The sequence below is a fragment of the Micromonospora sp. ATCC 39149 genome, from assembly GCF_000158815.1.
In the GTDB taxonomy this organism is placed as follows: domain Bacteria; phylum Actinomycetota; class Actinomycetes; order Mycobacteriales; family Micromonosporaceae; genus Micromonospora.
On the sequence record NZ_GG657738.1, the window covers coordinates 6,699,157 to 6,753,309 of the forward strand.

Annotated in this window: 45 protein-coding genes; 24 read left to right on the forward strand and 21 right to left on the reverse strand. The window is 72.3% G+C overall.

Annotated features, from left to right (window positions below; all coding sequences use genetic code 11):
• The 4 genes from MCAG_RS28880 to MCAG_RS28895 form a co-directional block, all read right to left on the reverse strand.
• Positions 1–247 (reverse strand): toll/interleukin-1 receptor domain-containing protein (locus MCAG_RS28880; protein WP_007076474.1); only part of this gene is annotated, 247 nt, incomplete at its 3' end.
• Between the two features lie 133 nt (positions 248–380).
• Positions 381–1,133, reverse strand: a complete 753-nt coding sequence (locus MCAG_RS28885) for a methyltransferase domain-containing protein (protein ID WP_007076475.1) — start codon at positions 1,131–1,133, stop codon at positions 381–383.
• Entirely contained in the window at positions 1,130–1,804 is a 675-nt protein-coding gene (locus MCAG_RS28890) for a hypothetical protein (RefSeq protein WP_007076476.1), read from the reverse strand. Before MCAG_RS28890 ends, MCAG_RS28885 begins: the two co-directional genes overlap by 4 nt.
• A gap of 100 nt (positions 1,805–1,904) precedes the next feature.
• A complete protein-coding gene (locus MCAG_RS28895; protein ID WP_050778119.1) occupies positions 1,905–7,472 on the reverse strand; it encodes a pentapeptide repeat-containing protein in 5,568 nt (1,855 codons plus the stop codon).
• Between the two features lie 240 nt (positions 7,473–7,712).
• Between MCAG_RS28895 and MCAG_RS28900 the strand changes: the two genes are divergently transcribed.
• Positions 7,713–8,105 carry a hypothetical protein gene (locus MCAG_RS28900; RefSeq protein WP_007076478.1) on the forward strand — a complete coding sequence of 131 codons (393 nt, stop codon included), beginning with the start codon at positions 7,713–7,715 and terminating at the stop codon, positions 8,103–8,105.
• Between the two features lie 61 nt (positions 8,106–8,166).
• Here the strand turns inward: MCAG_RS28900 and MCAG_RS28905 are convergent, their stop codons facing one another.
• Complete coding sequence (locus tag MCAG_RS28905) at positions 8,167–8,397, reverse strand: hypothetical protein (RefSeq protein WP_036375712.1); 231 nt, start codon at positions 8,395–8,397, stop codon at positions 8,167–8,169.
• Between the two features lie 541 nt (positions 8,398–8,938).
• Here MCAG_RS28905 and MCAG_RS28910 point away from each other — a divergent pair.
• Both MCAG_RS28910 and MCAG_RS28915 read left to right on the forward strand, forming a co-directional pair.
• Positions 8,939–10,084 carry a transporter substrate-binding domain-containing protein gene (locus MCAG_RS28910; protein ID WP_007076480.1) on the forward strand — a complete coding sequence of 382 codons (1,146 nt, stop codon included), beginning with the start codon at positions 8,939–8,941 and terminating at the stop codon, positions 10,082–10,084.
• The gene (locus MCAG_RS28915; protein WP_007076481.1) at positions 10,048–11,091 is read left to right on the forward strand and encodes a hypothetical protein; all 1,044 of its coding nucleotides are present in this window, start codon (positions 10,048–10,050) and stop codon (positions 11,089–11,091) included. The genes MCAG_RS28910 and MCAG_RS28915 overlap by 37 nt, the downstream gene beginning before the upstream one ends.
• Before the next feature lie 193 nt (positions 11,092–11,284).
• Here the strand turns inward: MCAG_RS28915 and MCAG_RS28920 are convergent, their stop codons facing one another.
• Complete coding sequence (locus tag MCAG_RS28920) at positions 11,285–12,616, reverse strand: endo-1,4-beta-xylanase (protein WP_007076482.1); 1,332 nt, start codon at positions 12,614–12,616, stop codon at positions 11,285–11,287.
• Positions 12,617–13,011: 395 nt separating this feature from the next.
• Here MCAG_RS28920 and MCAG_RS28925 point away from each other — a divergent pair, with 395 nt between their 5' ends.
• Positions 13,012–14,550, forward strand: a complete 1,539-nt coding sequence (locus MCAG_RS28925) for a PQQ-dependent sugar dehydrogenase (protein WP_232290320.1) — start codon at positions 13,012–13,014, stop codon at positions 14,548–14,550.
• A 324-nt stretch (positions 14,551–14,874) separates the two neighbouring features.
• Positions 14,875–15,060, forward strand: coding sequence for a hypothetical protein (locus tag MCAG_RS28930; protein ID WP_036375715.1), 186 nt, complete (start codon positions 14,875–14,877; stop codon positions 15,058–15,060).
• A 613-nt stretch (positions 15,061–15,673) separates the two neighbouring features.
• Here the strand turns inward: MCAG_RS28930 and MCAG_RS28935 are convergent.
• On the reverse strand, positions 15,674–16,387 hold the full coding sequence (locus tag MCAG_RS28935; RefSeq protein WP_198141682.1) for a response regulator transcription factor: 714 nt from the start codon (positions 16,385–16,387) through the stop codon (positions 15,674–15,676).
• A gap of 412 nt (positions 16,388–16,799) precedes the next feature.
• Here MCAG_RS28935 and MCAG_RS28940 point away from each other — a divergent pair, with 412 nt between their 5' ends.
• On the forward strand, positions 16,800–17,393 hold the full coding sequence (locus MCAG_RS28940) for a transposase (protein WP_157548308.1): 594 nt from the start codon (positions 16,800–16,802) through the stop codon (positions 17,391–17,393).
• 53 nt (positions 17,394–17,446) lie between these two features.
• Here MCAG_RS28940 and MCAG_RS28945 read toward each other — a convergent pair whose 3' ends face one another.
• On the reverse strand, positions 17,447–18,604 hold the full coding sequence (locus MCAG_RS28945; RefSeq protein WP_198141683.1) for a hypothetical protein: 1,158 nt from the start codon (positions 18,602–18,604) through the stop codon (positions 17,447–17,449).
• Between the two features lie 344 nt (positions 18,605–18,948).
• Between MCAG_RS28945 and MCAG_RS28950 the strand changes: the two genes are divergently transcribed.
• The 10 genes from MCAG_RS28950 to MCAG_RS28995 are packed head-to-tail and all read left to right on the forward strand — an operon-like array spanning position 18,949 to position 28,361.
• Positions 18,949–20,346, forward strand: coding sequence for an ATP-grasp domain-containing protein (locus tag MCAG_RS28950; RefSeq protein WP_036375722.1), 1,398 nt, complete (start codon positions 18,949–18,951; stop codon positions 20,344–20,346).
• Entirely contained in the window at positions 20,343–21,632 is a 1,290-nt protein-coding gene (locus tag MCAG_RS28955; RefSeq protein WP_036375724.1) for a type III PLP-dependent enzyme, read from the forward strand. The genes MCAG_RS28950 and MCAG_RS28955 overlap by 4 nt, the downstream gene beginning before the upstream one ends.
• A 24-nt stretch (positions 21,633–21,656) precedes the next feature.
• Positions 21,657–21,929, forward strand: a complete 273-nt coding sequence (locus tag MCAG_RS28960) for an acyl carrier protein (RefSeq protein ID WP_007076490.1) — start codon at positions 21,657–21,659, stop codon at positions 21,927–21,929.
• A 1-nt stretch (position 21,930) separates the two neighbouring features.
• Positions 21,931–23,298, forward strand: coding sequence for an MATE family efflux transporter (locus MCAG_RS28965; protein WP_007076491.1), 1,368 nt, complete (start codon positions 21,931–21,933; stop codon positions 23,296–23,298).
• Entirely contained in the window at positions 23,295–24,230 is a 936-nt protein-coding gene (locus MCAG_RS28970) for a 3-oxoacyl-[acyl-carrier-protein] synthase III C-terminal domain-containing protein (protein ID WP_007076492.1), read from the forward strand. The genes MCAG_RS28965 and MCAG_RS28970 overlap by 4 nt, the downstream gene beginning before the upstream one ends.
• A gap of 52 nt (positions 24,231–24,282) precedes the next feature.
• Entirely contained in the window at positions 24,283–25,203 is a 921-nt protein-coding gene (locus MCAG_RS30050; RefSeq protein WP_007076493.1) for a hypothetical protein, read from the forward strand.
• Positions 25,200–25,889, forward strand: a complete 690-nt coding sequence (locus tag MCAG_RS28980; RefSeq protein WP_007076494.1) for a hypothetical protein — start codon at positions 25,200–25,202, stop codon at positions 25,887–25,889. Before MCAG_RS30050 ends, MCAG_RS28980 begins: the two co-directional genes overlap by 4 nt.
• Positions 25,886–27,076 carry an acyl-CoA dehydrogenase family protein gene (locus MCAG_RS28985; RefSeq protein WP_007076495.1) on the forward strand — a complete coding sequence of 397 codons (1,191 nt, stop codon included), beginning with the start codon at positions 25,886–25,888 and terminating at the stop codon, positions 27,074–27,076. The genes MCAG_RS28980 and MCAG_RS28985 overlap by 4 nt, the downstream gene beginning before the upstream one ends.
• A 38-nt stretch (positions 27,077–27,114) precedes the next feature.
• Positions 27,115–27,399 (forward strand): phosphopantetheine-binding protein, encoded by a 285-nt coding sequence (locus MCAG_RS28990; RefSeq protein WP_050778120.1) that lies wholly within the window; start codon positions 27,115–27,117, stop codon positions 27,397–27,399.
• A complete protein-coding gene (locus MCAG_RS28995; protein WP_007076497.1) occupies positions 27,396–28,361 on the forward strand; it encodes a transglutaminase domain-containing protein in 966 nt (321 codons plus the stop codon). Before MCAG_RS28990 ends, MCAG_RS28995 begins: the two co-directional genes overlap by 4 nt.
• Positions 28,362–28,698: 337 nt before the next feature.
• Here the strand turns inward: MCAG_RS28995 and MCAG_RS29000 are convergent, their stop codons facing one another.
• From MCAG_RS29000 to MCAG_RS34130, 3 genes are all read right to left on the reverse strand, one after another.
• Positions 28,699–31,395, reverse strand: a complete 2,697-nt coding sequence (locus MCAG_RS29000; protein ID WP_036375733.1) for an excinuclease ABC subunit UvrA — start codon at positions 31,393–31,395, stop codon at positions 28,699–28,701.
• Positions 31,392–31,568: a hypothetical protein gene (locus MCAG_RS35480; protein WP_232290322.1), complete on the reverse strand. Its 177-nt coding sequence runs from the start codon at positions 31,566–31,568 to the stop codon at positions 31,392–31,394. Before MCAG_RS35480 ends, MCAG_RS29000 begins: the two co-directional genes overlap by 4 nt.
• Positions 31,569–33,063: 1,495 nt before the next feature.
• Positions 33,064–33,315, reverse strand: a complete 252-nt coding sequence (locus tag MCAG_RS34130) for a hypothetical protein (protein WP_198141684.1) — start codon at positions 33,313–33,315, stop codon at positions 33,064–33,066.
• 95 nt (positions 33,316–33,410) lie between these two features.
• Between MCAG_RS34130 and MCAG_RS29005 the strand changes: the two genes are divergently transcribed.
• The 4 genes from MCAG_RS29005 to MCAG_RS30055 all read left to right on the forward strand — a co-directional run bounded on the left by MCAG_RS29005 (position 33,411) and on the right by MCAG_RS30055 (position 37,058).
• Positions 33,411–33,638, forward strand: coding sequence for an MbtH family NRPS accessory protein (locus MCAG_RS29005; protein ID WP_036378186.1), 228 nt, complete (start codon positions 33,411–33,413; stop codon positions 33,636–33,638).
• Positions 33,635–35,002, forward strand: coding sequence for an aldehyde dehydrogenase family protein (locus MCAG_RS29010; protein WP_198141685.1), 1,368 nt, complete (start codon positions 33,635–33,637; stop codon positions 35,000–35,002). Before MCAG_RS29005 ends, MCAG_RS29010 begins: the two co-directional genes overlap by 4 nt.
• A 375-nt stretch (positions 35,003–35,377) precedes the next feature.
• Complete coding sequence (locus tag MCAG_RS29015) at positions 35,378–36,238, forward strand: transglutaminase domain-containing protein (protein WP_036375739.1); 861 nt, start codon at positions 35,378–35,380, stop codon at positions 36,236–36,238.
• Positions 36,239–36,380: 142 nt separating this feature from the next.
• Positions 36,381–37,058 (forward strand): response regulator transcription factor, encoded by a 678-nt coding sequence (locus MCAG_RS30055; protein ID WP_007076501.1) that lies wholly within the window; start codon positions 36,381–36,383, stop codon positions 37,056–37,058.
• Here the strand turns inward: MCAG_RS30055 and MCAG_RS29025 are convergent, their stop codons facing one another.
• The 10 genes from MCAG_RS29025 to MCAG_RS29070 all read right to left on the reverse strand — a co-directional run bounded on the left by MCAG_RS29025 (position 37,059) and on the right by MCAG_RS29070 (position 48,475).
• Positions 37,059–38,108, reverse strand: a complete 1,050-nt coding sequence (locus tag MCAG_RS29025) for an alcohol dehydrogenase catalytic domain-containing protein (RefSeq protein WP_007076502.1) — start codon at positions 38,106–38,108, stop codon at positions 37,059–37,061.
• Positions 38,105–39,121 carry a hypothetical protein gene (locus tag MCAG_RS29030; protein WP_036375742.1) on the reverse strand — a complete coding sequence of 339 codons (1,017 nt, stop codon included), beginning with the start codon at positions 39,119–39,121 and terminating at the stop codon, positions 38,105–38,107. Before MCAG_RS29030 ends, MCAG_RS29025 begins: the two co-directional genes overlap by 4 nt.
• Positions 39,094–39,960 carry a cellulase family glycosylhydrolase gene (locus MCAG_RS29035; RefSeq protein WP_036375745.1) on the reverse strand — a complete coding sequence of 289 codons (867 nt, stop codon included), beginning with the start codon at positions 39,958–39,960 and terminating at the stop codon, positions 39,094–39,096. The genes MCAG_RS29030 and MCAG_RS29035 overlap by 28 nt, the downstream gene beginning before the upstream one ends.
• A 3-nt stretch (positions 39,961–39,963) precedes the next feature.
• Positions 39,964–41,130 (reverse strand): DegT/DnrJ/EryC1/StrS aminotransferase family protein, encoded by a 1,167-nt coding sequence (locus tag MCAG_RS29040; RefSeq protein WP_007076504.1) that lies wholly within the window; start codon positions 41,128–41,130, stop codon positions 39,964–39,966.
• A complete protein-coding gene (locus tag MCAG_RS30060) occupies positions 41,127–42,170 on the reverse strand; it encodes a glycosyltransferase family 4 protein (RefSeq protein ID WP_007076505.1) in 1,044 nt (347 codons plus the stop codon). Before MCAG_RS30060 ends, MCAG_RS29040 begins: the two co-directional genes overlap by 4 nt.
• The gene (locus tag MCAG_RS29050) at positions 42,167–43,126 is read right to left on the reverse strand and encodes an NAD(P)-dependent oxidoreductase (protein WP_007076506.1); all 960 of its coding nucleotides are present in this window, start codon (positions 43,124–43,126) and stop codon (positions 42,167–42,169) included. Before MCAG_RS29050 ends, MCAG_RS30060 begins: the two co-directional genes overlap by 4 nt.
• Positions 43,119–44,429, reverse strand: a complete 1,311-nt coding sequence (locus MCAG_RS29055; protein WP_007076507.1) for a nucleotide sugar dehydrogenase — start codon at positions 44,427–44,429, stop codon at positions 43,119–43,121. Before MCAG_RS29055 ends, MCAG_RS29050 begins: the two co-directional genes overlap by 8 nt.
• Entirely contained in the window at positions 44,426–45,976 is a 1,551-nt protein-coding gene (locus MCAG_RS29060) for a class I adenylate-forming enzyme family protein (RefSeq protein ID WP_007076508.1), read from the reverse strand. Before MCAG_RS29060 ends, MCAG_RS29055 begins: the two co-directional genes overlap by 4 nt.
• Positions 45,966–46,706, reverse strand: a complete 741-nt coding sequence (locus MCAG_RS29065) for a nucleotidyltransferase family protein (RefSeq protein WP_050778121.1) — start codon at positions 46,704–46,706, stop codon at positions 45,966–45,968. Before MCAG_RS29065 ends, MCAG_RS29060 begins: the two co-directional genes overlap by 11 nt.
• Positions 46,707–47,002: 296 nt before the next feature.
• Complete coding sequence (locus MCAG_RS29070) at positions 47,003–48,475, reverse strand: amidase family protein (RefSeq protein WP_050778122.1); 1,473 nt, start codon at positions 48,473–48,475, stop codon at positions 47,003–47,005.
• A gap of 252 nt (positions 48,476–48,727) precedes the next feature.
• Between MCAG_RS29070 and MCAG_RS29075 the strand changes: the two genes are divergently transcribed.
• The 4 genes from MCAG_RS29075 (at position 48,728) to MCAG_RS29095 (ending at position 54,020) form a co-directional block, all read left to right on the forward strand.
• Complete coding sequence (locus tag MCAG_RS29075; protein ID WP_036375748.1) at positions 48,728–49,552, forward strand: 4'-phosphopantetheinyl transferase superfamily protein; 825 nt, start codon at positions 48,728–48,730, stop codon at positions 49,550–49,552.
• 30 nt (positions 49,553–49,582) lie between these two features.
• The gene (locus tag MCAG_RS29080) at positions 49,583–50,932 is read left to right on the forward strand and encodes a hypothetical protein (RefSeq protein WP_007076512.1); all 1,350 of its coding nucleotides are present in this window, start codon (positions 49,583–49,585) and stop codon (positions 50,930–50,932) included.
• A 295-nt stretch (positions 50,933–51,227) separates the two neighbouring features.
• Positions 51,228–52,418 (forward strand): hypothetical protein, encoded by a 1,191-nt coding sequence (locus MCAG_RS34135; RefSeq protein WP_198141686.1) that lies wholly within the window; start codon positions 51,228–51,230, stop codon positions 52,416–52,418.
• 480 nt (positions 52,419–52,898) lie between these two features.
• On the forward strand, positions 52,899–54,020 hold the full coding sequence (locus tag MCAG_RS29095) for a cellulose binding domain-containing protein (protein ID WP_157548314.1): 1,122 nt from the start codon (positions 52,899–52,901) through the stop codon (positions 54,018–54,020).
• The last annotated feature ends 133 nt before the right edge of the window (positions 54,021–54,153 follow it).

A 54,153-nucleotide genomic window follows, 5' to 3' on the forward strand; every position in this document is an offset into this window, starting at 1 on the left:
GCCGGCCGTACCGGGAGCGGAGATAGTTGTTCGACAGCACCGCGATGACGGCCGCAGACTGTCGGATCGCCCGGTCCATGAAGTCGATGAAATTCGTTCCCGGCACGAAATCCCAGGCCTGCAGAACCGTCCGGTAGCCTGCGAGTTCCAGCTCCCACGCGATCCAGGTCGCCCATCGCTCGTCCGCCGGAGAATAGCTGATCAGGAAGTGAGCCGCGTCGGCGGGGCGTCCGAACTGGGCGGTCATGTGGCAAGTCTGCCTGGCACCCGGCCGTCACGTGAACGCCAATCCGTATTGACATCGGTAAGCGGTGCTAAATGGTGGAGCGGCCCGGACCGCGGCCGTCGCGCCGGGCGGGCCCCGCCGCTCGGCCGTCGTCTCACCACGGGCGGCGGGCGCTGGCGACGAGCGATCCGCCCAGCCCTGGGAACAGCCGGGCCAGCAGCCGGGACTGAAGCCACCGGCCCCGCCCGACGTGGACGCCGACGTAGTTCGACCGGATCGACACGTCGACGAAGCCGGCGGCCCGCAGTATCCGGCGCAGCATCTGCGCGGTGAACGGGCGGATGTGCAGGTGCAGGTACCGGTGCATCGGGTCGACCTGGCGCGGCGATCGGCCGAGGAGGAACCGGATCCGGTCCTGGAGCGTGGCCAGGTTCGGCGTGCTCAGGACCAGCGCGCCACCGGGCCGCAGCACCCGGGCGATCTCGGCCAGCAGGGCCCCCGGGTGGTACAGGTGCTCGATCAGTTCGGCCGCGACGACCCCGGCCACCGACCGGTCCGCCAGCGGCAGCGGCCGGGTGACGTCCAACCGCACCGGGCGGTGCCGCCCGGCCGTCAGCTCCGTCAGGGCCGGCCAGGACAGGTCGGCCACCACGGTCGGTCGGCGCAGCCCGGGCAGGCTGTCGAAGATGCTGCGCGCCCCGGCCCCCAGCTCCAGCAGCGCCCCGGCCGGGCCACCGGGCCCGTCGCCGGCGTCGAGGTCGTCGACGGCGTCCAGCAGTGCCGCGCCGATGAGGCGTCGGCGCACCGCGTGGTACGGGTCGTCGACGTACGCGAGGGTCGCCCGGCCGTCGCCGTAGCACCGGCTGTTCGCCTCCCACGCTGCCGCCGCCGCGCCGCCGCCGGTCACGGCCGGCCGGCCGGCACCAACCGGTCGGCGGTGGCCTTCGCCAGCCGGTCGCGCGCGGCCCGAGCCAGCGACGTCGTCTCGGCGCGACTGTGCAGCCGCCGGGTCAGCCGGTGCGCGGGCGTGTCCAGGGCACCGAGGGTGAGGTCCGGCTTCTCCGGATGGTGCAGGCCGAGCACGACGGTGGCGGCCGGCGCCCCACCCACGACGGTCGACGCGTGGAACGCCCCGGCCGCCAACTCGTACGCGGTGCCGGCCGCCCAGTGCTCCGGCGCGCCGGCCGTGGCGTCCACGGTGAGCGCGGTCGGCACCAGCCGGTCACCGGCGGCCGTGGTGCGGGTGTCGAACACCCGGTACGTGCTGCCGGGCACCACCGTCAGGTGCTGGTTGCCCACGTAGCCGTAGAGGACGTGGCTGAGCAGGTCCCAGCTGTGGCAGTGGAACGGCGACACGGACAGCCGCACGGGCGTGCGTCGCTCGCCGAACAGGTGCACGCAGACGCCCCGCCGGCCGTCGCGCAGCACCGGAAGGCAGGTGAAGCCCAGGGGGTGACGCACCGCGGACAGCGTCGACTCGCCGTTGGCGAGGGGATCCAGCCAGGTTGTCCGGACCAACTCGGCGACCCCGTCGGATGACCCGGCACGGATCGCCCGCTCCAGCATCGCGTAGATCATGACAGTTGTCTCCTGAGGATGAAGGGAACGTGCTGCTGAGAATGGGAGAAACGTGATTCACGTCCGGGCGCGCCGAGGCTGCGGTGGCCGGCCGGGTGGCTCAGTCCCGTAGGGGCGCGCCGGCCGGTACCCGTCCCACGTCGTCCAGGTACGGGTCGAGCTCGCCGATGTCGAACCGGCACATGCCGGCAACGTGCCAGAAGTCGGCTGCGACCTCGCCGGCCGACTTGTGCCGCCCGTTCGGGGTGAACGCCGCCCAGGACCGCTCGGACAGGCCCAGCAGCGTGCAGCGGTGGGTGGCCGTGCCATCCGGCGCCAGTTGCCACAGTCGGACGGTGCCGTCGGTGCTGCCGCTGGCCAGCAGGTCACCGCCCGGGCTGAACGCCACCGACCAGATCCGGCGGGTGTGCCCCGTCAGCTCCTGCACCCGCTGGCCGGTCTGCGCATCCCAGATGTCGATGACCTCCTCGTCGCCCGCGGTGGCGAGGAACCGGCCGCCGGGATGGAAGGCCACCGTCCACAGCTTGCGCCGCTCGGGCCTGAGCACCCGCAGCACGGCCTGCTCCTGCGGATCCCACAGCACCGCCGTGCCGTCGACGCTCGCCGAGGCGAGCAGCCGACCGTCCGGCCGGTACGCCAGGCACAGGATGCGTCCGCTGTGCGCCTTCGGCAGCACCCGCACCTCGTCGGCGGCCAGGTCGTGCAGGCGGACCAGCTCGTCGTCCGAGCCGGTGGCCAGCGTCGCGCCGTCGGGGGAGTAGGCCAGGGCCCGGACCCGGCCCCGGAAGCCGCGCAGCCACCCGACGGTACGCCCGGTCGTGCGGATCAGCAGCTGCACCGTGTGGTCGTCGTTGGCGACCGCGATGCGGTCCCCGGCCGGGTCGAACACCATGGCCCAGACCGCGTCGCTGGACACCTCCAACTGCCGGCCCTCCACCCCGGCCGCGGCGTCCCACAGGTACACCCGCCCGTCGTTGCTGGCCGTGGCCAGCAGGTGGGGCTCCGCGCCGAAGGCCACGGAGACCAGGCGGTCCATCCGGTTGGACTCCAGCACCTGCCGGCACTCCCCGGCGATCGGGTCCCACAACCTGACCAGGCCGTCGTTGCTGCTGGTGGCCAGCATCGAGCCATCCCGGTTGAAGGCGACCGCCCGCATCTGCCGGCCGTGACCGCGCAGCACCGCGGCCGACTCCCCGCTGCGGGTGCTCCACACCTTCGTGGTGAAGTCGTTGCTGCTGCTGACCAGCCGATCACCGTCCGGGCGGAAGGTGATCGGCCACACCGACGCGTAGTGGCGGTCCAGCTCGTGGCGTACCTCGCAGGTGGCGTCGTCCCAGATCCTGACCCATCCGTCGCTGTCGCCGGTGGCGAACATCGTGCCGCGCGGGCTGAAGGCGACCCGGTAGACGGCCCCGCTGTGCCGGCCCAGCTCCCGGCCGACCGGCGGGCCGCCCCCCTCCGGCAGGTCCCAGCGCCGCACTGAGCCGGTGACGTCGGCGCTGACGATGTGCCGGCCGGACGGGTGGAAGTCAAAGGTGTAGATCGGGCCGGCGTGGCCCGTCAGGCGGTGCAGCAGCCGACCCGTCCTCGGGTCCCACAGCCGCAGGGCCCCGTCCTCCGCGCCCCCGGCCAGGTAGGTGCCGGTCGGGTCGTGCCGCAGCCAGTACGTCAGCTTGTCCTCCGCCTCGGCGCGCTGGCGCAGCCGGCCGGTACGCAGGTCCCACAGCCGCACGACGCCGCCGTCGTCGCCGGTGGCCAGTGTCGAGCCGTCCGGGTTGAACGTGGCCGTCCACACCGGTGCCCGGTGCCCCGGCAGCTCCCAGCGCAGCTGCCCGGTCCCGACCTCCCAGACCCGGACCACGCCGTCCTTGTCGCCGGTCGCCAGCAGCGTGCCGCTGCTGTCGAACAGCAGCGGCCACACCCACTCGCGGTGTCGGGACAGCACGTGCCGGCACTCGCCGGTCGTCGCGTCCCAGAGGCGTACGAGGCCGTCCTGGGCGCCGGTGGCCAGCAGCGGCTCGGTGGGGCTGAAGTTCACCGAGTACGTCCGCCACTCGTGTCCGGTCAGCGTGCGCAACGGTCGATTGTCCCGGGCGTCGCAGATCAGCACCGAGCCGTCCTCGCAGCCGATCGCCAGCAACGCGCCCTCGGCGTCGTACCCGACCGGGCGCGGCAGCCGGCCCTCCTCGAAGCCGAACAGGACGCCCAGCGCGACGGGCCGGACCGCCGTGGTCAGTGGGCTGCCGGGCAGCACCACCGCGCCGCAGCGCCGCAGCCCGTCGAGCGCCGCCGGTTCGGCGGTCGCCGACACCACCGCCGCACGTCGCCACCGTACGTCGGTCAGCACCGCGTCGGTCAGGTTGGTGGTGAGGATCCGCGCGTCGGTCAGGTCGGCCCCGGTCAGGTCGGCCCCGGACAGGTCGCTGCCCACGATCCGGGCACCGGTCAGGTTCGCCTCGCGCAGGTCGGCCCCGGACAGGTCGCTGTCCTCGATGGCGACGCCGGCCAGCCGCGCCCCGCGCAGGGTGGCGCCGGCGAGGGCCATGTCCGCCAGCCGGGCCCCGGTCAGGTCCGCGTCGGTGAGGTCCGCCGCCGGCCACGACCGTGCGGTCAGGTGCAGCCCACTGAGCAGGGCCGAGCGCAGGTTGAGCCCGGGGGAGGTGCTGAACCGGGCGATGATCCGTCCCGCGTTCATCCGGGCGGCCGGGGTGGCGTCGGGGTCGTTGAGCACCCGGTCCGCCCAGCGCCGGCAGACCGACGGCTCGGCCAGGTCGCACAGGAAGTCGATGGTGAGCTGGGACAGCGGGTGGGCGTGCAACCGGCCGGTGTGCTCGCGGTCGGTGGCAGCGAGGTCGTCGGCCAGGTGCCGGGCCACCAGCCACTCGGTGACGGATTCGTGGATGAAGCTGAAGACGCCGTCGTCGGTGCGGATGAGCAGGCTGCCGGCGCCGATGGCGTGGGTGATCTGCTCGGCGGACAGGTGCCGGCCGGCCAGGTCGGTCAGGGTGCCGGCCAGGTCCTCGATCTCCTCGACCCGCATCAGCGCCTCACCGCGCTCCCACAGCCGTAGCGCCAGCGCGGTGACCGCCGCGAACAGGTCGCCGGCGGCCAGGCCGACCGGCACGCCGCGAATGTCCTGCGTCCGGTCGCCCTCGTAGCCGAGCCAGGCGTCGATGATCTCCGCGTACAGGCGGGCGGGGCTGATCGTGCAGCTCGCCGCCGACACCGCGCGCAGCCGGTCCGTGGGCAGGTCGGCGATGAAGCTGAGCATCCGGGGATTGGTCGCCAGCGGCATCAGCCCGGGGATGCTCGCCAGCAGCTCCAGTCGCCGGTCGACCTCCTCGACCTGCCCGCCGAACCGCTGGATCAGCAGGGCGCGGATCTGCTCGGCGGACAGGTGCGACAGGCTGAGCACGCGCCGCTGCGGCAGGCTGCCGAGCTGCGCCTCCATCGCGGTGGCGACCTGCGAGTGCGCGGCGAAGTGCTGGGTCCGGCTGGCCACAATGATCTTGGCGTGGCCGCGGGCGGCGGCCAGCAGCGTGCCGAGATGGTCCGCCGCCCGGGCGTAGGTCGCCCGGGCCACCAACTCGTCGAAGCCGTCGAAGATCAGCACGATCCGGCCGTGGTCCAGCATGTACCGGAAGGCGGGCAGGTCGATCTTGTCGTGACCGTGGTTCGCCAGGTGCGCCGCCACGTGCCCTTCCAGCGTGTTGGCCTTGTCCGAGGCGCGCAGGTCGATCAGGATCGGCAGCACGTGCGGCAGTTCCGCGGTGATGCGCCGGGTCAGTTCCCGCAGCGCGAAGGTCTTGCCGCGCCCGAAGTCGCCCAGCAGCAGGACGAACCGGCCCTCGTCGCCGTCGACCAGCTCCAGCAGCTCCGCGACGAGGTCATCGCGGGTCTCCTCGCCGTCGGCGTGCGGGCGGGCGGCGGCGTGGGTCTTGTCGACGAACCGCTGCGGAACGTAACCCTGCGCGGGATAGCGGGGGTCGGCCAGCAGCGCCTCGGACTGGGCCCGCAGGTAGCCGGTGAGGTCGAGCAGCCCCTGGAACTGCAGGAAGCTGCGCAGCCGCACCTTGCGTCGGCGGGCGTAGTCGCGCAGTGCTCTCGCCGGCTCGTCGCCCTGGTAGACAAGTTCCGACTCGACGTCGGGGTCGGCGCCGTGCACCTGCTCCAGGAAGGCGTCCACGTCGTGTTCGCCGACCGTACGCACGCAGGCGCCGACGCGTAGCTGCCGTGCCCGCCCGCCGTCGGCATAGGTCACCCGCAGGTACGGGACGGCGCCCTTGATCCGGTGCACCACCGCACCCGGATGCCGGGCCAGGCACACGTCGGCGATCTGGTCCAGCAGCAGGCGCCGGGAGTCGAGCTGCTCCCAGTCCGAACCGGCCGGCCTCCAGCCGTCCCCGGAACGCGCCACGACCCGGTGGGCCGACGACACCGGGAACGTGTTGTCCGCCCCCCGCCAGGTCAGCGTCACCGGCGACGACCACCGGGGCGGGTCGACCATGTCGCCGGCCTCGCCCACCCAGCGGGCCTGTTCCCGATCGAATCGGCGGCTGAGCCGGACCAGGCCGTCCTCGGTCAGTCGCAAGAGCTGGTAGCGGCTGGCCGCGTCCGGGCCCGGGGTGGGGCCGAGCCCGAAGGCCGGCAACCCGCCGGCCAGCCGGCTGCCGGCCGGGGACTTCTCATCGCCGTTGCCGTGCAGCAGCAGGTTCAGCCGGTGGCCCAGGGGCCCGTCGAACAGGTCGGCGTCGGCGAGCCGCTCTTGTTCCGGCCCGGTGCCTCCGTGTGGATCATGGTGCACGACGCCGATGCGCAGCCAGCCCCGCTCCTCGTACGTGGCCAGCGACTCGGCCAGGTGCCGCGCCTGCTCCGCGCCGATCCGACCCGGCCGGGGACCGCTGCCGGGGGCGGCGGGCTCGGCGTCGATCGTGGAGTTGAGCCCGGCCACCACCACCCGGAGGTCGGGCAGCTCGAACAGGCTCCACGGGTGTTCCCTCTGCATCCTGGCCTGTTGGCGGTCCTCCGGCCAGGCGTCGAACAGGGTGGCGAAGTGGCGCCAGTTGTGCCAGTAGGGCTTGACCGGAGCCACGTCGTCGGCCTCGCACTGCGCCAGGTACGCCCGGGCGGCCGCCTCGTTGACGTCCCGCTCGCCCGGCACGATCGCGATCCGGCCGAAGCCGACACCGAGGTGCTCGGCGAGCCCCTCCAGGAACGCCTTCACCAGGTCGAATTCCCGTGGCCGGCCGGTGACCGCCAGGTCGCCGCTGACCACGACCAGGTCGGGCCGGGCGCCCGCGAGGCTGCGCGACAGCAGGTCGAGGTCCGTGCACAGTGCCTGGAGGACCTGCTCGTGGGTGCCCGCCGGCACCGGCGAGCCGAAGGCCTGCCCCGGCGCGAAGCGCAGGTTGGACAGGTGGAGCACGGTGATCGAGGTGTCGGCGGTGAGCTGGTCGAAGGTGACCCCGAGCGCCATCGCCAGCAGGTGCAGTTCCTCGACGTCGATCCCCCGCAGGCCCGCCTCGATCTTGGCGATCGTGCTGCGGGACAGCGAAGGCATGCCGAGTTCCTCGCACTGCTCGGCGAGCCGGCGGGCGGACCAGCCGCGTTCGTCGCGCAGGCGACGGATGCGGGCAGCGATGATCTTCGTCAGTTCAGGCCTGGTCATGGCACCGACACCTCCTCCGAGGGGTCCCTCCACTGTACGGCGTACTGCTCCATGAGGGAGCAGTCACGCGGCTGGTTTCTGCGGGATACCCTCGGATGGGTGACGGCCGGCAACGCTGGAAAGTGGAGGAATACGCGAAGCGAAGCTCGCGGTCACGTTGTGCGACAGTCGCGGCCGTCGTAGCCTTGGACGTGTTGCTCCCCCACAGAACAACCTCCGATTCCCCCGGGAGGGGGCACAGTGAGCGCTCCGGCGACCAACAACAACGATCGGACACCGCGCGGTCGGAGCGCCGCCGGGCGCGGGAAGCCGAGCCCCTACGACGGCAAGCCCCCCAGGAACGAGCTGGAGTTCCGCGACCATCACCTACGCCGTGCGACCGACGACGAGACGACGAACCAGCTGTACATCCGGCTGCGCTGGCACCAGGCGCTGATGTTCGTCGTCTATGCCGGCGCGGCCCTGCTGCCGATCGTCGTGGTCATCTCGATGGCCAAGTGGGCCGGCCTGTCAGCCGAGCAGATAATGCAACTCGCCCTCGTCGCCAGCGGTGGCGCCGGGGCCGGAGCCGCCGCCGGCTGGCTGATCCGGCGGCGCGGCGGCGGGACACCCGCCGACGGCCAGGCGCCCTGACCCGGCGGGACCGCCCGACCCGGCCCCACCGCCGGGCCGCGGCTTTCGAACCGGCGTGGGCTCAGTCCGCCGAGGATCGGCCGCCGCGGGAGGCGAACCGGCTGAGTAGCGGCACGACGACGACACCGCCGGCGGACGCGACGAGCGCCGTGACCACGCACATCGTCACGAACGAGCCCTCGGCCCAGGTGCGGCTGCCCCAGACCCCGACCGCCATCGCGATCGAGGCGACCATGCTGATCCCCGCCAGTACGACGACCGGCCGCGTGCGGCTGACGCTCCGTTGTGCCACACGACGACAATACGCCCGCCAACGCCCGCCAATCCATCGCGCTCAAACGATCCGCTCGGCGCCTGGGCCTGGTTCCAGTTGGCGACCGGGGGTGGCGCGGGTCGCGGCGGCTGACCGGCGTCGCGCAGGGCTGGGACTGTAGGAACGGCTTCGTCCCCGGCGGGACCTGATCCCGCCAGGCCGGATTGCGGGTGACCGTCAGGGGAGGGCGAAGCCGCTTCTCGCCAGGATCATGGCCACGACCAGCGGGAGGACCCCAGCGACGGCTCGCAGCGCCGGCAGGCGGCGGGGCCGTGGCATGTGTCCTGCTCCTCTCCCTGGCCGGTCGGCACCGGGGTCGCTCCACACCGAGCTCTCTCGCGATCGGCCGAATCCCCGGGGCTGCTCGGCCGAATCGGCACCGGCCCGGCCGGGTGGCGGCGGCGGTGTCCGCTGTCCGGCATCCGGCCGGTGGCGGAGGGCGGAGGGCGGCTCGCCGCGATGCGGGCGGTGGCTCACAATGGAGGGCCGGCCACGTGGCCGTGCGGCGGGGGAGGCGTAGTTGAGTCAGGCGAGCGAGCCGAGCCCGGGCCGGCCGGCCACGGCGGAAACCACACCGCCGCGCGCCACGCGGGCCCGGCAGATCCGACTGGTGGGGCTGACGGTAACGCTGGCCGTCCTGGCGGCGGCCCTGATCCCGATCGTGCTCGCGTTCGGCCCACCGACCCGGGACGAGTTGCTGGAGCGGGCCGGCCTCAAGGGTCGCCAGCAACTCCTCATCGGGGTGAAGGACGACCAGCCCGGCGTCTCCCAGCGGTTTCCGAACAACGTCTGGAAGGGCTTCGACGTCGAGATCGCCTACATGATCGCCGGCTATCTCGGATTCGACCGGTCCCAGGTGCGGTTCCTGCCGATCGAGAGCGAGGACCGGGCCCGCCGTCAGGCCCGCGACGGCGACGGGTTCGTCACCGTCGACCTGGTGATCGCCTCGTACAGCATCACCAAGCAACGGGAGGAGGAGGGTGCGGTCTTCTCCGCCCCGTACCTCTACACCGAGCAGTCGGTGATCACGCTGGACAGCGTCGGGGAGCGGGAGCAGGTGAGCAGCCTGGAGGATCTGAGCGGCCGGACCGTCTGCACGCTCACCACCTCGACCTCCGCCCAGCGCCTGCGCGAGGCCGGCGCGGTGCCGATCGGCCGCAACAGGATCAGCGACTGCGTGCAGATGCTCTACGACGGAAAGGCGTACGCGGTCACCACCGACGCGGCGATCCTCGCGGGCTTCGTCACCGGTGACCGGCCGGACGACGACGGTCAGCGCTTCCCGGTCGACCAGCGTGGCGTCAAGCCGCTGCGACACTGGGACATCGGCTCGTCCGCACAGGAGCAGTGGGGCGTCAACACCGGTCCCAACGAGGCGCTGCGCGACCTGGTCGACCTCGCGCTCTACGACTCGGCCAAGGACGAGGAGAACTCGACCTGGGAGAACGCGTACGACGCCAACCTCCGTTGGCAGCAGCGGTACAACCTCCCGCAGTCGGTCGCGGAACAGCGGCAACCCGAGCCGAGGAAGGTGGAGGTACGGCAGTGGCCTTGGGAGAGGATCGCGCTACCGGCCCCGGCGCACCCCGGATCACCACCGGCCCGGCCAAGGCCGGCCGGCCGCGCCGGATGGCGGGGGCACGGCAGGCGCAGCAGTGGCTGCTGACCCTCCTGCCCGCGTTCCCCGTCCTGCTCCTGGTGCTGCGGCTGTGGCAGCTCAGCCGGCAGGACATGTCCACCATGCTGCTGCTGGTGCAGTACGTCAGCCCACTCGGCCTGCTCAGCGCCCTCCTGATCGCCCTGGTCTGGGCGTTCCCCCTGGGGGTGCTCACGTTCGGCGTGCTCGGCCGGCTGCTGCGGCTCAGCGCCCCTGAGCGCTTCGACCCGGAACGGTCGCTGTTGGCCTCCTGGACGGCGCGCACTCCGGGCTGGGTGCTCAGCGCCGCGGTCGCGCTGGGGGCGCTCACCTGGCAGCTCCGCTTCCTGCCGACGCTGCTGATGCTCGGGCTGTGGCTGCTCGCGCTGCGCACCCGCTACCTGCACCCGGACCAGCCGACCCGGATCCTGGTGGTCGCTGTGGCGCTGCCGCTGGCGGCGGCGGTGCTGGCGTACAGCGTGCTGTACGCGGCGATCGTGGCGGCGGTCTGGGAAGGCGAGCTGACCACGGCCGCGCTGCTGGCGGTGCCGCCCGCCGCCGCCGTGCTGCTCACCGGCCCGATCCCCGGCTGGAGCGCCCCGGTGCTGACCCACGGCCTGGCGTACACGGTCGCCGCCGTGCTCCCGCTGGTGATGGGGGCGGTCTTCCTCCGGGTGCCGGTGCTGCCCACCGCCGCGGTCGAGTTGGCCCCACAGGGCGCGGTCGACGCCAGCCCGGGCGGCGGGGCCGCGCCGGCGCCGGCCGTCCGGGCGGACCCGGTGGTCGTCCTCGGCGCGCTCATCACGGTCACCGACACGTCGACGATCGTGCTGGACCGGGCCGCCGGGGTGCGTTTCCTGCCGAACGGCCGGGTCCGGTCCCAGGTCCTCTGCCCGGAGGCGGCGCGGGTGCCGTACAGCGTGGTGACGGTGCACGGCTGGCCGGTGGAGGAGACCGTCTTGGACTGGATGATGCCCCGGCGGCCGGTCGCCGACCCGGACGTACGCTGCGACGGCCGGCTCCCCGCCGCCCGGTGACTCCGGCACGCCGCCGCCCGGCCCACTGCCAGGGCGGACGTCGTGCCCCACCGGGCGCAGCCGTCGACTTGCCTGGGCGCTGTCATCGCCTGGGCGAACGCTTGCTGTGCGCCTTCGCCACCGGCCCGCCCCGGCGCCCGCGCAGCCGTCGCCGGCCGCACGGGGCGAGCCCGCGCGGCCGGCGACCGGTGGATCATCCGGCGGTGCAGGACCTGATCTGCGGTCGGGCACCGGAGTTGCCGTTCATCATCGTGGTGAAGCCGAACGTGTTGCCGCTGCCGTTGGAGCGCATCGTCAGCAGGCTGTTGCCGCCGTCCCAGCTGGCGCTGCCGTTCCAGGTGGTCGAGACGGTCTGCGGCCGGGTGATGGCCACGACCACGGTCCAGGTGCTGGCGCCGCTGACCGTCACCGACGTGTTGTACCTGTCGCCCCAGACCGTGCCGGGCGTCACCGAGGTGGTGCAGCCGCCGCCGGGCGGGGTGGTCGGGGCGGTGCCGTTGTTCAGCGCGGTGAGCACGGCGTTGTAGGCGGGCTTCTTGTTGCCGCCGCTGTCGAACAGCAGCGGGCTCTCACCCGAGCGCCACGAGTCGGAGTCGCGGATCCCCCAGACGGTGATGCCCTTGCAGCGCGAGACCGCGAGGCAGTCGTTGACGACGTTGCGGTACGCGTCGGACGGCGCGTTGCGGATGTCCAGCTCGGTGATGTGCACGTCGACGCCGAGGGCGGCGAAGCTGGACAGCGTGGTGCGGTAGTTGCTCGGGTAGTTCGAGCCGCCGGTGAAGTGGGACTGCAGGCCGACGCAGTCGATCGGGACGCCCCGGTTCTTGAAGTCCTGGACCATCCGGTAGACGGCCTGGGTCTTGGCGTCGTTCCAGTTGTCGATGTTGTAGTCGTTGTAGCACAGCTGCGCGTTCGGGTCCGCCTGGTCCGCGGCGCGGAAGGCGGCCTCGATCCAGTCGTTGCCGGTGCGCTGCAGGTTGGAGTCGCGGCGGGCGCCGCTGCCGCCGTCCGCGTACGCCTCGTTCACCACGTCCCACCAGGCGACCTTGCCGCGGAAGTGCGTGGCGACCTGGGTCACGTGGTTGAGCATCGCGTTGCGCAGCGCGCTGCCGGACATGGCCTGCATCCAGCCCGGCTGCTGGGAGTGCCAGGCCAACGTGTGCCCGCGCACCCGCATGCCCCGGCTGAGGGCGTGTTGGACGATCCGGTCCGCGTTGCCGTACGTGAACTGTCCCTGCTGCGGCTCGGTCGCGTCGATCTTCATTTCGTTCTCAGGCGTGACCTGGTTGAACTCGCGGTTCAGGATGGTCGTGTACGCCGAGTCGTTCAGCTTGTTCGCCGCGACCGCGGTGCCGAAGTACCGGCCGCCACGCTCGGCGGCGGACGCGCCGAGCGTGCTCGCGGCGGCGGCGGTGCCGGGCAGGACCGCGGCGCCCACCATGGCCAGCAGGCCGACGGTCGAGGTGACGAGCACGACGCGCAGTCTTCTCGGCCGCCCGGCGGTGCCGGCGGGTTCGTCGCTCATCTGATGCCCTTCTGCCAGGTCTGGGCGCTCCTACTTTGGGGCGGCGCAATCCAGACGTATGGGTGCGGGTGGGGAGGATCGAGCGATACCGGAAGGAGGTGATCACATCGACCTTAAGAGATCGAAGTATTTCAGTGGCGTTTCGGACTCGTCAACAACTTTCGGAAAAGTATCGGACCGGCGGGCGGGGGAATGGAGGCGGAGTGCACGCCGAACAGCGCCAGCCCGGTTTGAAACTTTCGGCACCCAACCGATGGCGCGGCTGCGCCAACGGATCGTCGACGAGGGTGTGGCGGTGTGGGTCCCCGGCGAGGCCGCCGCATCGCTGGCCTGTCGAATTTGTCGACGACCGGATATATTGACGCCACTCGCTGAGCGGTTTGGAGGTGTTTGCCGTGAGGGTCCGGTCGATGGTGGCGGCAGCGGTCGTGGCGGGTCTCGCGGCGGCCGGCGCCGGCGCCGCAGCTCTCGCCGATCCGGCGTCGCCCGCCGGCCCCCGCCCGGCGGCCGGTGCCGCCCTGGCCGTCGGTGACTTCGACTTCAACCGCCCCCAGGTTGCCGCCAGTAACCTGACGGTGCCCTGGGGGATGGACTTCCTGCCCGACGGCAGCGCCCTGGTGACGCTGCGCAACTCCGCCCAGGTGCTCCGGGTGCGGCCCGGGCAGACCCCCGAGCCGGTGGCCCAGATCTCCGGCGTGACCCCGGTCGGCGAGGGCGGTCTGCTCGGCCTCGCCATCTCCCCGACCTACGCCCAGGACGGCTACGTCTACGTCTACCTCACCACCGCCACGGACAACCGGATCGTCCGGTTCCGGCTCACCGCCCCGCAGACCCAGACGCCGGTCCTCACCGGCCTGGCCCGGGCCAGCACCCACGACGGCGGACGCATCGCCTTCGGACCGGACGGCCTGCTCTACGCCGGCGTCGGCGACGCGGGGCAGACCGCCAACGCGCAGAACCTGCAGAGCCGCAACGGCAAGATCCTGCGGATGCGGCCGGACGGGTCGGTCCCGGCGGACAACCCGTTCCCCGGGTCACTCGTCTACAGCCTCGGCCACCGCAACGTGCAGGGCCTGGCCTGGGACGCCCAGGGCAGGCTGTACGCCACCGAGTTCGGGCAGAACACCTGGGACGAGGTCAACCTCATCGTCGCCGGCGGCAACTACGGCTGGCCGACGGTGGAGGGCCGGGGCAACGACCCCCGGTTCCGCGACCCGCTGCTGGTCTGGTCGCCCGCCGAGGCGTCCCCGAGCGGCGCGGCGATCGCCGGCAACCGGCTCTTCGTCGCCGCACTGCGCGGGGCCCGGCTGTGGAATGTGCCGCTCGACGGCGCCGGCGGCGTGGGCACCCCGATCGCGGAGTTGGTCGGCGCGTACGGCCGGCTGCGTACGGTCGAGTACGGCCCGGACGGCTGGCTCTGGGTCACCACCAGCAACCGCGACGGGCGCGGCACGCCGGCGGCGACCGACGACCGAATCCTGCGCTTCCCGCCCCGCGACACCACGCCCCCGCCGACCACGGGCCAGCCGACCACCACGCCCCCGCCGACCACGGGCCAGCCAACCACCACGCCCCCGCCGACCACCGCTCCGCCGGCCGGGTGCCTGGTCACCTGGACGTCCAATGAGTGGACCGGCGGGTTCACGGCGGACGTACGGGTGACCAACCGTGGCCCGGCGCTGAACGGGTGGGCGCTGACCTGGACGTTCGGCGCCGACCAGCGGATCACAAACGCCTGGAACGCGCAGGTTACCCAGTCCGGGGCCGCCGTCACCGCCCGCAACGTTGCCTGGAACGCCAGCCTGCCGCAGGGCGGCACGGTGAGTTTCGGCTTCCAGGCCAGCTTCGGCGCGACCAACCCGCGCCCCGACGGCTTCGCGCTCAACGGTGCCGCCTGTCAGGTCAGTAACCAGAAGCGGATGAAACTCCGCTGATGCCGCCGAGTCGCGTCCTGTAGTCCAGATTCCTGCCGTGCTGTCCGGCCGCGTTCGCGCTGTTCCACGCCAGGTGTGCGTGGCGGTCCGCAGTTACGAACGGGTGGTCGAGGTCGAAGTCCAGGATTCGCGCCGTGCGCTGATGACGGGTGTCGAGCGCGCACAGGGTCTGGTGGCCGCTGCCCGTGGCCAGGCCCAGGAGGTGGCTCTGCGGGCTGCGGGTGCCGGCTTCGCCGCGTTCCTTGTCCGCGGGCGGCGCTCGGCGAGGCCGCGCTGGCGATCACGCGCACGAAGGACACCTACCTGGCCGCCCGGTACAAGCGTGTGGCTACCCGGCACGGCAAGAAACGAGCGATCGTCGCGGTCCAGCACTCGATCCTGATCGCGGTCTGGCACATGCTCACCCACGATGCCGCCTGCCACGAACTAGGCGCTGGCTACTTCACCGAACGGGCCGGCAAGACTCGACAGACCCGCCGCCTCGTCGCCCAACTCAACAACCTCGGTTAGACCGTCCGGCTGGACCCTCTGGCGGCAGCCTGAGCGAGTCATCGTGAATATTTTCGAGTCAGATGGATCGGTGAGCAGCCGCTCCGCCCTCGGCTACCGCAGCCCCGCGAGTACGAACGAACCCTCGAACTCTCTACGCTGCCACTGATCACGGCATAACCCCGGTGTCCACACCCCGGGGGAAGCCCAGTGCCGGTCGCATACTGATCGTGGCCTCGCTGGTGTTTGCACGTTGTCGGAAACCTCATGCAAACCCAGCGAGGTCCACACCGCACGACGAGCCTCAACCCAGACGGTTACCGACAAGACTTACGGCAACCTGCTTGTAACTCGATGGCATCGGGTCAAGGAGGGGGACCTCTGCCGCGGAAGCCGGAGTGCCCGGCCGCCCCGACCATGGTCAGCGGGTGTAGCGACTGAAGCAGCGGGCACAGCCCGCCGACGACCATCGGCGCGTCGCCGTGCACCCGGTGGATCGGGCGGTCCTCGACGAAACAGCAGCGGAAGCCGGGCGTGCCGTGGATCCGCTCGCGCGGGTGGCCCGAACGCTCGGCGGACCGTCGGCCTCGTTGAGGTGAGCGCTCACACAGGCGGACGCGGTGCGACTGGGGCGTCACATCAGGGACGGTTCGATCAGCCCCGATTTGATCGCGGTGACCACGGCCATCGTCCGATTCGGTGAGCCGAGCTTGAGCAGCAGGCTCGCGACCAGGCGTTTCGCTCCGTGGTCGGAGATGCTCAGCCGACGGGCGATCTGCTTGTTGCTGAGCCCGTCGGCGAGCAGCGCCAGGGCCTCGCTCTCCCGGCTGGTCAGCTTGGCCGGTCGGGCTGCGCGCGCGGGCAGCGGGGCCGCCGCGCGCCGGATCAGTTCGCTTGCGAGTCGGGCCGGGATCTGGCTCTTGCCGACGGCCACCCGGCGGACCGCCTCGTCGAGGCCGGTTGGAGTCAGGTCCTGGCGGGCCAGGAATCCGTGGGCCCACGGGGGCGCGTCCTTGAGCGCGGTGCGCAGGTCGGTCGCGTCGACCAGGACGAGGACTTTGGTCTGGACGCCGTCCGGGAGCTGGCAGCTGCCGTAGCCGGCCTCCGCGATGATCAAAATGTCGACCGGAGTGGCCGACATGAGCTGGCATGCCTGTTCCCAGCTCTCGCAGTAGATATCGTTTTCGACGATGGCGAGGTCGTCCAGTATGGAGCCCAGGCCGCGGCGCACGAGTTCACTGCTGGCGCAGACGGCGACGGTGAGGCGGAGGTCGACCGGCACTTCCCGCGATCCGATCTGGGTCATCGCTTGCGAATTCCCTTCAGGCCGCGGTTCGGCCGGGGCCAACCGCCAACTGGGTGCGTAGAGAACGGCGGGAGTGGCAGCGCGGTTACGATACTGCATTCGGCGTTGCCGAACCGTGATCGGTATCCTGAGTCTTCGCTGCCGAGCCTTCCGAAGGAGGGCACACTTCCGAAATCCACCGCAGATCCCCTTTCGTCACCAGCCGACCACCGTTTCCCCCGCTGTGGCGTGCGGTGGCCGGCGAGCTCTTGTCCCATACAGACAACCCTGCACGGGGCCGTTGGTCAACAGTTGGCGCATGGGAAACGACCGGGCCGGCGGATCGATCTTGAAGGCTCGGGATATTGATTGACTGTTGTCACTGTTTCGGGTTACGTTTCGGGTTTCGGGCATGATGAGGACCCGGGCGTGAGGCTGTTGTGCCCGCGTGGACTGCCCGGTGCATGGTCCGACGGTGATCGCGGTGCCGTGGGCGCGGCACGGGGCCCGGTTCACGACCGCGCTCGAGGACACCGCGGCATGGCTGGCCGCACGCACATCAGCGTCGGCGGTGACCGGGCTGCTGCGCGTCGTCTGGCGCAACGTGGTCGCCATCGTCGGCCGGGTCGTCGATGCGGCCGCGGCCGGCACCGATCGTCTGGCCGGCCGGCGCCGGATCGGTATCGACGAGGTCGCCTACCGCAAGGGCCAGCGTTACCTGACCCTGGTCGTCGACCACGACACCGGCCGACTCGTCTGGGCCGCCGACGGGCGGGACAAGGCCACCATGAACAGGTTCTTCGACGAGTTGGGCGCTGATCGGGCTGCGGCGCTGACGCACGTGTCAGCTGCCGCCGCCGGCTGGATCGGCGACGTCGTGGCCGAGCGGGTACCGCAGGCGGTCTACTGTCTGGACCCGTACACCTGGTGGCGTGGGTCAGCGATGCCCTCGACGCGGTGCGCCGGCAGGTATGAAACACCGCCTGCGGCGGCAAGGGCGGCCGAACCGAGGTGTCCCGGCAGCTCAGGGGCGCCCGGTGGGCACTGTGGAAGAACCCGCAGAACCTGACCGACATGCAGCTTGCCGCGCTGTCCGGCGGTGCCACACGGGCTCCCGCTCGGTCAGCCGACGCCGAGCCCGTGACGGTCCGACAGGTCGCCCTGTCCGGCCCACCGGTCGGCGACCGCGACCAGCCGATCGAGGTAGTCCAGTGGGTCGGGGTCGGTCAGCAGTCGGTCGGTCCGGTCCGGGCACGGGCAGCTGTCCCACGCCGTGGCCGGGGCCAGTGCATCGGCCCGGGGGCGCAACCGGAACGCCGACAGCGACTCGACCAGCACCGGACGGCATCGCTCGCAGCTGTCCGGCCGGGACTGCACGACGTCGTCCAGCTCCGGGTTGTACCAGGAGATGTCGAGGTCGCCGTAGCCGTCCGAATCGGTGGCGTCGTCGGCGCACTCGGCGAGCAGTCGGACCAGCATCCACAGCGTCGGCGGGTCCCACAGCCCCTGGTCGTGGGCCCAACCGAGCAGGGTGCCGGCCTTCGCGCTCAGCGGGAAGACCATCTGGGTGCGGTACCCGGCCGCCCGCGCACCGCGCACCCCGGCCAGCGTGTCCAGGTACGCTTCCCTGGGGGACAGGCCCAGGCCGCCGAGGGTGATGTTGGCGATCGGGTCGAAGCCCAGGTCGAGCAGCGTGCCTGCGGTGTCCAGGTAGGCCTGCTGGCGGGTCGGCTTGAGGTGGCACATGGAGCGCACCTGCGGATCCCACGACTCGACGCCGATCTGGCACACCAGCCGCGTGCCGGCGGCGAAGTGCCGCCGCAGCCGGTCGAGCTTGTCGCGGTCGCAGACCTCGGGGCGGCTCTCGAACGCGAACGTGGACGGGTGTCGCGCGGCCGCTGCGCGCAGCAGTCGGTCGCGCATCTCCACGGGCACCTCCCGGTCGTCGAGCAGGCTCCCGGACGGCGACAGATACAGGCAGGCGGCCTCGGGAACAGTGGCCAGTTTGCGCTCGACCGAATGTGCGACGACCTCCGGGCGGATTTCCGGGCCGATGCCGTAGTTGCACATGCTGCATTGGCCGGCCCGGTCGTACGTGCAGCCTCGGGTCCGGAACCAGAACTGATACATCTGGTACTCGCTCCGGGGAGCGCCGAAGGTCACCGGATAGGTGCGCAGGAATACATTGTTGTACTCGGGATAGAGCGGGCGCCCAGCACGAATGGCAATATTCGCGCGAACCAGAGCGTGCCGGAGGTGACGTTTTTCCGAATCATTCATAGAAATTACTCCCGCGTCCGGTTGGTGGTTGTGCGCCGACCGCCCGGATACGAGGAACTCGGTATCGGCTTTAGGCACCCGCGGCCAGTGAGGATACCGCTTCGGGCTTCCCGGGCAAGCCTCGAACCAATTGACTCGATTCTTCCCCGGCCATGCTACGCAGCGCTGGTGAGTCACCCCCGGTCGTGCGGGGCACACATTCGGGCGATGGTCCGGCGCGACCGGCGGCCATACCCGATCAGCCGGGTTCGGATGTGCGCGCTTCCCGTCCTTACCCCGGATCACACCGGCGCCTATGTTGATCGGTGTCATCCGGCAGCTTGAGCGCAGACGGGACGTGACACGTGGCGGAGACTCCACCAGATTTCCTCGGACGGATTCGGTCCGCGCTCGGTGCGCCGGGGCCACTGGTGCTGCTCGGCAACTTCGAGGTCGAGGACCAGTGGGCCCGGGAACAGCCGGGCCTGCCGCGGCTGTCCTCGGCCGGCAGCCGAGCCGTGGTGAACCGGATGGACGAGTTCGCGCTGCTGCTCGGCGACGCGGGCGACACCGTGGTCCTCAAGGCGGCCCCGGATCCGGACTACCTGGCCTACCTGCACGAGCTGGAGCTCCCGGTGCCGCGGGTGCTGGCCTGCGGCACCCATGATGCCCAGCAAACCGTCACCGAGGACGTGCTGGCCGACCCCCGGCTGGTCGACGAGCTGCGCCTGCTCGCCGCCGGTGGCGCCCGGCTGTGGCCGCACGGCGTCTCCGCGGTGGAGGAGAAGTTGGCCGAGGCCACCGGCCTGCCCCTGTGTGCACCGGACGCCCGGCTGTGCATCCGGGTGAACAGCAAGATCTACAGCCGGCGCATCGGCGACGAGCTGGGCCTGCGCCAGCCGATGGGCTGGGCGTGTGACACCCTCGATGAGCTGGAGGAGATCGCCGGCCCGGTCGCCGACCTGCTCGCCGCCGGCCGCCGGGTCGCGGTGAAGGACGCTCTCGGGGTGTCCGGGCGGGGCATCACCCTGGTGGAGAACGTCCGTCGGTTCGAGCGGCTGTGCCGGATGATCCTGGCCCGGGAACGACGGGCCGGTTCCAGCCGGGCCGACGTCGTCGTCGAGGAGTGGGTGGCCAAGGAGACCGACCTCAACTACCAGGTGACGGTCGGCCGCGACGGCACCGTCCACCTCGACTTCGTCAAGGAGGCGATCACCGAGGGCGGGGTTCACAAGGGCCACCGCATCCCGGCCCGGTTGTCCCGCGTACAGGCCGCCGAGCTGGCCGAGGTCGCCGCTGCGGTCGGCGCGCGGCTGCACCGCGACGGGTACTTCGGCGTGGCCGGGATCGACGCCATGATCGATCCCGACGGCCGGCTCTACCCGTTGGTGGAGATCAACGCCCGGAACAACATGTCCACCTACCAGGTAGGCATTCAGGAACGGCTGATCGAGCCGGACGCGGTCGCGCTAGCCCGGCACTACCCGCTGCGGCTGCATCAGCCGGTGGCCTTCCACCGGCTGTGGTCGGTGCTGGGCGAATTGCGGTTCGAGCGCCGGACCGGCACCGGCTTCCTGGTGAACAACTTCGCCACCATGAACGCGGCCGGCCCATTACCCGGCGACGACCGCGACGAGGCGGCTCACCCGACGTTCGACGGTCGGCTCTACGGCCTGGTCATCGGCCGTTCGGCCGACGAGGTCGCCGAACTGGACCGGCGGGTGGGCGAGCGCGTCGCCGAGTTGGTCGGCGGTGCGGCATGACCGACACCATCGGTGGTCTGGCCGTCACCGACCTGGCCCGCGAGTTCGGCACGCCGCTGTTCGTGTACGACGCCGACGTGCTGCGTGAGCGCTATCGGCAACTGCGCGAGGTACTGCACCCCGAGGTGGGGATCCTGTTCTCCCTGAAGGCGAACCCGAACGTGTCGATCTGCGCGGTCCTGCGGTCGCTCGGGGCCGGAGCCGAGGTGTCGTCACTGGCCGAGCTGCTGATCGCCGGCCGGGCCGGGGTCGCCCCGGAGGACACCATCTTCCTGGGACCGGGCAAGTCCATCCAGGAGATCGACGCCTGCCTGGCCACCGGGGTGCACGCCATCGTCTGCGAGTCGTGGAGCGAGCTGACCGAGATCGACGCGCTCGCGGCGCGGCGCAACATCGTCGCCCGGGTCGTACTGCGGATCAACCCGTCCTTCACCGTCAAGGGTTCGCGGCTGACGATGAGCGGCAAGCCACGCCAGTTCGGCATCGACGAGGAACAGGCGCTGGAAGCTGCGGCGCGGGTGGCCGGGTTGGGTAACGTCCGGCTGACCGGCGTGCACGTCTACATGGGAACCCGCATCCTGGCCGAGGAGGTGGTCGCCGAGAACACCACCCGCATCCTCGACCTGGCCGAACGGGTCGCCGAGCGGCTGGACTTCGAGCTGGAGACGGTGGACGTGGGTGGTGGCCTCGGGGTCGCCTACTTCGACGGCGAACGCGACCTGAACCTGCGCCGGCTCGCCGACCTGGTCAACCCGGCGTTCGCGGCCTTCCGAGCCCGGCACCCGCGGACCCGACTGTTCACCGAGCTCGGCCGCTTCCTCACCGCCGAGTCGGGCACCTATCTGGTGCGGGTCCGCCAGGTCAAGGAGTCCATGGGCGAGCGGTTCGCGGTGACCGACGGCGGGACCCACCACCACATGGCGGCGGTCGGCATCGGTTCGTTCGTCAAGCGGGACTTCCCGATCCGGCTGCTCGGCCGGGAGGCGACCGAACCGGCCCAGAACTGGCGGGTCACCGGGTTGTTGTGCACCCCGAACGACACCCTGTCCACGCACACCCCGCTGCCGTCGCTGCGGCCCGGCGACCTGCTCGGGGTGCTGCGCTCGGGCGCCTATGGGCCCACCGCCTCACCGGTGCTGTTCCTCAGCCACGGCCATCCGGCCGAGGTGCTGGTCGATGCCGGCCGGCCGTACCTGATCAGGGATCGGGACCGGCCCGCCGACATCGTCGACCGCCAGCGCCTGTACGAGCGGGCACCCGTGGTGCCCTCCGCCTCCACCCCCTGAACCCTCCTCCGGAAAGGCACAGGCATGACGAATACCGAAGCCGCTCTGACGCAAGCGCACACCCGTGTGGTCGGCACACTCTCGGAGATGATTCGACGCGATGTCGGCGCGCTGAGCGCGGACAAGCGCATCGTCGACGACCTCGGTCTGGACTCGACGAGCATCCTTGAGCTGCTGATGAAGCTGGAGGACGAGTTCGGGGTCGAGTTCGACCCGGACACCTTCGAGCCGCGTCACTTCGAGACGATCGGGACGCTCACCGAGTACGTGGCCGGTCAGGCCGAGGAGCAGGACTAGAATGGCCGACCGCAGCGGCTTGGTTCTGGCCGACCGGTCCGAGACCCGACGCGCCATCGCCGGGCTGGCGCTGCCGATGACGATCGCCGATGTCGTGCTGTTCGTCGAGATCATCGGTGTGGTGGCGCTGCTCGGCCGGGTCAGCAACGAGGCGCTCTACATCCGGTCGTTGACCATGCCGATCCTGCTGCTGTTCGTCGCCATGAGCACGGCGTTCGCCATCACCTACCAGGTCATGGCGTCGATCAGCAGGGGACGCGAACGACCGGAGGACCTGGTTCCGACCGCGGTGGCGCTGTTGCGGGTGTTCGTAGTCACCGGGGTCGTGCTGTGCCTGTTGCTCTACGTCGGTTCCCCCGCGCTGGGCGCTCTGCTGGATGTGCCGGCGGCCGAGCGGGCCGAGTTCGTCTCGTTCCTGCGCTGGACGTCGCTGGCCAGCCTGACCGTGGTGCTGCCGGCGCTGTGCTCGGCGGCGCTGCGCGGGTTCGGGCACGCCCGGGCGGCCGCGGTGGTCACCCTCACCAGCGCGGCGGTCGAGTTCGCGCTCGTCGGCCTGCTCGGCTTCGGCGCCGGGCTGGGGCTGTTCAGCGTGCCGATCGCGACCGCGGTAGCGAGCGCGGCCGCGGCGGTCCCCGGCTTGTGGTTCATGCGTCGCCACCGGCTGTGGGGTCGTCTCACCGGAGTGCCGGTGCGCGGCGAGGTTACCGGCTTCCTGCGGGGCGTCGGGTTGCCGGTCGCCCTGTCCTACGTGCTGATCTCGCTGTTCAACGTGGGTATGCTGTGGGTGCTGACGCCCTTCGGTCCGGACACGATCTCGGGCTACGCCGCGGCGTCCACGCTCCAAGCGTTGATCATCATCCCGGGCATCCAGCTCGGCGGGGCGACCGCGATCGTGATCAACCAACAGCGCGGCGCGGGCTCGGTGGACCGGGCGGGGGAGATCCTGCGCGCCGGGCTGGAGCTGGTCTTCGCCTTCTACGCGGTGGCGGCGGTGGTCATCTGGCTGCTGCGCGACATGGTCGGGCGGATCGTCTCCGACGACCCGCGAGTGGTCGCCGCGGTCGGGCTTTACATCGGCGTGGTCGCCCTGACCTACCTGGCGCAGGGACCGGTGCTGGCCTCACTGACATTCCTGGAGCACATCGGCAGCGGCACGCTCGCCGTGCTGCTCAACGTCATCTACTTCGCCGAGATCGTCGTCATCGGCGGGGTGCTGGCGCGGACCTTCGACGACCCGATGGCGCTCTACGCGACCGCCGCCGTGGGTAACGTGGTCGGCCTGGTCGTGGTGGTGATCGCCGTTCGCCGGGTGCGCCGGATGCGCCCGGTGGCCACGGTCGATGGCCCGCTCCCCGGCGGTCCGCGATGACCTCGCTGGTCGCGGTGGCGAGCCACATCCCGGAGGCGACGGTGCCGGTGGCCGAGTTCCTGCGCGAGCACGGCATCCCCGAGCCGCGCGTGCGAATGTACGAGCGGTTCTTCGGGTTCGACCGGATCCCGCTCGACCCGGCGGCCGGTCCGGCCGACCTGCTGGTCGCGGCGGTGAACGGGCTGCCCGACTTCGCGGCGTACCGGCCGCGGATCCGCTACGTGATCCAGGCGCGAACCATGCCGGTGGTCGCGCCGCACCCGGTCAATCCTCTCGCCGAGGCGTGCCGGCGGCTGGGGCTGGAGGCAGCCACCGCGATCTGTCTCACCCAGCACGCGTGCGCCTCCGGGCTGCTGGCCGTCGAGGTGGCCGGCGAGCTGCTGGCCGCGGACCCCGATCCGCAGGCGTTGGCCCTGCTGGTGGCCGGGGAGAAGGCGTTCACCACGGCGGGCAAGGTGTTGGCCGACACCGGCGTCATGGGCGAGGGCGCGGCCGCAGTCTTGGTCGCGGCCGGCGGTGATCGGGACCGGATGCTGTCCTACGCGACCCGCACCTGCGGGAAGTTCCACCGCGGCGCCTGGCTCGACGACGAGCTGACCGCGGCGTTCCACGACGAGTACCCGGCACTGCTGGCCGAGGTGATCGACGCCGCGGTGCGCAGCGCCGGGCTCGACCTCGACGACATCGCGTTGATCCTGCCGCACAACGTCAACCGGATGTCGTGGCTGCGGGTGCTGCGGCTGCTCGGCGTGCGCGGCGCCGATCGGCTGTTCATGGACAACCTGGCCGGCTGCGGGCACTGTTTCGGGGCCGACAGCTTCATCAACTACCGGACTGCGGTCGACGCCGGACGGCTGCGGCCTGGCGACCGCTACCTGATGACCTCGGTGGGGCTGGGAGCGACCTTCTCGGCCATGGTCCTCAAGCACTGAGTCCGGTTGCCGCCGCACCGACCCGATCGAGCCCGCAGGAGGAGCCACCGGCATGTACATCACGGTTTCCCGACCGGCCGACGACGGCCGGGCCGGGCCGCAGGAACTGCGCCTGGCCGCGGTCGCCCAGCGCACCGGGATCGACCGGCGCGAATTCCGCCCGCAGGACCACGACTACTTCCGTGACCTGTTCGGCACCTTCGGGCTGACGGCCGACCAGGAAGGGCTGGCGGCCGGGCGGGTGTCGTTCACCGACTTGGTCGCGGCCGTGCTGCCCGATCTGAACGGCTACGACAACCGGTTCGACCTCGCCGTCATGGCCAGCGCGGCGCCGGACGCCGAGCCTGGCTTCCCGATGTGCTTCCTCGACTCGGCCGTCCCGGATGCCGGGCTGGTCTTCGGTGTCGCCGACCTGGGCCTGCTCGGGGTGTTCACCGCGCTGTGGCTGGCCGAGAACCGCAGCCGGCTGGACGCCCGCCGGATCCTGGTGTTCGCCCTGGACCAGGCCAGCGTGCTGCACTCCGAACCGGTGCCGGCGCATCTGCGGGTCACCGAGGACGCGGTGACCGTGCTGGTCCTGGACGCCGACGCAGCGCACCGGGTCGAGACGGCGCAACCGCAGCCCGTGCCGCCCGACCAGGTGCCGGCCTGCTGGTCGGCGTTACTAGCCGGGGAGCGACCCGGAGCGGTCACCGCGCTGGCCGGGCCCGGCTTGGTGGCCGCCTGCGGCGACCGGCTCCCGGCGGGCACCGTCGCGGTGCCCGCCGGACGCCCGGCCAGCGGCATCTGGTCCGTGCTCGCCGCAGAGTGGGATGGCTGGCGCCGCACGGGCCGACGGGTGCTGCTCGCCGACTATGACCCCGAGCTGGGCCGGTTCGCGCACTGTGCGATCACCGTTGAGCCCGATCCAGCCGAGCCCGGTGCAGACGGTGCGCACGTCGCCGACTCCGAGGAGCAGGAGAAGCTGCCATGACCAGGACAGGCACGGCCCTTGGCGCAGCGTGGCCGTCGATGCTTGCCGTCGCGCACGCGAGCGGCTGGTCCGCAGCACTGACCGCGCTGCACGCCGCCGTCGGTCCGGGGGTCGTGGTCCTCGGTCCGGCTGGTCACGCACTGGTGCCGGACGAGGCGGCCGCGACCGCGGACCGGCTGCGCCAGGGCGAATGGGAATGGGCCCCGGCCGACACCGTCGAGCACCTGAACACCGGCGTGCCCGGTCTGACCGGGTTGCGGGCCCGCCGGCCGGTGAACGCCGTCCGGGTGCCGGAAGCGCGGTCGTGGACCACCGCGCTGGCCGGGCTGCGCCTCGGCCTGTCCTACCGGCTGCTCGAGGACGCGTTGCGCTACCTCGACCAGCGGCACACCGGCGACGTGGTGCTGCTGCAGCACAGCGTGGTGAAGAGCGCGGTCGCCGACGTCGTCATGGAGCAGTTGCAGGTGCGCTGCGCGCTCGAAGGCGCCGGGCCTGACGGCCTCGACGCCCCGGCCGTCGCCGACCTGCACGCGCAGATCACCGCCGTCGACCGGGCCGGGGTCCGGCTGCTGGGCGCACACGGCTACGTCGAGGGTGGTCCGGGCAGCGCGATGCACGTGTCCGAGCTGCTCGCCGACGCCTACCGCGCCGGGACCGGGTCGACACCAGGGGGGTTCGGCGAATGACAGAGCTCGATCCGCGGCTTCGCCGGTTGCAGGCCCAGGCCCGGGAATGGGCCGCGGAGATGCGTCCGTACGCCCTCGAGGTGGACCGGGACCCGGACGCGGTCACCCGGGTGGCGCATCTGCCGGCGCTGGCCCGGGTGGCCGCCCTGCAGATCCCGCCGGAGTTCAACCCGGAACCGCTGGTGCTCGGCGACCAGACCTACTACCTCATGAGCGCGTCCGAGCGGGTGGTCTTCTTCGAGGAAGGGGCCTGCGCAGACCTGGGCATGATGCTCGGGTCGCCGGGCGGTCCCATGAGCGGCATCGTGGTGGACGCGCTGGGCAGCCAGGAGCAGAAGGAGTGGTTCTACGGTCGGCTGCTGCTCCGTCCGACCTGGACGTTCTTCGCCCTCTCCGAGCCCGAGCACGGCTCGGACGCCGCGAACATGGCGACCAGGCTGACGGCGTCCCGCGACCCGGACGGCCCGGCTCGGCTCAACGGCGTCAAGCGCTACGTGGGCAACGCGGGCCGGGCCGAGTTCGGCGTCGTCTTCGCCCGGACCGGGCCCGGTCCGCTGGGGTTCGCGGCCACGCTGGTCGACGCGACCGCCCCTGGGTTCGCCACCACCCCGGTGCGGACCATCGGCGTACGCGGCGCCGGGCTCGGCGAGATCACCCTCGACGACGTCGAGCTGGCGCCTGACCGGGTGCTCGGCGCCCACCTGCGGCCCAGCCGGCGCGGGATGGCCGCCTGGCTGCGCACGTTCAATCTGCTGCGCCCCGCGGTGGCGGTCATGGGGGTCGGCGTCGCCCGCGCCGCCTACGAGTACGTGCTGGCCGAGCGCAGCTCGTTGCGGGTCACCGAACGGCTGCGCCTGGAGCGGATGGAGCGGGCCATCGCCACCACCCGGCGGATGCTGCGCGGCGCGGCCGCCGCGGTCGACCACGACCCGTCCGCCGGGCACCTCGCGTCGGCGGCGAAGGCCACCTCGGCGCGGCTGGCCGAACGCGTGACGCTGGCGGCCCTCGACTTCTTCGGCCCCGGGGCCCGGCTGGAACACCCGCTGCTGGACAAGCTGGTCCGCGACGCCGGTTCGGTGGAATACATGGAGGGCACCAGCAATATCCAGCGGCTGGGCGTTTTCGGCGGCCTGCTGCGCGGCGCCTTCCCGCCACTGCAAGCCGCCCGGCTGCCGACCGAGAGCTGAGCCGACCCGATGCCGACTGCGGAGGACAGGTGGGGACAATGACCGACGACATCGGCGAGCTGATGTCGGTCGTCGCGCACACGATGGGCGACGTGCTGCTGCGTGCACCGCTGGCGCCGACCGAGGACTTCTTCGACTGCGGCGGCGACTCGATGCGGGCCGTCGAGGTGCTCTCCCGGCTGATCGAGCGGTACGAGCCGGTGGGCGAGGAGGCTGTCGAGCGGCTCCGCTCCGAGCTCCTCACGGTGATCTTCGACGACGCCAGCCCCGCCGCGCTGGCCTCCGTCATCGTCGACCACAGCGGCATCGAGGTGGAGACGTGACGACGACCCCGCGGAACGATGTCGCAGCCGGGACCGAACCCGCTACGCTCGACGAGCTCGCCTACTACGCCGGGCAGAGCGCGGTCACCGACCCGGGACCGCAGGCCGCCCGCCTGGTCGACCTGCCGACCGACCCGCTGGCCATGCGCGCCGTGGTACGCGGGCTGTTCACCCACTTCCGGTCCACCGACCTGGCCGCCCTCGGCATCCCGGCCGGCCGACTGGCGGAGGTCGACCTGCGCTACTCCGAGGCGATGCTGCGGCGCATCATCGAGCTCGACGACCGGCCGATCGTCGAAGAGCGCCCACCCAACCGGCGGATGGTAGGCAGCTGCCGCGACTACGCCGTGCTCTACCTGACCCTGCTGCGCCACGCCGGCGTGCCGGCCAGGGCCCGGGCCGGGTTCGCCTCATACATCATCCCGGGCTGCACCATCGACCACGAGCTGGTCGAGGTGTGGGACGACGGGCAGCGACGCTGGCGCCGGGTCGACGTCGAGCTACCCGACGTGCACGTCGACGAGACCGACGGCGTGAGTTTCAGCTCGTCGGACGTCCCGCCCAACCGCTTCATCGTCGCCGGCGACGCCTGGCTGCGCTGCCGAAACGGGCTGGCCGACCCGATGTCGTTCGTCGTCGACCCCGACTTCGAGGACGGGCTGACGAAGGGCTGGCCGTTCCTGCGCCACAACCTGGTCGACGACCTGGCCGGGCTGAACAAGGTGGAGATGTTGCGCTGGGATTACTGGGGCATGACCCGCCACGGCGAGATCAGCGCCGAGGACGGCGCGCTGCTCGACCGGGTGGCCGCGGTGACCACCCCGGAGGTCCCCTTCGACGAGGCCAGACGGCTGTACGCGGGAGAGCCCGAGCTGCTCGCCGTGCCCCAGCGGGTGCTCAGCTACAGCCCGTCCGCGCCGACCCCGGTCGAGGTGGAGCTGGTCAGCGGACTGGGCGGCTAGTAGTACTTTGTCGTGATCGGGTTGGTATCGGGGTTCTCGTCTCGTGGGGAAGCGGGTCCTGCAGGCGGGGCAGGCGCCGACCAGCCGGGTCAGGAGGGCTTGTAGTTCACGGAGTACGGCGTAGAGGGTCAGGCCGGACTAGTCAGCTCACCAGGCTGACCAGCACCTATGCACCGAGCGTTCTGGCAACCATCTATCGGGTGCGCGCGGACGGCACGCCGACGACGTCCTTTCGGCCCACACCCCCCGGCGCAACGCGGTGGCGACCCGGTCGGCGGCCGCGCGCAGCTGCGAGTAGGGCCAGGTGCGCCGCCGACGGTCACCGACCGTCCGGACGTCACGATGCCTCCGGGTTGGGTCGTCGGGCCGCGGTCAGCGCCAGCTGACGGGCCAGGTAGGGCGCGATCGCGCTGTCCGGGTGGGTGGCGAGCAGCTCCGGCGGGCCGGCCGCGACCAGCCGGCCCCCGTCCTCGCCGCCGCCGGGTCCGAGATCGACGATCCAGTCGCTCGCGGCGGCGAACTCCACGCTGTGCTCGATGACGACCACCGTGTTGCCGCGGTCGACCAGGTCGTGCAGGACGTCGAGCAGCACCTGGACGTCGGAGAAGTGCAGGCCGGTGGTGGGCTCGTCGATCAGGTACAGGGTCCCGCCCTCGTCGCGCCGCAGTAGCTCGCGAGAGAGCTTCAGCCGCTGTGCCTCCCCGCCGCTGAGCGTTCCGGTGTCCTGCCCGAGCCGCAGATAGCCGAGCCCCACCTGGGACAGCGTGCGGAGCGGATAGGCGATCGCAGGGACGTCGGCGTAGAGCTCGATCGCCTCTCCGACCTCCAGAGCGAGCGTCTCGGCGATCGTGCGTCCACGATGGGTGATCTCCAAGACGCGCGCCGAGTACCGTAGGCCGTCGCAGGACGGGCAGCGCACCGAGACGTCGGCGAGGAACAGCATCTCGACCCGGACGACGCCCTTGCCCGCGCAGCGGTCGCAGCGCCCGCCCGCCTCGGTATTGAAGCTGAACATCGCAGTGGAGTACCGGCGCCGCACGGCCTCGTCGGTGCGGGCGAACAGCTTGCGGATCTCGTCGAACACCCCGAGGTAGGTCGCGGGCGTCGACCGGGACGAGCCGCCGATCGAGTCCTGCGTCACGGTCGTCACCCGGCGGACGTGCTCCGCGCCGCGGAGCCGGTCGAACGGGCCGACGGGGGTGCGCCGCCATCGCACCGCGGTGTCGACGGCCGGCTGCAGCGTCCGGGTGATCAGGGAGCTCTTGCCGCTCCCGCTCACGCCGGTGACGCAGGTCAGCACCCCGATCGGGATGGTGAGATCGACTCCGCGGAGATTGTTCAGCCGGGCGCCGGTCAGTTCCAGCCTGCGGTCGTCCGGGCGGCGGCGCTCCGGCCGGGGGGAGACCACCGTCCGCTCGTTCCGAAGGTACGCGCTGGTAGCCGACGTGCGGTGGGCGATGACCTCGGCGGTCGGACCGGCCGCGACGACCAGTCCGCCGCGCGTCCCGGCGCCGGGCCCCATGTCGACCAGGTAGTCGGCCGCCTCCATCGTCTCCCTGTCGTGCTCGACCACGAGCACCGTGTTGCCCGCCTCGGCCAGCCGGCGCAGCATCCCGATCAGCCGCCCGTTGTCCCGCGCGTGCAGGCCGATCGACGGCTCGTCCAGCACATAGACGACACCGACCAGGCCCGATCCGAGTTGCCGGGCCAGCCGGAGCCGCTGGCCCTCGCCGGCCGAGAGCGTGGGCGCGGAGCGGTCGAGCGAGAGGTAGTGCAGGCCCACCTCGAGGAGGAACTCGACCCGGGCGTCAACCTGGTCGAGCAGTTCGGCGGAGAGCTCGGCCAGGAACTTGCCGGCCAGTTCGGCACGGACCTCGCCGACCCAGTCCCGCAGCCGGGAGATCGCCAGCCCGTTGACCTCCGCGATGTTGCGGCCGGCCAGGCGCACCGCGAGCGCCTCCGCGGCGTGCCGGGTGCCGCCGCAGGAGCCGCACTGCCGCTGGACCATGAAGCCCTGGTAGAACGACTTGCGCTCGGGCGAGTCGGCGTCCTTGAACAGCCGCTCGATGTGCTCGGTCAGATCGCCCAAAATACGGTCACCGACCTCGGTGGGCAGGTCCTCCCAGGGGGTGTCCAGGCTCGCCCCCGCCTCGGCCAGCAGGTCCGGCAGTTCCCGCTGCGGCCACCAGGTCTTCTTGCCGCGGCGGCGGTCGCCGTAGAAGGTGAGCGCACCGGAGCGGACCGACTCGCGGGCGTCACCGACCAGTAGCGCGGCGTCGACGCGGTAGGTGTAGCCCAGCCCCTGGCAGTGGTCGCACATCCCGGCCGGTGAATTCGGTGTGAACCAGTCCGACGACGTCGCGTGAACCTCGGTGCCGCAGTACGGGCAGACCCAGCCGGCCGCGAGGTGCCGCACCGGCGTCCGGTCACGCAGCACGGTCAGCCGCCGCTCGGCCCGCAACTCCCGTTCGACGAGGAGCCCGGCGTCGGCCAGCGTGTCGGCGTCCGGGGCGGCCTCCAGACGCAGCACCTCCGTCTCGCCGCCGTCCGGCTCGGTTGCCACTAGCCGCACCGGCCCCTCGGTCGCCGCCTCGGCCAGCGCGGCGAGGTGCGCGGCGGTGTCCAGCGGCGTGACCTCGGTGCCGCACTTGCGGCAGTCGTGCCGTCCGGTACGGGCGAAGAGCAGGCGCAGGCGGTCGGAGATCTCGGTGATCGTGCCGACGTTCGACCGCGGGTTGCGGCTGATCGTCCGCTGCTCGATCGCCACGGTCGGGCTTAGGCCGCTGACCCAGTCGACCGTGGGTTTACTGACCTTCGGCAGCCTGCGCCGCACGTGCGCGGAGAGGCTGTCGAGGTACTGCCGGTAACCCTCGGCGTAGATCGTGTCGAACGCCAGCGACGACTTGCCGCTGCCGGAGACTCCGGTGACGACGGTCAGGCCGCCTCGGGGCAGGGACAACTCCCCGATCCGCAGGTTGTGCTGGCGGACACCGCGGAGCACGATACGCTCGGGGTTCCGCACGTGTTCACTCATCGCCTGTCCTTTCCGGTGGTGCGCAGGGCGTTCTCGTCCACCCAGCCGTCGAGGGTCGGGGGCGGGGCGGTGGGTCGCCCCGCCGCTACCGGGCGGTGGGGCACGGGAACGGCGCGGAGGGGTGCCGCGCCCGTGCCGGGTCCGGCCGGGTCGGTGGGCGCTATCCAGGCCACCGCGCGATCGATAGGCACCGTTGGACCGGTCAGGTGGAACTCGCCATGTTGTCGGGACCCTCTCGCCCGCCATCTTCTTCGTTCGGCAGGCCTGTCCCGGTCGCAACGCACTTGGTCGGTGCGACAGTGGCTTCCGTTATGGACATCGCCGCACGCGGATGTCACAACGGACAATCCACAAGGAAGCCGCGAGCGCTCATGGGAGCAACCCTAAACGAGGCCGTTCGGGTTGGCGAGGGCCTTTTTTAATTGCACTCTGACCTGCCGCAATAGTGCCCGGATCGAGCCCACCGGACGACCTCGCGCCAACCCCATACGCCTGATACAATTGCCGGGCATTGCTCCGGACGTCATGCGCCCGGCAATCGCAAAATTCTGCAAGCTCCGCGGTCCTGTGCAATCGCTCGTCTCCACACCGGATCGGTAGCGGCCTCCCTCCACTGTGGAGACGGTGTCCCGGAATACATCCGGGGTGGCTACGGTCCGATCGCGACGGCCGTCCCGCTGAGCCGGAGAGAGCCATGAGCCAGAGAGCCTTGACGACGACGCACGACGCACGACACACGCCTGCCCGCACCTCGCTGGGGAGGGTGCCATCGGTGGCCGCGAGCCATCCGCCGTTCGGATCCGCGGCCCGGCGGGCGGCCGGCGGCGCATCGACATCGACGAGGTGCACCGGTGGCGCCGGCAGCGCGGTGGCGAACCGGTCGGCCCTACCGGCGTCGCGCTGCCGCGCTTGGCCATCCGCTGCTGCCGCCGGTCGCGCGGGCCCAACACCTGATCCAGCAGACCCGGCTGCTCGGGAAGGCCGGCCGGGTGTTCGGCCCGGTGGTGCGCGCGCTGCGCGAGGAGCACGACGTGCCGGTGCTGACCGCGTGTACTGAGCTTCTTACGAGCACCGAGGCGACCGTGGCACCGGACCGGACGATCTCGAGCCTCGCGGCGCTCGCGGGCGCCTACGCGAGAGAGCGCGAACCGGATGAGCTGTTCCAGCGCACCGATGCGGGACGGGCACCCGGCAGGGAACGGCTGAACGGTCAGAACGCGCAGACCCGAGATCGCGCATCGCGTCCAGCTCGGCGATCCACTGTTCGACGCCCTTTCCGGGTGCCTGGATCGCCTTCCCCACATTCGGCTCCGGGAGGGACGCGTGTTGTTCCCCATCGTCCGGCAACCTGGAGACCGGCAATTCAGCCAGCACCTGGTCACCGATCTCCATCGAGTACGGGCGATCGTCGTCCATCGGCGACGAGTCCTACCGTAATCCGGATTCGGCGAGCAGGCCCAAGCCGTGTCGAGTGGCCTCCCAGTTTCGGCGCCCGCGACCCCGTCGGGGTCACTCAGCATTGCGCGGACATCTCCAGGCCGCACTCGATCTCCGGGCGTTGTGCGGTCTCCGACAGGTGGACCGAATGGCTGTGGGTGAAGCCGTGCGGCGCCAGCTCGCGTCGGTGCCCGGCCCCCGTCCGCGTGACGTCCGGCCAGCGCAGTGCGCTCACACCCGTACGAACACCGGCGTCGGCGGCTGGTGGCGGTCCACCAGGTCGAGGCTCCGGGGCACGCCGACCCGCAGGCCGAACGCCTGGTGCGGCATCGTCGTCAGGTGTCCGAGGTATTTCTCACCACGGGCGAGTACCGGCGATTCGGCATCGAGTCGACGGTCAGCAGGACAACGGCCGCGCCTTGCGCCAATCACCCGCCGCTCTCCGCCGCGGAAGGTCGACGGCGGGCGCCGAGCCGGATTCATGGTACCTCCGAGGATCGGTTGATTCGGCCGCCGGACGCGCCGGCGCCGGAACCCATCAATTTCACAATTGCTCCGGAAAGCGGGGAGGTTTCGCAATGGACAACCGTAATGAGGCCGAGGCGCGACGCGTCGTGGCGAATGTCGGGGAGCAGTATCCAATCCGGCCGGTCGGACGGGAACTGCCGGACGGCCGGCGGGATGCCGGAGTGCGGGGCACCGGGGAAGAATGTCTCGCCCACATCGACGCGGTGTGGACGGACATGCGTCCGTTGAGCCTGCGGCGCCTCATGGCGGCAGGCGCCACCGGGGACGGTCCGGCGTGACCGCGCTCGACGTGGTGGACCCCGCCACCGGTGCCGTGTTCGCCTCCGCACCGGTCTACACCGCGGCCGAACTCGACGCCACGATCGCCGTCGCCGCCGCGGCCGCTCCCGGGTGGGCCGCGCTCCCGCTCGACGAGCGCCGCGCCCGGCTGCGTGCTTGCGGAGCCGCACTCGCCGGCGCCGCCGAGGAGATCGCCGCGCTGCTCAGCCGCGAGCAGGGCAAGCCGCTGGCCGCCGCACGCGCCGAGGTGGACCTGTCCTCCGGTTGGTTCGGGCACACCGCCGACCTGCCCGGCACCGACGAGGAGGTCGATGCGGGCCCCGGCGCTTCGATCATGATCGGCCGGGTGCCGCACGGTGTGGTTGCCGCGATCGCACCCTCGAACTTCCCGATCATCCTGGCGGTGTGCAAGGTCGCACCGGCGCTGCTGGCGGGCAATGCGGTGGTGCTCAAACCGTCGCCGGAGACGCCGCTCTCTACGCTGCGGACGGGCGAGCTGCTCGCGCCGCACTTGCCCCCTGGCGTGCTGTCGGTCGTCTCCGGCGACCACGCGCTAGGGAAGGCGCTGACCACGCACCCGGGCATCGACATGGTGTCGTTCACCGGCTCGGTGGGCACCGGGCAAGCGATCGCCGAGCAGGCCGCGGGCCGCTTCCTGCCGGTGGTGCTCGAGTTGGGGGGCAACGACGCCGCGGTGGTGCTGCCCGGCGCCGACGTGACGGCGCTGGCGCCAGCGCTGTTCGCTGGTGCGATGGTCAACAGCGGCCAGTTCTGCGCGGCCATCAAGCGGATCTACGTCAGCGGCGCACAGGCCGGCGAACTGGTCACCGCGCTGGCGAAGCTGGCCTCGGAGGCGGTCGTCGGCGTCGGCAGCGACCCCGCCACCGAGTACGGCCCGCTGGTGAGCCGTGCCCAGCTCGACCGCGTCAGCGCGCTGGTGGACGAGGCTGCCGCCGCCGGCGCACGGGTGGTGACCGGCGGCGCCCGGCTGCCCCGGCCCGGCTGGTTCTACCCGCCGACCATCGTCACCGACCTCCCGCCCGGCACCGATCTGGAACTGGAGGAGCAGTTCGGCCCGGTGATCCCGGTGATCGCCTACGAGGACCTCGACGAGGCGATCGCACGTGCTAACGGCACGCGCTACGGGCTCGGCGCGTCGCTCTGGGGTGACGCCGAGCGTGCCCGTGCGCTAGCGGCCCGGCTGACCTGCGGCACCGTCTGGATCAACACGCACGGGGCGCTCCGCCACGACACCCCGTTCGGCGGGGTGCGCAGCTCCGGCGCCGGCGTCGAGTACGGCTGGTGGGGGCTGCTCGAGTACACGCGGATCAAGGTCGTCCACGAGCTCCACCCGGGAGGGTGATTCCCATCCGCATCCGACGATGGCGCTGATTGTGTCCGCGCTCGTGCTCACGGCCGGCACCACCGCGGGTCGGCCGAGGCGGCGATCTCCGGCCGGCCCAGCGCAGCAGATGCCCCCGCCGGGCGTCATCACGGTCAGATGCCCGTAGACGGTCGCGGTGGCACAACGAGGCCAACGGCGAGGACAACAACGGGGGAGAGCCCCGACGGTCCTGGAACTGCGGCGTCGAGGCCCCAGCGACGATCACAGCCAGCTCGGCCGAGATTCCGATCGATCGCCGACGGTGCGGCCACCGATAACTCGGCTGCGGTAGGGCCGCTACCCTGGCAGACGACTCTCGCCTGCCCGAACATCCGCGCCGACCGAGGGACGTGCATGTCAAGCAACTGGTCCGTGCACAGCGCCTACTCCGATCCCGGCCGTCACCGGGCACTGCTCGCGGAGCTGCGCGGCGAGGTGCCGCGCATCTGCGCGGCTGCGCGCAACGTCATCGCGCACTATCGCATCGAACTGCCCGAGCTGCCCCCGGCGCGGCACGACGAGATACACAGCCGCTGGTTGGAGGCCATCCTGGAGCTCGACCAAGAGCGCCACCCGGAGCCGCTGGCGACACCGAGGGCGACCGCGGAGAAGGTCGCCGGCTGCTGCCGCGACCACGTGCTGTTCGTCGTCGGCGCGCTGCGCGACCGTGGTGTTGCGGCGCGCAGCCGCGTCGGGTTCGCCTCCTACCTGACCGAGGGCTACTTCCTGGACCACGTCGTCGTCGAGTACCGGACCGGTGACCGGTGGCGCCGCGTCGACCCTGAGTTCGCCCCTGGTTCGGTCGAGTTCGACGTCGAAGACATGCCCACCGGGCCGACAGCCCCGTTCCGGACCGCGGCCCAGGCCTGGCTGGCCCACCGGTCGGGGGAGACCGACGCCGAGCTGTACCGGGTGCTCCCGGAGTCAGAGCTGGGTGGGCCGGGTTTCATCCGCGACTGCGTCGTCACCGAGCTCGCCCACCGGCAGAAGGACGAGCTGCTGCTCTGGGACGCCTGGGGTGACGTGGCACACCAGGTCGACGACCCGCTGGTCGACGAGCTGGCCGACCTGCTCGTCCAAGCCGACGCCGGCGACGACACCGCCGAGCGTGAGCTGGCCCGGCGCTACCGCGACGACCCGCGCCTGCACCCCGGCGACGTCATCACCCAGTACTCCCCCTACGGCCAGCCGCCTCGCGTGGTCCGGCTGCGCTGAACCGTCGGCGGTCGACGCCATAGCCGTTCGCGCAGGGTCATCCGTGCGCTCGTCCGGATCTTCCGGTTGACCGCCCCGAGAGCGACGCTGGTCACGGGATCATGAGTCGAAGCTGGAGCGACGCGATTCGGGGGACGGTCACATGGCGAATGCGGACTCGATCAATCAAACGGTACGGCCCGCCGCCGACGTCCCGGCCTCGATCGGGGTGGCCGTGCTGGTCGGCAACGAGGTCACCCGACGAGGGCTCGAGTCGATCCTGAACGACCTGTCGGGGGTGGCCGAGGTCTCCTACCACCAGGGTGTGGCCGAGGCCCAGGCTGCGCTCGCGACCGGACGAGTCGACGTCCTGCTGGTCACCAGCTCGGCCGGCAGGGAGGCGCTGTCGGTGGCCGGGGGCGGGGCCAGGATCCTGGTCCTGGTGGACGACGGCAGCGGCGTCCAGGAGCTGTTCGGCGCCGCGGCGCGCCCGCCCGACGGCATCGTGCTGCTGGCCGACCTGACGCCGGACGGGCTGGCCGAGGCGCTGCACCGGACCGCCACCGGGCAAATTCACGTGCCCGACCGGCTGGCCCGCGAGCTGATGGACCAGGCCAGGGTGGAGTTGTCCACGCCGGTGCACCCGGCGCGGCTCACCGCCCGGGAGAGCGAGGCGATGGGGCTGATGGCCGAGGGCATGAGCAACAAGCAGATCGCCGGACGCCTGGGTATCTCCAGTCACGGGGCCAAGCGGTTGGTGGCCAGCCTGATGCTCAAGCTCGGCTCGCCGAACCGGACCGCGGCCGTGGTCAACGCGATCAAGTCCGGGCTGGTCCGGTGATCAGAACGGGTCCGCCGACGGCATCAGGATGACCTTGTCCGCAACCCGCGTGTCGAACAGCTCGTAGCCGCGGACCGCCTCGGTCAGCGGCAGCCGGTGCGAGACCAGGGCGCTCGGGTCGACCCGACCGGTGCGCAGCAACGCCATCACCGGATCGCGGGAGCGGATCGGGTTCCCCACCACGAACCGCAGGGTGAGTTCCTGGACGAACGCCCGGCCGGCCGGGAAGGCGACGTCGTCGGCGCCGTGCGCGCCGACGACCAGCACCGTGCCGCGCGGCCCCGCCGCGCTGACCGCGCAGGCCAGTGCCGCCCCGGAACCGACCGCCTCGATGACGACCGCGGCCTCGTCCCGGCCGCGCATCCGGGCCATCGTCGCGGCGAACCGCCCGGGCTCCACCACCGCCGGCACCAGCGCGCCTGCCCGCTCACGCCGGGCCGGATCGACGTCGCAGACCACGACCGTGGCGCCCAGCTCGGCCGCGCACAGCGCGGCCATCAGCCCGACCGGCCCGGCCCCGACGACCCCGACCAGGTGGTCCGGCCCGACGTGCGCGTCGGTGACCGCGGTGTGGGCGGTGGCCAGGACGTCTCCGGCGAACAGCGCCTGCTCGTCGGTGACCGCCGCCGGCACCGGCCCCAGCACGACGTCGGCGAACGGCACCCGGACGTACTCGGCCTGCCCGCCGGCGACGGCGTCGCCGACGATGGTGGAGTAGCCGAACAGCGTGGCCGACGGGCAGTGGTAATGCCAGCCGCGCGCGCACCGCGGACACCGGCCGCAGGCGATGAGGTATGAGGCGACGACCCGGTCGCCGACCGCGAACGGCACCTGTGACCCACGCTCGGTGACCACCCCGGCGAACTCGTGCCCGAGCACGGTGCCCGGGGCGAAGCTGGGCATCTCGCCGCGGTAGGGATGCAGGTCACTGCCGCAGATCGCGGTGCGGGTGACCCGCACGACGGCGTCGCGTTCGGACTCCAGCCGGGGCATCGGCAGGCCGTCGACGACCTCGACGTGCCGCGGGCCGCGATAGACGACCCCCCTCACGCCGAGCTCACCGTGGTCGAGGTTTCCGTGATCGAGGTCATCGGGAGTCGCGCCACGGTCCAGCCCTTCTCGGTGAGGTCGACGACCAGATCCGCGTCGGGGTCGTCGCCGTCCCGGCCGACCCGCACGGTCACCGCACGGTCGCGGTGGTTGACCAGGGCGACGCCGCCGTCGACCGGCACGACCTCGACCTCCGGGTCCGAGCAGCGCACGGCGGGACCGATCCCGGCCAGCTCGGCAATCCGCCGGTAGAACCGTTCCCACGGGGCGAGCGCGAACCGCCCGACCGCGTCGAGCTGGCGTTCGAACGGGACGTTGGTGAACACCAGCCGACCCGCGCCGACGGCGTTGACCACGACGGCGGGCGTGCCGTCCGGGTACGCAGCCAGCACCCGGCCGGAGGTCGCCCGGAGCGTGGTGGGCACCGCGCTCGCGACGGTCCAGTCCACCGGCCACACCTCGCCGTCCCAGACGATTTCCTGCCGGTCCCGACCGGTCAGGTCGTAGTCGACGATCTCGGCGCCGACCAGCTCCGCACCCGGGAAGCCGTGCAGGTGATCACCCAGTGAGTAGTACACGGTGGCGCCCCGGCGCAAGGCGGCACGCAGGTGCTCCAGGTCCGCCAGCGTCACCTGGTCGACCGACGGGCAGACCACCAGTTGGTGCCCGGCGGCCGGAGTTACCACCACGTCCACGTCCAGGTGTAGGCGTTTGAGCAATAGGTAGGCGAAGAACGGCGAGACGGTGTCGCGGTGGGGGTCCAGGTAGGACCCGCCGCCGGCGGGCTGCCCGGCCACCGGCCACACCGCGATCCCGGCCGGCTCGACCGTGCGGACCAACGCCGGTGCGGCGTCGACGACCTGCCGGTAGGCCGTCATGGCCGGCTTGGGCGTCCCGTCGGCGCGGTGCAGCCCGACCATGCGTTCGGCCGGGCGCCGGTCGTAGGGCTCGGCGGTGGAGGTGCTGTCCTGCCAACACCACACGATCACCCCGGCCGCGCCGTTGACCAGCACCGAGGCGACCGCGGCACGCAGATAGGCCGCGGCGACCTCGTCGCCCGCGCCGTAGTCCCGAGTTCGTCGACCAGGGCCACACCGTACGCGCCGGCCAGCCGGGCCAGGAACGCCGGCAGCTGGGTGGCCTTCGGTGACAGCGTGGACTCGATGTGCCCGGGCGACCAGAGCGGGAACCCGTGCACCGCCAGCAGGTCGAGGGCACGGCCGGTGGCCGGCCCGAAGGCCGATCCGCCGAGCACGGTCAGCGCATTGTTGGCCTGGCAGACCAGTACCTCAGGGGCCACTTGCCGGATCGCACCGACCAGCCGTCCGTACCAGCGGGCGACCTCGGCCGAAGTCAGCGTCGCGGCCTCGCCTGGATCCACATTGGAAATCTCGTCGCCCAGGTCGAGCGCGAGGACGTTCGAGCAGTCGGCGATCGCGGCGGCCACCGCTTGCACGAACGTCTCCTGGGCCGCCAGCATCTCCGGGTCGCGCCACAGACTGCGCCCGCGCCGCCACGGCAGGTCCAGCAGCTGACCGTTCATGAACAGGGTCAACACCGACAGCACGCAGCTCAGGCCGGCGGCCTCGGCCAGCTCGACCAGCCGGCGCAGCCGGGTCAGCGCCTGCTTGTCGACGCGCCGGGGATCCGGGTGGAAGTCGCGCCAGAAGACGAACACCCGAACGGTGTTGAGGCCGGCCTCGGCGATCCGGTGCATGTCGGCCGCGACGATGTCGGGATCCCAGTCGACCCACAGCTGACAGCCGGTACGGACCGGGAAGTAGGTGACCCCGAGCGCGGTGAACGGCCGGTCGTCACGCAGCAGACGGCCCTCATGCAGGCGGAACGCCATCGCTCAGCCCTCCCGCGCGGGTGTGTGCAGCGCGGCCGCCAGCGCGTGCACGACCCGCCGGACGTCGTCCTCACCCATCCCGCGATGCAGCGGCAGCGACAGCAGCCGGTCGGCGATGGCGTCGGTGACCGGCAACGGGCTGGCCGCGGCGGCATAGTAGCTGAGCCGATGCATCGGCGGGTAGTGCACCGAGGTCTGGACGCCCGCGGCGAGCAGCGCGGCGCGTACCGGCCCGCGGTCGGTCCCGGCGGGCAGCACGACCGGCATCAGGTGGTGCGCGGAATCCTCGGCCCCCCGGTCGGTGAACGGCACGACCAGCCCGGGCAGCGCGCCGAGCAGGTCGCGGTAGCCGGCGGTGAGCGCCCGTCGGACCCGGCGGTCGACGCCGAGCCGGCCCAGCTGGACTCGGCCGATGGCCGAGGTCAGATCGGTCGGCCGGTAGTTCAGCCCGAGGTCGGCGACGTCGTAGCCACCGGACCCGCCGGTCATCCGCTGCTGCGGCGAGGTGCCGATGGCGTGCGAGCGCATCCGGCGGATCCGGTCGAGCAGCGCGGCGTCGCGGGCCAGCACCATGCCGCCCTCGCCCGCGGTGACGTTCTTGGTGGCGTGGAAGCTGAAGCAGCCGACGTCGCCCCAGGTGCCCAGCATCCGGCCGGCCACGCACACGCCCGGTGCGTGCGCGCTGTCCTCGATCAACCGCAGTCGACCGGCCCGGCACAGCTGCGCCAGCGCGGCGATGTCGGCCTGGTAGCCGGCGTAGTGCACGGTGATCACCGCCCGGGTCCGGGGGGTGATCAGCCGTTCGACCTCGGCCGCGGTCAGCACCGGGTCCTCGGCCGCGCGCACGTCGGCGAACACCGGAGTGGCCCGGTGCAGGGCGACGACCTCGGCGGCGGCGACGAAGCCCAGCGCGGGGACGATCACCTCGTCGCCCGGGCCCAGGTCGAGCGCGGCGACGGCCAGGTGCAGCGCGGCGGTCCCGCTGCTCACCGCCACCGCCTGCGGGGCGCCGTGGGCCGCGGCGAACTCTTGCTCGAACGCCTCGGTCTGCGGCCCCGCCGACAGCCATCCGGACCGCAGCACGGCCACCACGGCGTCGATCTCCTCCTGGCCGATCACCGGGTCGGCCAGCCGCACCACGGGATCCGTCGCGGCGCCTGCCGCAGTCACCGCTCACCGCCGGACATCGGGGGCCGCGTGGACTCCATCGGGTAGCCCGCCACCACCGCAGCCGCCACCTGCGCCCAGGTGTTCTCCCGCTCGACCCGCCTGCGGCCCGCCGCACCCATCGCGCGGCGCCTCGGTTCGTCGGCCAGCAGGCCGACCAGCGCCTCGGCCAGCGCGCCGGGTTCGGCGTCGACCACCAGGCCGTCCACGCCGTGCCGGACCACCTCGCCCGCCCCCTGGAACGGGCCGCTGACCACCGGGGTGCCGCACGCCCAGGCCTCGACGAAGACCAGCGGGTACACGTCGGAGGTCGAGGGCAGGCAGAGCACGTCCGCAGCGGCCAGCAGCTGGTGCTTGACCGTGGCGTCGACGACGCCGAAGTCGTGCAGCCCGTCGGCGGCCGAGGTGGCCGGGCCGTCCGCGCCCGGTCCGGCCAGCCAGAACGCCGTCCCCGGGCGGCTCAGGCGGACCAGCGGCGCGGTCGCGAGCAGCACCGGGTAGCCCTTGAATACGGTCCGGCGCCCCAGGAACAGCACGGTTCCGGTGGTCCCGGCGAAGCGGGCCCGCAGCCCGCTCGGGTCCACCGTTCCGTCCAGGTGCGGGGCCTGCGGGACGTACCGGATCGCCGCCGGGTCCGCTCCGGCGGCGATGACGTTGTCGGCCTCGGCCCTGGTCAGCACGTACACTGCGGTGGCCGCCCGACAGGCCGCCCGACCCAGATCGGGATCGGGCCAGAGCTCGACGGCCGTCGCCGGGGTGAGCACGAACGGGCACCCGAGGTCGTTGGCGGCGCCCAGCGCCACCGCCACCTGCCGCGGGCGGGCGAGGTCGAAGGCGTGGACCACGTCCGGGTGCCCGAACTCGCGCGGGTCGGAGATGCGCGGCCACGGACCGGCGTCCGGCGCTCGCGGTGGCAGCGAGTCGGTCAGCACGGCACCGGTGTGCCCATGCATAGCGAGGTGCTCGGCGGTCTTCCAGGCCATCCGCTCGGCCCCGGTCCACTCGCCGCCGTAGCCGCCGAATGCGATCAGGACCCGGCTCACGACGTGCTCCGGTGCGCCGCGTACCAGTCGAACGTCGACCGCAGCCCGACGTCGAGGGCGACGGCCGGCTCGTAGCCGGTCAGCCCACGCAGCAGGGTCAGGTCGGGCAGCCGGCGGCGCGGGCCGCCGGGGGCCGGCCGCACGGCGAACTCGGGGTGCGTTCCGGCGAGGGCGCAGATCCGTCGGGCGAGGTCGAGGATCTCGACCTCCTCCCGGTCGTTGCCGATGTTGACCACCAGCGGACCCGGCTCAGGCACCGCGCACAGCCGCAGCATCGCCTCGACCGCGTCGTCGACGTGGCAGAACGCCCTGGTCTGCCGCCCGCCGTAAAGCGGGAACGGGTCGGTGCCGGCCAGTGCCCGCTCGATCAGCTGCGGCACGACGTGCTCGCTGCCCATCCGCGGGCCGTAGACGTTGTAGAAGCGGGCCACCCGTACCCGGCTCGGCGGGCCGGCGTGCAGGAACAGGTACTCGGCGACGAGCTTGCTCAACGCGTAGGACGTGCGCGGCGATCGCGGCTCGCACAGCACAAACGGCGCGTCTTCCGGGACCGGTAGCTCGGCCAGCCCCGCGGTCGCGGCACCGTCGCCGACCTCGCTGGTCGAGCTGAGGAACAGCACACCCGGCTGCGTCCGGGCGCACCAGTCGAGCAGCGAGACGGTGGCCAGCACGTTGGTACGCATGGTGTGCACCGGCCGGTCGGTGACCCGCTGCACGCCGACCACCCCGGCCAGATGGTAGACGGCATCGAACCGGTCGAGGTCCGTGGGCAGCGGTGTGGTCAGGTCGTGGCGGACCAAGTGCACGTCACCGGTGAGGGCGTGCAGATCGGGGTCGTCGGCGCCGCGGGAGAAGTCGTCCAGGACGGTGACCTGCACGCCGTCGTCGAGTAGCCGTCGCACCAGGTGCAGGCCGATGAACCCGGCCCCTCCGGTGACCAGAGCGCGGTCAGCCACGGCCGAGCCGCAGGTAGGTGAGCCCCTCGAGGCCGGTGAGCTCGGCGTCGAGCAGGCCCCACATGTCGAACACGACGCCGCGGCCGCGCATCCGGCCCAGCAGCCAGTCCGCGGTGAGCCTGGTGTAGCCGGGGTGGTCGGACAGCAGTACGACCGCGTCGGCGCCGGTCACCCCCTCATCCAGCCCGACCGGTTGGTAGCCGAGGTCGGCGATGCGCTCCGGGCGGACGATCGGATCGTGGCCGGCCAGCGTGCCCACCCGGCCGCGCAGCAGGGTGGCCACCTCGGTGGCGGCGCTGCCGCGCACGTCGTCGGTCTCCGGGCGGCCCTTGTAGGCGATGCCACACACCAGGACCTTGGCGTCGGCGAGCCGGTCGGTGTCCGGGTCGGTCAGGGCCGCGACCACCCGCTCGACCACGTGGCCGGGCACGCGTTCGTTGGTCCGCCGGGCAGCGGCGACCATCGGCATCTCGACGTGGCCGGCAGCGGCCGCACTGTGCATCAGCAGGTACGGGTCCTTCGTCAGGCAGCTCCCGCCGACGAAGCCGGGTCGGGACAGGTCAGGCCGGGGGTAGCGGAGGTTGGCGGCGGCGATCAGTTCGGTGGCGTCCAGGCCGCACGCCGTGGCGGCCAGTGCCACCTCGTTGCCGAACCCGTAGATCAGGTCGGTGTGCGCGTTACAGATCAGCTTGATCATCTCGGCGGCCTCTAACGAGGACACCAGCACCCGGTCCGGGCAGACCGCCGCGAACAGGGCCTCGGCCCGCTTGGCCGAGGCGTCGTCCAGGCCCCCGATGATCTGCGGGAGCGAGGCCAGTTCGGCCATCGCCGAGCCCTGGATGATCCGCTCGGGGCAGAAGGCCAACAGCGGGGACACCGTGACCTGCCGCATGGCCGGTTCGACGAGATCGCGGCAGGTACCCACGGGCACGGTGCTGCGTACCACGAGCAGCGTGTCCGGGGTGATCCGCGCGGCCGCGGCGGTGACCGCGGCCCGCAGCGGGCCCAAGTCGCAGCGGCCGGTGGCCGGATCGACCGCGGTTCCCACGCAGATGATCACTGCGCCGGGCACTGGATCGGGCAGCCGGTCGGCCACGGTGAGCGCGCCGTCGTCCAGCGCGACCAGCGCCTCGGCCAGGCCCGGTTCGAAGAACGGCGGCCGGGCCTGCGTCACCGCGTCCCGGACGTCGGGGTTGACGTCCACTCCGACGACGCGGACTCCGGCGCGGGCCAGGGCGACCGCGAGCGGCAGGCCGACGTAGCCGAGTCCGACGACGGCGACCTCTGGCGGTGGTGTGGTCATATCCGGGTACCCCTCCTCGTGGCTGTGGTGCCGCCCGGCGCACCGGCGCTCCGATCGGCGATCAGGTCCCGCAGCGCGGGGGCGGCGACCTTGCCGAGCGCGGTGCGCGGCAGCCGGTCGACGGCATGGACGTGATGTGGAACCTCGTAGGCGGTCAGCCGCTGCCGGCAGCCGGCGACCACCGCCGCCGGATCGGTGCCGGGTGCCAGCTCGACCACGGCGTGGATCTCCTCGTTGCCGCGGGCGTCCGGCAGCCCGCAGACGTGCACCGCCCGCACGCCGGGCAGCTCACCGATCAGCCGTTCCAGCCTTCGCGGGTTGACCTTGCGGCCGCCGACGTTGATGAAGGTCGCCTTGCGGCCGACGATCGTTACGTCCCCGGCGCCGTTGACGTCGACCAGATCGCCGGTGTCGTAGTAGCCGTCCGGGCGCAGCGCCTCGGCCCTGCCCCGGCCGACGTAGCCGGTGAACATCGTCGAGGTCCGCACCAGCAGACGCCCGGCGTCGGAGTCCCGGACCGGCTCGACTCGCCACTGCACGCCGGGGACGAATCCGCCGACGCCCTCGGCCGGCCACGGCTGGGGCCGGCCGAACTGGCAGGCGATCAGCCCGGTCTCGGTCGAGCCGTAGATCTGGCGGACCGGGCAGCCGAGGCGGCCGGCGGCAGCCGCGGCGGCCGCCATGGTGAGCGGTCCGCCCGAGCAGAGGGCGACCCGAAGCCGGTCTGGCCGGCGCCGCCCGTACAACAGGTCTGGGACCAGGCCGTACACGAACGGCGTGGCCAGCAGCGCGGTCACGCCCGCGTCGAGCCCCTCGACTAGGCCGCGCCCGGTGAACCGCGCCAGCAGCGCAAGTGTGCCGCCGGACAGCACCGCGGCGCACAACGCCCCGACGAACCCGAACGAGTGCGCGAGCGGAACCGCGGCCAGGATCGTGTCCCGCTCGTCCAGGTCGAACAAATCGCGGTAGAGCGCGCCCCCGCGCAACGCCGAGCCCAGTGGGACCGCGGCCGCTCGGGGTTCGCCGGTCGATCCGGAGGTCAGCTGCAGCACGGTCGGCGAACCGGGCGCCCGGTTCGGCCACTCCGCCTGCGGCGCGCCGGCGACCAGGTCCTCGACGGCCAGCCAGCGCAGCTCCCCCGTCGCCGCGGGCCGCGGGCCGTCCACCGCCGCGACCACCGCGCCCGGTCGGGCCGCGTACACCGCGGACAACGGGTCGGCCAGATAGGAGCTGTCGTGCTCGACCATGACGACATCGAACCCGGCGGCCAGCAGGCCGAGCAGCACGGCCGCGTGCCCGCCGGTATTCACCGTCGCCACCACGACCGCGCGGCCGGCGGGTAGCTCGGCGGTCGCTCGGGCGGCCACTCGCCGCGCAGTCGCGGCCAGCTCCCGCCAGGTCGTCTCGGACCAGCCGGCGGCGGTGTGCCAGCGAACGGCCGGGGCGTCCGGGCGCTCGTCGGCGTGGGCCGTCAGCCGCTCCCGCAGTGCGGCGACGGCGTCGTGGTCGGCCTGCGGCGCGGCCGCCGGGTGCCAGTCAGTTGGCATGCGAAACCCGAAAGCCGCCCCGGCCGACGCCGGGTAGGTAGACCTCGGGGGTGGCGGTGAACTCGGCCACCGCCCGCTCGTAGCGGCCCGGGGTGCCGATGTCGTGCCAGCTGCCGTTGAACCGGTACGCCCCGACCGACCGGCCCGCGCCGATCAGCGAGGTGATCAGGTCGGGCATGTCGACCACCGACTCCGCGGCGATGAACGAGCGCACGGACGGGTCGACGACGTAGACACCCATGCTGACGTCGACCCGGACACGGGGCTTCTCGGTCACCCGGTACACCCGGTCGTCGGCGATCTCGAGGGCACCGGAGTCGATCGTCACCTCGGTCTGCCGACAGGCGATCGTCATCGCGCAACCGCTGCTCCGGTGCACCCGGTGCACGTCGGCGAAGTCCAGTGTGGTGAGCACGTCGCCGTTGAGCACCAGGGCCGGCTCGTCCCAGTCCCCGACCAGCAGCAGCGGGCCGGCGGTGCCCCGGGGCTGGGCATCCACCGAGAAGTCGACCACCAGGCCCTCCGGGATCGCCTCGAACAGGTGCTCGCGGATGGCTGTCTGCAGGTGCGACACACAGAGTGTGACCCGCTCGACCCCGGAACCGCGCAACTGCCGCAGGAGGATGTCGAGCAGCGGCTGGCCCCCGATGTCCATCAGGATTTTCGGTCGCTCCTCGGTGAGCGGCAGCAGGCGCCGCGCCTTGCCCCCGGCGAAGATGATTGCGCGCACATCAACTCCCACTCATCGGGTCGGCCGGGTAGTCGGCGACGATTAGCGCAACCGATCGTCGCCAGTTCTTCCGAGCTTTGGCACGAACGCAATTTTCGATCGGCTGCGGTTGGCCCGAAATACTCGTCCGGGCGCGCCAACAACCGCACATCCCAGCCATAGCCGAAGGTGCGCCGACGATCCGGCCGGCCGGCCTTGACAGAACACCGGCCGTGGTCGCGCGGCCGGGCATGACGCGCGACGGGCACGGCGGACCGAACCCTCGGCGGGTGGAGGTCAGGCGACGGGACGGCGGCTCAGCCGGTCGTCAGCTCGCGGCGCACACTGTCCGGTGGTGCCGCGGACGGCCCGGACTCCAACGCCGGACGGCCGATCGGACCCAGCGCCCGAGCCAGCACCCGGGCGGTCTCCAGCACCGTTCGGTCCCCCAGGCGGGGACCGGCCACCGCGACCCCGATCGGCACTCCGCGCGCGTCCAGGCGGACCGGGACGACGACCGACGGCAGGTAGCACATGCCGGTCACGCCGGCCCACACCATCTGGTCCCAGTACGGCCGCGGTCGGCCGTCGACAGTAATGGTGCGCTGGGCGAACGGGCGGTGGTCGTGGGCCGGCGCGGTGTTCGGTGCGACCGGCAGCAGCAGGGCGTCGTAGCGACTGAAGAACGCCCGCCAGCGCAGGCCCATGCGGGTGCGCAGCTCGTTGGCGACGATCCAGTCGCGGTGGCGTTGGTGGACGTGCTCGCCGCCGAGCACACCGGTGGGCGGCCGGACGCCGGTGGCGATCAGCTCGGCCTCCTCGCCGGAGATGTCGTCGATCGCGGTACCCGCGATCAGCTTGCGAAAGATCTGGTCGCTCTGCTCGAGCCGGATCCCCAGCGGGCTGGTGGCCCGCACTGCGACTCCGGTCTGGGCGAGGGCGTCGGCGGCGTGTTCCACCGCCGCTCGCACCTCGCCGTCCACCGGGCAGTACGGGTCGTCGAACCAGGCCGCCACCCGGCGCGGCCGGCTGGCCGGGGGCAGGCTCAGCCGCCAGGCGGCCCGGTCCCAAGGGTCCGGGCCGCTGATCGCGTCGAACAGGATCTCCAGGTCGTCGACGTCCCTGGCCAGCGGTCCGACCATGGCGATGTCGGGCAGGCCCCGGTTGAACGGCATCGGCGGGACGTGGCCGTACATCGAGACCGTGCCGTAGGTCGGCTTGAGACCGGTGACGCCGCAGAACCCGGCCGGGATCCGAATGGACCCGGCGACGTCTGAGCCGATCTCCAGCGGCGTGAACCCGGCCGCCAGCGCGCCTGCGGCACCACCGGAGGAGCCGCTGGTGGTCAGCGTCGGGTCCCACGGGTTGCGCGCGGTGCCGAACAGCTCGTTGTAGGCCTGCAGGTCGCGCGAAGCGCGGGGCAGGTTGGTCTTGCCGAGGATGATCGCGCCCGCTCGCCGGGCCCCGGCCACCGCGGCCGCGTCCTCGTCCGGGACGAAGTCGGGCAGCAGACCACCGGTGGTGCGCAGCCCGGCGGTGGCGAAGCTGTCCTTGACCGTCATTGCCACGCCGTGCAGCGGCGGCAGCGGGTCACCGCGCACGACCGCCTCGTCGGCCGCGGCCGCCTCGGCCTCGGCGCGTTCGTTGCGGGTCACCACGAGCCCGAGTGCGCCGTCGTAGCGATCGATCCGGGCCAGCAGTGCGCGCAGGTACTCCCGGGCGGAGAGCTGCCCGTCGGCGATCGCCCGCGCCACCTGTCGGGCCGGCCACCAGCACAGCTCGTCTTCCATCACACCTCGGCTCGGTCCGCGGCGAGTCGGTGCGCGACGCCCGACGCATTTCCGGCTGCTTCACCCGCCCGTCGACATGGGTCCCGGCGAATTGTGCACCGCCTTACGCCGGAGCCCCACGATAGATGAGCCGGGAAATCGGGCATGGCCGTTCGCGCACTGACCTGAGCCCTGGCCGCCGACTACTGTCCGGGAGATGGCGCGACAACTGCGGCCGGGCCGCCCTGCCGGCGGGCGCGGGCGGTGAGCCGGGTGCGGGTGCTGATCGCCCGGACCACCGCGCCGCCCTGCCCGGCCGCCGGCGCAGCCCCGGCCGCTGCCCGCAGGCGCGACCAGGCGGCGTCGCGGGAGGCGCTGCGCCGGGTGTTGGTTCTGCTCGGGCGCGAGCCGCAGGTCACCGGCCGCACCTTCCCCCACCGCACGGTCTCGTTGACGCACTGTCCGGCCGGAGGCGGCGCCGCCGCGGTCGACGACCCGGTTCTCCCGGAAGTCGTCGGGGTCGGGGTCGACCTGGAAACCGACCGGCCGCTGCCGCGGCGTGCCGCACGCTACTTCTGCACCGCGGACGAGCTCGCCTTTGTCGATGCCTTGCCACCCACCGACCGTTCCGCGCAGCTGCTGCGGCTGTGGACGGTGAAGGAGGCGCTGTTCAAGTCCGACCCGGAGAACGCGCACACCGCGCTGCGGCGCTACCAGCTGCCGGTGCCGGCCGCGGCCGGCGGCGTCGCGGACCGTCGCGGTGGCACCCGCCGGCTCGCGTTCGTCTACGCAAGCCGCCGATGGGGCGCCGAGCAGCTGTCGGTCGCGCTGGCGCTGACCCCGCAGGCGGACCGATCCGCGGACCGTTCCACGCACCGGTCCCAGGTGTCGCGCCCGGTGGACATCGCCGCCCGGGTGGCCGCCGCCCACCCAGACGCGCCCGGGCGGCCATGGGCCGGCACGCCGCTGGTCGGGCTGGCCGGGCTGGTGGTCGACCTGCCCGCCGCCGGTCCGCTGCGGCTGCCGCCGCGGCTGCAGCCGCTACGCACCGTCGCCGAGCTGACCGAGTTCCTCGATCCGCAGCTTCTCCCATTCTGATCCACCGACCCACACAGGAGGTCGAAAGACATGTCGCGATCGGACGCCGACGTCGGCGAGTTCCCGCTGACCTGGTCCCAGCAGCAGTGGATGGCCGGTCCGCCGCCGCTGGACGAGAACGACGCCTGGCGCTATGAGCTCAGCCTGCCGGTACCGGTCGGACCCGGCCTCACGGTGCCCGACACGGTGGCGGTCGCCGGCGAACTGGTGCGCCGCTACCCGCCGCTGCGGTCGCGGTTGCGCCGCGGCGCCGACGGGCAGCTGCGGCAGGAGGTGTTGGCTCCCGACGACCCGGCGGTGTTGGACGGGGTGCAGCGGCTCGGGGTGTGGTGCTTCGACTTCGTGACCGACGCGCTGTTCGACGCCGGCCGGCGGATCAGCCAGTTCGTGACCGACCCCGACGCGGGGAACCTGATGATCGTGGTGCCGCCCGCGGGCACCGGTGGCGACGTCGAGATCTCCGTCGCGCACGCATTCGTCGACGCCAGCGGGGCCGGTGCCCTGGTCGCCGCTTTCCTGGCCGTCCTGCGCGGTCAGCAGGACGCGCCGATTCAGCGGACCTGCTACGACATCCTCGAGTTCGAGCGCGGCGAGCGCGGCGCGGAACTCTCCGCGCGCAACGTCCGCTACCTCGTCTCCACCGCGCGCCGGGCCGAGGAGCACGGCCTGAGCGATCCGCGCGGGACGGCCCCGGAGCCAACCGTGGACGGCTGCCGGCTGCGCAGTCGCAAGCTCCTGCGTGCCCTGGCCCGCAGCCAACCGGACTCCCGCCTGGCCCGCGCCGCGCTCGTACTGGCCCTGGCGCTGATCGCGTTCTGCCGGGTCCGTGGGACCAACGGCGCGTGGGTCAACATCGTCGTCGGCAACCGGGCCACCCCCGAGGCGGAGTCCTTCGTCGGCCTGGCCATGCAGTGGGGTGCCCTCGCCGAGACCCTGCGGCCCGAGGACTCCCTGCGCACCGTGCGCGACCGGCTCACGCTGCGCCTCGCGCAGAGCCTGCGGCACGGCCGGTTCGACCCGCGCCAGGCCGAGCAGGAGTTCGACAGCGCTGGCATCGGCGGGCGCCCGGTGTTCACCTTCAGCCACTGGGAGTCACCGACCACCGACTGGGACACTGCCCGCAAGCCCGTCGACGAGCACGCGGTGCAGTCGGACCACTACGAGTGGACCAGCATGCCGGCCGGAGCGGGCGGGGCCGGCATGGAAGTCAACACCTCCACCCTGATGGACCAGGCGCTGCTCAAGGTGAAATGGGACCGGCGGCGTTACGCCGACGCCCGCATGCGCGACTACATCACGCACGTCGAGCGGATGCTCGACCTGGCCGTCGACGACCTCGACGTGCCGGTGGCGCGGCTGCGCGACCTCGACCTGACCTGAGCACGAGCACTCGGGGCGGCCCGCCGCGCCGCCCCGAGGCTGGCTGGGTGTCCTGAATCAGGAATCCGCGAACGGCCGATGGTGGGCCGAGCCGACATGACGTAGTCGGCACAGCTTGAGCCGATCACGATCAGCGGCGTCGATGTAGGTGAACGGGCGCGGTGACGCACGTGCAACGCGGTGATCTGGGGCCGGCGCTGCTCGACGCGGTCAGGGGTCGATCGCCTAACAGTGTCCTTCGTCGACGCCCGGAACGTGACCCCCAGGCTGGACGGTGGGGTTGGATGATGCAAGGGTGACCAACCCCGGACCACCACGGCACCCACGGCGGCGGTGGCCGGGGGTCGGAGTCGCGGCGGCCACCGTCGCTGCCGTCGTCGTGGCCCCCGGCGCGGCGGTGGCCGATCCCGTCGCCGGGCTCGCGCCGACACCGGGCACCCCGGTGTGCCAGATCCGCGACGACCGGTTGACCGAGATATCCGGCCTGGTCGCCACCGACGACGGGTTCGTCGTGGTCAACGACGGCGCCGAGGAGGAGTCCCGCCGCCGGATCTTCTTTCTCGACGCCCGCTGCGCGGTGGTGCGGACGGTGCGCTACCCGTCCCGGCCCCGCGACACCGAGGACCTGGCCGTCGGCGCCGACGGCACGATCTGGGTCGCCGACATCGGCGACAACGACCGGGCCCGCCGGACGGTCGCCCTGTGGAAGCTGCCGCCCGGGGCGTCCCGCCCGGTGCTGCACCGCATGACGTACCCCGACGGCGCGCACGACGCGGAGGCCCTCCTGGTCGACGGCGCCGGGCGGCCGCTGATCGTGACGAAGCAGGGCGGCAGCGCGGGCCTGTACCGCCCGGCCTTGCCGCTGCGGGCGGGCGGGACCGTGCCGCTGGCCAGGGTGGGGCAGGTGCGGCTGCCGTCCACCACGACCCGCAACCCGTACTCCTTCGTCGGCCGAGGCGTGGTCACCGGCGCAGCGAGCGCGCCCGACGGGCGGCGGGTGGTCCTGCGCACCTACGCCGACGCCTTCGCCTTCGACGTCGCCAGCGGCGATCTCGTCGCCGCCCTCACCACCGGCAGGCCCAGCAGCATCCCGCTGCCGGACGAACCGCAGGGCGAGTCGGTCAGCTTCAGCCGCGACGGGCGGTCCCTGCTCACCGTCTCCGAGACGGCGAACCAGCCACCCGGCACGCGACCGAGGATCCTGCGCTACACCCTGCCACCCAGGCCGACCCCGTCGCTGCCCCGTACCGGCCCGGCGCCGGCCGGCACCGGCCGCGCCGACGACCGGGGTGCCGACGACCGGGGTGCCGACGACCGCGACGGCGATGGCGGGGCCGATGACGGTGGGGCCGCCGGCCGCGGTTCCCGTGACCGTGCCGAGCGCGGCGGCACCGCACCCCTGCTGGTGGGCGGCGTCGCGGCGGCGTTGGCGCTGCTCGCCCTGGGAATGGCCACGGCGAGGGGTGCCCGTCGCGGCGGGCGGTAGCGTTCGGGCCCCTGGCCGTCGACTGATCCGATCGACGCGCGGCCGTTCTGACCGGCCCGGTCGTGTTCAGGTACGGCGGGCCGGTCGTCGGGCTGTGGCGGTCCGCGAACGACCTGGCCTACGGTCGGTGCCCGAAAGTATCGCGTCGCGTCGATCCATTGTGGGTGTTAGCGGTAACACGTTATGGTGTCGGCGGCCAGGGTGAGGGCACGCTCCAGCCACGGGCCACGGGCCACGGGCCGCCGGTCGCCGCTCGGGAGCCGGGCCGGCAGCGCACCCGCACGGGCACCGTCGACGGTGCTCCGTGCCGCGCCGTACCCAGCAGTTTGCGGTGGTGCGCCGACCCGCCGTGCCCCGGCTCAACCCTTCCAGGCCGGCGCGCGGGCGGAGCTCGCCGAGAGGCCGTCGCGCCGCGCCCGTCTCCAGCACCGCGCCCTGGCGTGCCCCTCGCCCAGGGCGACCAGCATCGGGAGGATACGCATGATACGAAGAACTCGCCTGTTCGGCGCGGCGGCGGCGGTCATGGCGGTCGTCGCCACCGCTGTCACGTTCGCGATCGGGCCCGCCAACGCCGAGTCCAACGGCGGCGTCCGGGTGATGCCACTCGGCGACTCGATCACGGACGGCTTCAACGTCCCGGGCGGCTACCGCATCGACCTGTGGCAGAAGCTCGCCGCCGGCGGCTACCGGATCGACTTCGTCGGTTCGATGTTCAACGGGCCGGCCAGCCTGGGCGACCACGACCACGAGGGCCACTCGGGGTGGACCATCGCCCAGGTCGACGCCAACGTCGTCAACTGGCTGCGGGCGACGACCCCCCGTACCGTGCTGCTGCACATCGGCACCAACGACATGTACGGCGACCCGACCGCCGCCGCGTCCCGGCTCTCCACGCTGCTCGACCGCATCACCACGACCGCGCCGTCGGCGGACGTCTTCGTCGCGACGATCATCCCGCGTTCCGGCAGCACCGACAACGCGGTGCGGACGTACAACGCGGCCATCCCGGGCATCGTGCAGAGCAAGGTCAACGCCGGTCGCCGTGTGCACCTGGTCGACATGTACAGGGCGCTGACCCTGGCCGATCTCGCCGACGGTGTGCACCCCAACGCGACCGGCTACAGCAAGATGGCCACTGCGTGGTACAACGCGCTGCGCGCGGTGCCGGGCAGCATCGGCGGCACGCCCCCGACGACGACGCCCCCGACGACGACGCCCCCGACGACGACGCCCCCGACGACGACGCCCCCGACGACGGCGCCCCCGACGACGCCTCCGCCCGCCGGCGGGTGCCGGGTGTCGTACACGGTCAACGCCTGGAGCACCGGCCTGACCGCCGCCGTCACGATCACCAACACCAGCGCCACGACCGTCAACGGCTGGAGCCTGGCGTTCACGTTGCCGAGTGGGCAGAGCATCACCGGCGGCTGGAACGCCACCTACACCCCCACCAGCGGCGCGGTGACCGCCCGTAACGTCTCCTACAACGGCAGCGTCGCCCCGAACGGGTCGGTGGACATCGGGTTCCAGGCGAACCACACCGGCAACGCCGGTAAACCGTCCTCTTTCACCCTCAACGGCACCGCCTGCTCGATCGCCTGACGTCCGTCGGGCCCCCCGCGCCCGTACCGTTCGTGGGGGGCCCGACGGGCGGTCGACGGCGCTCCCGCGCGGGCAGATCGCGCTCCGGGGCGACGGGCGCGGCCATCCGCGGTGGCCTGTGACCTGCGTTACC

Excerpts from the sequence above, each read along its gene's own strand:
- MCAG_RS28965 (WP_007076491.1), top strand. The coding sequence starts at position 21,931 with ATGGCCGACCGCAGCGGCTTGGTTCTGGCCGACCGGTCCGAGACCCGA.
- MCAG_RS29015 (WP_036375739.1), top strand. The coding sequence starts at position 35,378 with ATGTCAAGCAACTGGTCCGTGCACAGCGCCTACTCCGATCCCGGCCGT.
- MCAG_RS29095 (WP_157548314.1), top strand. The coding sequence starts at position 52,899 with ATGATACGAAGAACTCGCCTGTTCGGCGCGGCGGCGGCGGTCATGGCG.
- MCAG_RS30050 (WP_007076493.1), top strand. The coding sequence starts at position 24,283 with ATGTACATCACGGTTTCCCGACCGGCCGACGACGGCCGGGCCGGGCCG.
- MCAG_RS28920 (WP_007076482.1), bottom strand. The coding sequence starts at position 12,616 with ATGAGCGACGAACCCGCCGGCACCGCCGGGCGGCCGAGAAGACTGCGC.
- MCAG_RS29000 (WP_036375733.1), bottom strand. The coding sequence starts at position 31,395 with ATGAGTGAACACGTGCGGAACCCCGAGCGTATCGTGCTCCGCGGTGTC.
- MCAG_RS28895 (WP_050778119.1), bottom strand. The coding sequence starts at position 7,472 with ATGACCAGGCCTGAACTGACGAAGATCATCGCTGCCCGCATCCGTCGC.
- MCAG_RS28890 (WP_007076476.1), bottom strand. The coding sequence starts at position 1,804 with ATGATCTACGCGATGCTGGAGCGGGCGATCCGTGCCGGGTCATCCGAC.
- MCAG_RS29005 (WP_036378186.1), top strand. The coding sequence starts at position 33,411 with ATGGACAACCGTAATGAGGCCGAGGCGCGACGCGTCGTGGCGAATGTC.
- MCAG_RS28985 (WP_007076495.1), top strand. The coding sequence starts at position 25,886 with ATGACAGAGCTCGATCCGCGGCTTCGCCGGTTGCAGGCCCAGGCCCGG.
- MCAG_RS28980 (WP_007076494.1), top strand. The coding sequence starts at position 25,200 with ATGACCAGGACAGGCACGGCCCTTGGCGCAGCGTGGCCGTCGATGCTT.
- MCAG_RS28960 (WP_007076490.1), top strand. The coding sequence starts at position 21,657 with ATGACGAATACCGAAGCCGCTCTGACGCAAGCGCACACCCGTGTGGTC.
- MCAG_RS28945 (WP_198141683.1), bottom strand. The coding sequence starts at position 18,604 with ATGAATGATTCGGAAAAACGTCACCTCCGGCACGCTCTGGTTCGCGCG.
- MCAG_RS28915 (WP_007076481.1), top strand. The coding sequence starts at position 10,048 with ATGGCGGGGGCACGGCAGGCGCAGCAGTGGCTGCTGACCCTCCTGCCC.
- MCAG_RS34130 (WP_198141684.1), bottom strand. The coding sequence starts at position 33,315 with ATGAATCCGGCTCGGCGCCCGCCGTCGACCTTCCGCGGCGGAGAGCGG.
- MCAG_RS29080 (WP_007076512.1), top strand. The coding sequence starts at position 49,583 with ATGTCGCGATCGGACGCCGACGTCGGCGAGTTCCCGCTGACCTGGTCC.
- MCAG_RS29060 (WP_007076508.1), bottom strand. The coding sequence starts at position 45,976 with ATGCCAACTGACTGGCACCCGGCGGCCGCGCCGCAGGCCGACCACGAC.
- MCAG_RS29035 (WP_036375745.1), bottom strand. The coding sequence starts at position 39,960 with ATGGCGTTCCGCCTGCATGAGGGCCGTCTGCTGCGTGACGACCGGCCG.
- MCAG_RS28990 (WP_050778120.1), top strand. The coding sequence starts at position 27,115 with ATGACCGACGACATCGGCGAGCTGATGTCGGTCGTCGCGCACACGATG.
- MCAG_RS28955 (WP_036375724.1), top strand. The coding sequence starts at position 20,343 with ATGACCGACACCATCGGTGGTCTGGCCGTCACCGACCTGGCCCGCGAG.
- MCAG_RS28970 (WP_007076492.1), top strand. The coding sequence starts at position 23,295 with ATGACCTCGCTGGTCGCGGTGGCGAGCCACATCCCGGAGGCGACGGTG.
- MCAG_RS29070 (WP_050778122.1), bottom strand. The coding sequence starts at position 48,475 with ATGGAAGACGAGCTGTGCTGGTGGCCGGCCCGACAGGTGGCGCGGGCG.
- MCAG_RS29055 (WP_007076507.1), bottom strand. The coding sequence starts at position 44,429 with ATGACCACACCACCGCCAGAGGTCGCCGTCGTCGGACTCGGCTACGTC.
- MCAG_RS30055 (WP_007076501.1), top strand. The coding sequence starts at position 36,381 with ATGGCGAATGCGGACTCGATCAATCAAACGGTACGGCCCGCCGCCGAC.